The organism is Pseudoalteromonas sp. SANK 73390, from assembly GCF_054966645.1.
The window spans coordinates 57,672-115,342 of the sequence record NZ_ARPN01000009.1 but is presented as its reverse complement, the minus strand read 5'-3'; the positions used below and the strand labels follow the sequence as shown (position 1 = coordinate 115,342).

Annotated in this window: 42 protein-coding genes and 1 pseudogene (2 of these 43 cut by a window edge); 15 read left to right on the top strand and 28 right to left on the bottom strand. The window is 40.6% G+C overall.

Translation table 11 applies throughout. The features are described from left to right. Nucleotides 1-462 carry the 3' portion of a YaeQ family protein gene (locus tag SANK73390_RS01005; RefSeq protein WP_462762417.1) on the top strand. Its footprint begins 75 nt before the window's first position, so only the last 462 of its 537 coding nucleotides appear in the window; the start codon falls outside the window, past its left edge; its stop codon occupies nt 460-462. Nucleotides 463-470: 8 nt separating this feature from the next. Continuing rightward, nucleotides 471-1,079 carry a PGAP1-like alpha/beta domain-containing protein gene (locus tag SANK73390_RS01000; protein ID WP_462762414.1) on the top strand — a complete coding sequence of 203 codons (609 nt, stop codon included), beginning with the start codon at nt 471-473 and terminating at the stop codon, nt 1,077-1,079. Nucleotides 1,080-1,223: 144 nt separating this feature from the next. On the opposite strand, the gene SANK73390_RS00995 is transcribed toward SANK73390_RS01000, so the two are convergent. From SANK73390_RS00995 to SANK73390_RS00985, 3 genes are all read right to left on the bottom strand, one after another. Continuing rightward, nucleotides 1,224-2,165: a hypothetical protein gene (locus SANK73390_RS00995; RefSeq protein ID WP_462762411.1), complete on the bottom strand. Its 942-nt coding sequence runs from the start codon at nt 2,163-2,165 to the stop codon at nt 1,224-1,226. 77 nt (nt 2,166-2,242) lie between these two features. Continuing rightward, entirely contained in the window at nt 2,243-2,797 is a 555-nt protein-coding gene (locus SANK73390_RS00990; RefSeq protein WP_462762409.1) for a hypothetical protein, read from the bottom strand. Nucleotides 2,798-3,184: 387 nt separating this feature from the next. After that, on the bottom strand, nt 3,185-3,394 hold the full coding sequence (locus SANK73390_RS00985; protein ID WP_462762406.1) for a hypothetical protein: 210 nt from the start codon (nt 3,392-3,394) through the stop codon (nt 3,185-3,187). A 381-nt stretch (nt 3,395-3,775) separates the two neighbouring features. Between SANK73390_RS00985 and SANK73390_RS00980 the strand changes: the two genes are divergently transcribed. Next, a complete protein-coding gene (locus SANK73390_RS00980) occupies nt 3,776-4,249 on the top strand; it encodes a Dps family protein (protein WP_462762403.1) in 474 nt (157 codons plus the stop codon). Here the strand turns inward: SANK73390_RS00980 and SANK73390_RS00975 are convergent. From SANK73390_RS00975 to SANK73390_RS00955, 5 genes are all read right to left on the bottom strand, one after another. Next, entirely contained in the window at nt 4,217-4,642 is a 426-nt protein-coding gene (locus SANK73390_RS00975) for a hypothetical protein (RefSeq protein WP_462762401.1), read from the bottom strand. The two genes, SANK73390_RS00980 and SANK73390_RS00975, sit on opposite strands and share 33 nt — an antisense overlap. Nucleotides 4,643-4,665: 23 nt before the next feature. Further along, nucleotides 4,666-6,726, bottom strand: a complete 2,061-nt coding sequence (locus SANK73390_RS00970; protein WP_462762444.1) for a S9 family peptidase — start codon at nt 6,724-6,726, stop codon at nt 4,666-4,668. 122 nt (nt 6,727-6,848) lie between these two features. Further along, a complete protein-coding gene (locus tag SANK73390_RS00965; RefSeq protein WP_462762398.1) occupies nt 6,849-9,989 on the bottom strand; it encodes an efflux RND transporter permease subunit in 3,141 nt (1,046 codons plus the stop codon). 15 nt (nt 9,990-10,004) lie between these two features. Further along, nucleotides 10,005-11,168: an efflux RND transporter periplasmic adaptor subunit gene (locus SANK73390_RS00960; protein WP_462762395.1), complete on the bottom strand. Its 1,164-nt coding sequence runs from the start codon at nt 11,166-11,168 to the stop codon at nt 10,005-10,007. A gap of 164 nt (nt 11,169-11,332) precedes the next feature. Further along, the gene (locus tag SANK73390_RS00955) at nt 11,333-12,577 is read right to left on the bottom strand and encodes an aspartyl protease family protein (protein WP_462762393.1); all 1,245 of its coding nucleotides are present in this window, start codon (nt 12,575-12,577) and stop codon (nt 11,333-11,335) included. Between the two features lie 495 nt (nt 12,578-13,072). Here SANK73390_RS00955 and SANK73390_RS00950 point away from each other — a divergent pair, with 495 nt between their 5' ends. Continuing rightward, nucleotides 13,073-14,848, top strand: a complete 1,776-nt coding sequence (locus tag SANK73390_RS00950; RefSeq protein ID WP_462762390.1) for a PKD domain-containing protein — start codon at nt 13,073-13,075, stop codon at nt 14,846-14,848. A gap of 137 nt (nt 14,849-14,985) precedes the next feature. Here the strand turns inward: SANK73390_RS00950 and SANK73390_RS00945 are convergent, their stop codons facing one another. The 3 genes from SANK73390_RS00945 to SANK73390_RS00935 form a co-directional block, all read right to left on the bottom strand. Continuing rightward, nucleotides 14,986-17,832, bottom strand: coding sequence for a TolB family protein (locus SANK73390_RS00945; protein WP_462762388.1), 2,847 nt, complete (start codon nt 17,830-17,832; stop codon nt 14,986-14,988). A gap of 260 nt (nt 17,833-18,092) precedes the next feature. Beyond that, on the bottom strand, nt 18,093-18,944 hold the full coding sequence (locus tag SANK73390_RS00940; protein ID WP_462762385.1) for a D-hexose-6-phosphate mutarotase: 852 nt from the start codon (nt 18,942-18,944) through the stop codon (nt 18,093-18,095). A 241-nt stretch (nt 18,945-19,185) separates the two neighbouring features. After that, nucleotides 19,186-21,159: a methyl-accepting chemotaxis protein gene (locus SANK73390_RS00935; RefSeq protein ID WP_462762382.1), complete on the bottom strand. Its 1,974-nt coding sequence runs from the start codon at nt 21,157-21,159 to the stop codon at nt 19,186-19,188. Nucleotides 21,160-21,331: 172 nt separating this feature from the next. Between SANK73390_RS00935 and SANK73390_RS00930 the strand changes: the two genes are divergently transcribed. The 4 genes from SANK73390_RS00930 to katG all read left to right on the top strand — a co-directional run bounded on the left by SANK73390_RS00930 (nt 21,332) and on the right by katG (nt 25,897). Next, on the top strand, nt 21,332-22,552 hold the full coding sequence (locus SANK73390_RS00930) for a porin (protein ID WP_462762379.1): 1,221 nt from the start codon (nt 21,332-21,334) through the stop codon (nt 22,550-22,552). A 115-nt stretch (nt 22,553-22,667) separates the two neighbouring features. After that, nucleotides 22,668-23,072 (top strand): YbaN family protein, encoded by a 405-nt coding sequence (locus tag SANK73390_RS00925; RefSeq protein WP_462762376.1) that lies wholly within the window; start codon nt 22,668-22,670, stop codon nt 23,070-23,072. Between the two features lie 71 nt (nt 23,073-23,143). After that, entirely contained in the window at nt 23,144-23,527 is a 384-nt protein-coding gene (locus SANK73390_RS00920) for a VOC family protein (RefSeq protein WP_462762374.1), read from the top strand. Between the two features lie 159 nt (nt 23,528-23,686). Further along, entirely contained in the window at nt 23,687-25,897 is a 2,211-nt protein-coding gene (gene katG / locus SANK73390_RS00915) for a catalase/peroxidase HPI (protein ID WP_462762372.1), read from the top strand. 48 nt (nt 25,898-25,945) lie between these two features. Here the strand turns inward: katG and SANK73390_RS00910 are convergent, their stop codons facing one another. Further along, a complete protein-coding gene (locus tag SANK73390_RS00910; protein ID WP_462762371.1) occupies nt 25,946-26,593 on the bottom strand; it encodes a histidine phosphatase family protein in 648 nt (215 codons plus the stop codon). A gap of 46 nt (nt 26,594-26,639) precedes the next feature. Next, nucleotides 26,640-27,461 carry a 3-deoxy-manno-octulosonate cytidylyltransferase gene (locus SANK73390_RS00905; protein ID WP_462762368.1) on the bottom strand — a complete coding sequence of 274 codons (822 nt, stop codon included), beginning with the start codon at nt 27,459-27,461 and terminating at the stop codon, nt 26,640-26,642. A 309-nt stretch (nt 27,462-27,770) separates the two neighbouring features. Here SANK73390_RS00905 and SANK73390_RS00900 point away from each other — a divergent pair, with 309 nt between their 5' ends. Further along, complete coding sequence (locus SANK73390_RS00900; RefSeq protein ID WP_462762365.1) at nt 27,771-30,212, top strand: TonB-dependent receptor; 2,442 nt, start codon at nt 27,771-27,773, stop codon at nt 30,210-30,212. A gap of 317 nt (nt 30,213-30,529) precedes the next feature. Here SANK73390_RS00900 and SANK73390_RS00895 read toward each other — a convergent pair whose 3' ends face one another. The 5 genes from SANK73390_RS00895 to SANK73390_RS00875 all read right to left on the bottom strand — a co-directional run bounded on the left by SANK73390_RS00895 (nt 30,530) and on the right by SANK73390_RS00875 (nt 36,872). Next, nucleotides 30,530-30,886, bottom strand: a complete 357-nt coding sequence (locus SANK73390_RS00895; protein WP_462762363.1) for a hypothetical protein — start codon at nt 30,884-30,886, stop codon at nt 30,530-30,532. A gap of 384 nt (nt 30,887-31,270) precedes the next feature. After that, nucleotides 31,271-31,828, bottom strand: a complete 558-nt coding sequence (locus SANK73390_RS00890) for a hypothetical protein (protein WP_462762361.1) — start codon at nt 31,826-31,828, stop codon at nt 31,271-31,273. Between the two features lie 114 nt (nt 31,829-31,942). After that, nucleotides 31,943-32,317 carry a hypothetical protein gene (locus tag SANK73390_RS00885; RefSeq protein ID WP_462762359.1) on the bottom strand — a complete coding sequence of 125 codons (375 nt, stop codon included), beginning with the start codon at nt 32,315-32,317 and terminating at the stop codon, nt 31,943-31,945. Between the two features lie 724 nt (nt 32,318-33,041). Then, on the bottom strand, nt 33,042-35,759 hold the full coding sequence (locus SANK73390_RS00880; RefSeq protein ID WP_462762356.1) for a CHASE domain-containing protein: 2,718 nt from the start codon (nt 35,757-35,759) through the stop codon (nt 33,042-33,044). A 123-nt stretch (nt 35,760-35,882) separates the two neighbouring features. Beyond that, a complete protein-coding gene (locus tag SANK73390_RS00875) occupies nt 35,883-36,872 on the bottom strand; it encodes a substrate-binding domain-containing protein (protein ID WP_261626561.1) in 990 nt (329 codons plus the stop codon). A gap of 477 nt (nt 36,873-37,349) precedes the next feature. Here SANK73390_RS00875 and SANK73390_RS00870 point away from each other — a divergent pair, with 477 nt between their 5' ends. Then, on the top strand, nt 37,350-39,008 hold the full coding sequence (locus tag SANK73390_RS00870; protein WP_261594772.1) for an esterase-like activity of phytase family protein: 1,659 nt from the start codon (nt 37,350-37,352) through the stop codon (nt 39,006-39,008). Between the two features lie 61 nt (nt 39,009-39,069). After that, on the top strand, nt 39,070-39,948 hold the full coding sequence (locus tag SANK73390_RS00865) for a hypothetical protein (RefSeq protein ID WP_462762353.1): 879 nt from the start codon (nt 39,070-39,072) through the stop codon (nt 39,946-39,948). Nucleotides 39,949-40,156: 208 nt separating this feature from the next. On the opposite strand, the gene SANK73390_RS00860 is transcribed toward SANK73390_RS00865, so the two are convergent. Beyond that, complete coding sequence (locus SANK73390_RS00860) at nt 40,157-40,642, bottom strand: hypothetical protein (protein ID WP_462762351.1); 486 nt, start codon at nt 40,640-40,642, stop codon at nt 40,157-40,159. 37 nt (nt 40,643-40,679) lie between these two features. Next, a complete protein-coding gene (locus SANK73390_RS00855) occupies nt 40,680-41,531 on the bottom strand; it encodes a hypothetical protein (protein WP_462762350.1) in 852 nt (283 codons plus the stop codon). 491 nt (nt 41,532-42,022) lie between these two features. Here SANK73390_RS00855 and SANK73390_RS00850 point away from each other — a divergent pair, with 491 nt between their 5' ends. Together SANK73390_RS00850 and SANK73390_RS00845 are read left to right on the top strand one after the other, a co-directional pair. Then, nucleotides 42,023-42,388 (top strand): hypothetical protein, encoded by a 366-nt coding sequence (locus tag SANK73390_RS00850; RefSeq protein ID WP_462762347.1) that lies wholly within the window; start codon nt 42,023-42,025, stop codon nt 42,386-42,388. Nucleotides 42,389-42,478: 90 nt separating this feature from the next. After that, entirely contained in the window at nt 42,479-44,455 is a 1,977-nt protein-coding gene (locus SANK73390_RS00845) for a TonB-dependent receptor plug domain-containing protein (protein WP_462762344.1), read from the top strand. A gap of 510 nt (nt 44,456-44,965) precedes the next feature. Here SANK73390_RS00845 and SANK73390_RS00840 read toward each other — a convergent pair. Genes SANK73390_RS00840 through SANK73390_RS00830 form a run of 3 tightly spaced genes read right to left on the bottom strand, consistent with a single transcriptional unit; the run spans nt 44,966 to nt 47,192 of the window. Beyond that, nucleotides 44,966-45,295, bottom strand: a complete 330-nt coding sequence (locus tag SANK73390_RS00840) for a DUF3325 domain-containing protein (RefSeq protein WP_462762341.1) — start codon at nt 45,293-45,295, stop codon at nt 44,966-44,968. Beyond that, entirely contained in the window at nt 45,292-46,893 is a 1,602-nt protein-coding gene (locus tag SANK73390_RS00835) for a PepSY-associated TM helix domain-containing protein (protein WP_462762338.1), read from the bottom strand. The genes SANK73390_RS00840 and SANK73390_RS00835 overlap by 4 nt, the downstream gene beginning before the upstream one ends. Then, the gene (locus SANK73390_RS00830) at nt 46,890-47,192 is read right to left on the bottom strand and encodes a hypothetical protein (RefSeq protein WP_462762335.1); all 303 of its coding nucleotides are present in this window, start codon (nt 47,190-47,192) and stop codon (nt 46,890-46,892) included. Before SANK73390_RS00830 ends, SANK73390_RS00835 begins: the two co-directional genes overlap by 4 nt. A gap of 523 nt (nt 47,193-47,715) precedes the next feature. Here SANK73390_RS00830 and SANK73390_RS00825 point away from each other — a divergent pair. Together SANK73390_RS00825 and SANK73390_RS00820 are read left to right on the top strand one after the other, a co-directional pair. Beyond that, nucleotides 47,716-48,594: a hypothetical protein gene (locus tag SANK73390_RS00825; protein WP_462762333.1), complete on the top strand. Its 879-nt coding sequence runs from the start codon at nt 47,716-47,718 to the stop codon at nt 48,592-48,594. 107 nt (nt 48,595-48,701) lie between these two features. Next, nucleotides 48,702-48,845 (top strand): annotated as a pseudogene (locus SANK73390_RS00820) (IS5/IS1182 family transposase); the annotation flags it as partial. 1,394 nt (nt 48,846-50,239) lie between these two features. On the opposite strand, the gene SANK73390_RS00815 reads toward SANK73390_RS00820, so the two are convergent. The 5 genes from SANK73390_RS00815 to SANK73390_RS00795 all read right to left on the bottom strand — a co-directional run. Then, complete coding sequence (locus SANK73390_RS00815) at nt 50,240-50,782, bottom strand: cytochrome b (RefSeq protein WP_462762331.1); 543 nt, start codon at nt 50,780-50,782, stop codon at nt 50,240-50,242. 178 nt (nt 50,783-50,960) lie between these two features. Continuing rightward, nucleotides 50,961-52,241 (bottom strand): protoporphyrinogen/coproporphyrinogen oxidase, encoded by a 1,281-nt coding sequence (locus SANK73390_RS00810; RefSeq protein ID WP_462762328.1) that lies wholly within the window; start codon nt 52,239-52,241, stop codon nt 50,961-50,963. After that, on the bottom strand, nt 52,241-53,104 hold the full coding sequence (fabD, locus tag SANK73390_RS00805) for an ACP S-malonyltransferase (RefSeq protein WP_462762325.1): 864 nt from the start codon (nt 53,102-53,104) through the stop codon (nt 52,241-52,243). Before fabD ends, SANK73390_RS00810 begins: the two co-directional genes overlap by 1 nt. Nucleotides 53,105-53,641: 537 nt before the next feature. Next, nucleotides 53,642-54,727, bottom strand: a complete 1,086-nt coding sequence (locus SANK73390_RS00800; protein WP_462762322.1) for an efflux RND transporter periplasmic adaptor subunit — start codon at nt 54,725-54,727, stop codon at nt 53,642-53,644. Between the two features lie 69 nt (nt 54,728-54,796). Next, nucleotides 54,797-57,671, bottom strand: the 3' portion of a protein-coding gene (locus tag SANK73390_RS00795) for an efflux RND transporter permease subunit (protein ID WP_462762320.1). 242 nt of this gene lie beyond the right edge of the window; only the last 2,875 of its 3,117 coding nucleotides appear in the window; its start codon lies beyond the right edge, outside the window; the stop codon is at nt 54,797-54,799.

Below are 57,671 nucleotides of genomic sequence, written 5' to 3'. Positions count from 1 at the left end.
TCGCTTACAGCTGCACAGCACCCATCGGAAAATGAACAACGCTTGATGGTCAGGTTATTAGCTTATGCTCTGCAATATCAGGCTCAACTGGAATTCACGAAGGGACTATGTGCAGACGATGAACCCGAAATTTGGGTCAAAAATTACAGCGATGAAATCGAGTTATGGGTCGAGTTAGGCTTGCCTGATGAAAAACGCTTAAAAAAAGCCTGCAATCGTGCAAAACAAGTTGTGCTTTATACGTATGGCGAAAATAATCAAGCAATATGGTGGCAAAAAAACCAGAACAAATTAGTTGGCTACGATAATTTGTCTGTAATAAGTTTGCCTTACTCAGCCACAAAAAAACTCGCTATCATGGCTGCACGCTCAATGTCACTGACAGTCACAGTACAAGATGGTGAAATATGGCTAAGTGATGAACAGCACAGTGTGCAGTGTGTACCTGAAATACTAAAATAGGGGTTTTTATGGCAATAAAGCGTGTCGTGGTATTACACGGTTTGTATATGTCTGGGTTTGTTATGCAACCACTTTGCGCCAAACTTACAAAAGAAGGGTTTGAGATTCTCAATCTAAGCTACAATACGCTTTCACCAGACAAACAAGCTATTTTTTCTGCCATAGATAAGTTTATTGAACGCCGTCCTACTGCTTTGGTTTGTCATTCAATGGGTGGCTTAGTCGCCAGAGCTTATTTAGAACATAATTCACAGCAAAGCCATAATGTAGAAAAAGTGATCACGCTTGGCACTCCTCACAAAGGCAGCGCGATCGCCCAACATATGCATGATAAAGGCTTCGATCTACTATTAAAAAATAGCATTGAATTTTTACTTAGCGACAATCAAGATTGGCCTTTTAATGCCAAGCTCTATAGTATCGCTGGCGACCTGCCTATTGGCCTGATGCCACTGATAAAAAAAGGCAGTCGCTCAGATGGTACTGTGCTACTAGAAGAAACAAAGCTCAAAGGTATGGCTGAGCATAAAGTGTTTCACCTAAGCCATACCACAATGATTTACTCACGTCAGGTAATGCAGTATATCCAGCTGTTGCTTAGCCAAGAGGATAGTTAGTCTCTGCGATAGTGACATTAATTACAGCCAGCTAAGTTATAATACACGGACTAACCCAGTGCGTCTTGTTTAAATAAGATTCTGAAACAAGTTCAGAATGACGAAAAGCAATTAATACCCACCAGAGCCCTTGCCTCTAGAAGTTTAAATAAGGTCAATTTTTGATAGCATAGATTCTAACTTAGCTTCAAAATTAGACTCGTCAAAACCTAGTATGCTTCCCACTAACTGACCATTTGTATAAAAATAAAAACTAGGCACACCCCAAAATTTTATTTCTGGCCAATCAGCTTGATCATAAATATATAAATACTCCACACCGTCAAGCGCTTGGTTTTCCTTAACGACTTCTTTGATAAAGAAATTCCCGTTTTGTGGCATCAACCAGTATGAATTGTTTATAAATACAGACTTGAGTTCGTTATGTTTTAGTAGCCACGTAGCAAACTTCTTTGAGTGTTGACAAAATGGTGAACCAATCATAATGACTAACCCAGCATCTTTAAAACTAAAACGTTTTTGAGTTAATAAATTATCCGTGTCCACCTTTAACAAGTCTCTTTTTTTTCTCTTATTTGCGTTGACCTTTGGCACCTCAGGTAGGGCCAGCTCAGGATATTTCAAGCGCAATTTACTTGCCCTTTCAAAGTCTCTAACAAATAGGTAGCTCTTATAGAGATCTTTTATTGGTCTTTTATCGAGTTTATTTATAGCGAGCGTTCTAACTGTTAACTCTTCCAACTTGGGAATTAATTGTGCTCTTTGCGGCGTATAAAAAAATATCTTTTTTAGTGCTCTATGCACACTATTCAACTTAGCTATATTCATTCTCGATAGCTTCTGACTATCTAACTGATGATGCACACACTTTTTGTACAACTGCCAATAATTTTTAGCGCGTTGATCAGCCAAGTCGTACTCTATCATTTGCTGTGACTTCAGCTTAAACCGAAATTCCTTATCAATCATATTGCTATATTCCATTACCGTGGAATGCTCATAAACTGTGAGCGTTTTACACTTCTCAAATTCAATTGAAAGCGCAACGCTGGGTATAAAAAGAAGAAAAATAAATAGTTGTCGCATAACTCATCTCTGAATAAGCTCACTTAATGCAAGTGAGCTTTGTTCTTGCCTAAAAATAAAACGTTACAACTGGTAATTTATTGGCAACTACCCAAGCAAATGTATTCATAGCTATAGTAACATTTATGCGCCGAGATACATTCATAATCCTTATAACCATCGGTAAGTATTTTGTTGCCAAGCCCAAATGAAGCTTCATTTAGCAACGCGGCATCTTCCTTAGTTTCCACTCTGGCACCCTTTAGCTTACTAACAACATGTTGAGCACCAAATAGAGACAGTACTTTATAAATTTGTGTTGGAGTGAGTTCATACTCTAAAGGTTCATAATTAAATCCACCCAAACCAGATTTGGTAAATACGACACTATTAACAAACTTCTCTTTACCAGCAGGAGAAAGTAAGTCTAAGACAGAGTGTCGATTAGCAAGGCTGACCAGCGCTTCAGTTGTTTTTATTGGGGCGTGTTGCCACGCTAATTGGCGACGAAAAGACTCAGATTCAATAGCTTGCTGCTGTGTACTACTCAACATTGAGTCACTTTCATAAAGATTATCCGCAATCACGTTTGCACTACTTAGCGTAACACCGGCGAGAAAAAAAATACCAAACTTACTAAAGTTAAATTTCATGACTAATTCCTTTTTAATTTACATTAAACATCACCTACTTTTCGTTTAATCAGCTCCCAAGGCAATTTAATTGTGGATCCATCTAATACAAAGTGTTGTCCTCACTGATATAAACTAGAATCGTATGGTGATTCATACACCCTAGCGTAGTTAAATATTAAATAATTAATTTACTTTTTGTTTACTAAAATAATGTGAGTTATAGAGCATTTTTTTATTAATATAAAAGGTAGGTTATGAGATACCTGCACCACTTGAACAAAAAGCAAGTAGTGATGATTGCCAAAAATTCACGTGTTCAAAAAGGTATGTTGTTTAGCACCATAATGTAGTGTCATGTTGATAGAGCACAGGTGCTCTATCTTCACCTGCACTTTAAGGGGTATGTCAATGATCTCCGTTGGCAGCCACTTTATAGGCAATAAGCGCAATAACGCCAACAATTAATGGTACAGGTGCCGCAATATAACCAAACGCATCTGAATTTGCGAAACTAGCACTTGCTAAGTGCCCTACCAAACCAACAACAAAAGCGAGCAATGCGATAACAACGACAATAATTTCTGCTTTATGTTGTGAAGCTGTTTTACCTTGCATAATCCTTCTCCTAACTAAACTATTTTCTTAATGTCAGAGTGATTATGCACTTTATATAAAGGCTGTTTTTTGACCTAAATCAAGCCTGGAATTTAGCCAAATCGCAGCGTAACAAGTTGTTGCTCTAGATCAACTAATATACAATTTTCATTGCGTGGAGCGCATATTGGCAAGGTTTATTCCACCGTGGTTCAAGTAGTAAAAAATCATGAGTTTTAAGTTTTGGGGTAGAAATCTATCACTGCGCCCATATGTATCTAGTGGTAAGTGAGATAAAAAGCAAAGATTGATTTGTTTTTTCGATGGTATGCATAGATTTTAGTCGATAGGCATTTTAGCTATTTTCTCCCATACTGAGTACATCAAAACAAGGAGCTTATTATGAACACAACTAATTCTATCGGTTTAGACAACCAAAGAAGTCAAGCGCTGGTAACATCATTAAACACATTGCTAAGTAGTTACCAAATTCAATATATGAACGCCCGTGGCTTTCATTGGAATATCAAAGGGCGTAACTTTTTTGAGTTACACCTAAAATTTGAAGAAATCTATAACTTACTACTTGAAAAAGTAGATGAAATTGCTGAACGCATTTTAACTATTGAAGGCAAGCCATTACATGCATTTTCAGATTACCTTGAAGCGAGCAAAATAGTCGAAGCAACAAACATTAGTGAAGGCACAGCAGCATTAGATAACTTGCTTGGTGGTTATAAAACACTTATTGCCATGCAACGAGAAATCTTGGAGCAAGCAGGCGATGCTCAAGATGAAGGCACCGCAGCACTGATGAGTGATTATATCAAAGAACAAGAAAAGCTAGTTTGGATGCTTAAGGCTTATCTTAATTAACCTATCAATGCTCCCTTTGCAATCTGGTCGGTTGATAACTAACTCTTCCATAGAGGTAAAAAAGTGCACGTCAGTTGTGGCACCTTGCCACAACTGCTCCAGCACATGGCGGGCAAGTGCGTTTGCCCCCACATAACTGACCGTTTGCAAACCTCGCTGTGTAACGCCAGCTAGATACTGGCGTGAGTCCTCAATGCTATCAGCGGTACTCATTTCAAACTCTCTTAAATCAACCACTGCAGCCGTCATGCTTTGCGGTGCAAATTGACTCGCAGTAGCCATCAAATCGTTTTGAAATGCAATGATTCCTTCTTTATTAAAAGCCCCTTTCATACTTATATAAGCACAAGGAGGGTCCATAAAAACACGCCAAAGGCCATGGGCTACAAACATCAAACTACCTTATCAATCATTGCTTAACTTGATAATAAAGCAATAAAGAAGGCCATTTCCAGTGCTTTATCTTGTAAACTTTTAAATCGCCCTGAGGCACCACCGTGACCTGCTTCCATATCTGTTTTAAAAAGCAGTAAATTGTCATCAGTTTTTAACGCCCTGAGTTTAGCCACCCACTTCATTGGTTCCCAGTACTGTACTTGTGAATCATGCAGCCCCGTTGTTACTAAAATATTAGGGTATGCTTGAGCAGCTAAGTTATCGTATGGTGAATAATTCAATATACTTTGATATGCTGCCTGCTGATTAGGGTTACCCCACTCATCGTATTCATTGGTGGTCAGTGGTATTGACTCATCTAACATAGTAGTTAATACGTCTAAAAATGGAACATGAATGCCCACTCCCAAATACAGTTCTGGAGCCTGATTTACCACCGCTCCCATCAATAAACCACCAGCACTGCCACCAGATGCAAATACTTTGTCTTTATGTGCATACCCTTGCTCGGTTAAAGCCCGCGTTACATCAACAAAGTCATTAAAGGTGTTTTGCTTATTAGCCTTTTTGCCTTGTTCATACCAATTTCGGCCTAACATCTCAGAGCCTCGAATATGCGCAATGGCATACACAAAACCTCTATCTAGTAATGACAATGTTGTACTAGAAAAGCTAGGGTCAATAGTAATTCCATAGGCACCGTATCCGTATTGCATGAGCGGATTAGTACCATCTTTATGAAATGTATCTTTTCTATATACCAAAGATACGGGTACTTGCTCACCATCTCTGGCATTCACAAAAACTCGCTCTGACGCATACTTGTTACTATCAAAATCACCGAGTACTTGTTGCTGCTTACGCAACGTTTTACGCCCTGTGCTCAAGTCACAATCGTATACTGAGCTCGGTGTGGTTAAACTAGAATAGTGTATACGTACATGAGAAGCTGTTCGCTCTGGATTATATCCAATACCTGCGAAAAAGCATGCATCATCAAAGCCTAATTGGTAACTTTCTCCTTGGTAGTTATGCACTACAAAACGAATCTGCCCCAACTCTCGCTCGGTGATCACAAAGTGACTATCAAATAGCTCCATGCCTTCAATTAAAATATGTTCACGATGAGCAATCAACTCTTGCCACTGAAGCCTATCACCGATGGTTTTTTCACACGCCTTCAGCAAGCGAAAGTTTTTTGCGTCATGATTAGATAAAATATAATACTCGCCAGCGAGTTTCTCAATACCAAATTCATGGCCCTCAGTGCGCGGCAATAGTCGCTTAAACTCACCCATAGGCGCATCGGCGTCTAGTGCTAGTATATCGCTGGTTTCAGTTGCCGCTAGGTATATATAAATTTCACTCTCATCGCGGCTTTTACCCAACTCCATATAAAACTGACGGTCTTGCTCTTCATATACCAGCGTATCATCGCTTTGTGGTGTACCTAATACATGACGATATACCTGAAAACCCAATAACGTTTGTGCATCTTTTTTCACGTAAAATACAGTTTTGTTGTCATTACTCCAGACCAGCTGTCCTTCCGTGTTTTCTAATACGTCATCAAGGTATGTATTTGTGCATAAATCTTTAAATCGAATGGTATAAATACGACGGCCATCAATGTCTTCACTATAAGCTAGCAAATTTTCATTAGGACTTATTGTCATCTCACCCACATCATAATATTCATAGCCTTGTGCAAGCTCATTAATATTCAGCAGTAGCGTTTTATCTGATAACAGCTCATTAGTCGCACGATAGTGACTGGCATATTCATCATCCCCTTGCACATCACTCACATACCAATATTGACCGTCTTTTACTGGCACAGAGCTATCATCTTTCACAATACGGCCCTTCATTTCTTCAAACAAAGCGTGTTGCAATACTTGGTGAGCGCTCATGTGCTGTTGTACATATTGATTTTCTTTTTCTAGATGCTCGAGTACCTGAGCGTCTTGCCTTTCATCATCACGCATCCAATAATAATTATCGGTTCGTGTGTGTCCATGATGCGTCATATTGTGAGGGATTTTTTTTGCAATCGGTGAGGTTATTTTATCAGTCACTATGGTGTTCCTATTTTATTTTTTCCAGTCTAGCATAGCTAATGAGCACACGCAGTGTTGTCTTGAGCAAACAGCAAAAAGGCCAATCTCTCGATTTGGCCTTTTGAGTAAATAAATATTACCTACTATGCATTTTGTATTTTGTTACGTGCTTTGAAAAGCCCTTTGATAGCATTGTATAAGCCTCTGAACATGGTCCGAACATCTGTCATAATGATGTATAAACACGGAACCAGCAATAGCGTGATCAGTGTGGCAAATACCACTGCAAAGCCCAGTGAAACAGCCATTGGGATAACAAACATTGCCTGCAAGCTGGTTTCAAACATAATGGGTAAAACACCCACAAAAGTTGTTATAGAAGTCAGTGTAATAGCCCTAAAGCGTGCACACCCTGCATTAATTACCGCGTCTTTAAGCTGCACTCCCTCTTTGCGAGCTTGATTCACAAAATCTGTCATCACCAATGAATCGTTGATCACCACACCTGCAGCAGCAATAATGCCGTAGGTCGACATCATGCTTAAGTCTAAGCCAAAGAACAAATGCCCCCAAATTGCACCAACCAAGCTAAATGGGATCACCGACATCACAATCAGTGGTTGTGCATAGCTTTTAAGGGGAATAGCCAACAAAATATACACAATCAACATTCCTACAATAAAGAATACCAATTGTTCATTCGCTTGCGCTTGCTGCTCTTCAACCGAACCGCCTAGCTTGGTTTTAACCGATGGAAAACTCTTTAACAACTGAGGCAAAATATCATCATCAATGCGCTTGGTCACCGCATTTGGTTCGACCACTTCTTCATCAATATTGCCGTAAACATACACAGTGCGATAGCCTTCTTCACGACGAATGTAGCTTATCCCTGGTTTTTCAACCAGTTCAACAATATCACCAAGCATAACTTCTTTACCCTTTGGCGTAGTGATCACGGTATGTTTTAAAGATGAAAATGCTTCTCGCGTTAATTTTGGATAACGCACCATGACTCTCACTTCTTCGCCACCTCGGATCACGCGTTGTGCTTCACCACCATAAAAGCTGGCACCCACTTGCATACCAATATCTTGTAGTGATAAGCCCAAATCATGCGCAACAGGCTTTAAAGTCAGCTGAATTTCCTTACTGGCAGGGTCAATCGTTGAGCTAATATCAAATAGCCCTGTTTCATCTTGCAACATCCGAATCAGCTGTCGACCCGCCGCATTTAGAGTCTCAATATCAGAGCCATACAATAAGTAACCAAAATCACCGTCTGTACCTAATGAAATTACCTCTTCTTCAATCATAATGGATTTTACACCGGCAATTTCAGGCATACTTTCTCGCCAGCGACGCGTTAATTCAAAAGTATTAAATGGACGTAACGCTTCATCAACTAATGGCGCTAAAACACGGCCTTCTGTTTGACCTTCGTTCATTACCATGACATCTCGGACCATTTTCTGTCCAAATTCCTGTTCGATTTTCTTGTCTTCAGAAATAATAAGCTGCTCTAACTGACGGATTGCCGAAATCGTTTGCTCATCTGATGCATTATCATTCATGGTTAGATTAATTGCAGGGAAATCATGAGGTATTTTAGGTACAAACAACGTTCTCACAGCACCACTTGTTACCAGTGTAACGCTCATGATAAACATACCAATAAAAGCAAATAGTACGGTCCAACGCCACTGCACACACAAGGTCACAAAACGTTTGTATGGTCCATTTACAAAACCAAAGAAGCGCTTATTAAAACGCACACGCCAGCTATTTTCAGCCAACGGACTAAACTTGGTGTGTGCGATATGCGCAGGAAGAATTAACTTAGACTCAACCAAACTAAATGCTAAACAGAGTAATACCACACCGGCAATAGAGATGAAGTTAGAACTATCAGGCCCGCTTGAGAACATCAATGGTGCAAATACCGCCATTGTAGTAAGTACCCCAAAAGTAGCCGGCGTTGCAACACGCTTTGCACCACGTACAACATTCTCTACGCCGGGTCCATTCTTCTCTATTTCGGTGTAAGCGCTCTCTCCAATTACAATGGCATCATCCACCACTATCCCCAGTACCATAATAAAAGCAAACAATGACACCACGTTAATCGTGATCCCAATTAGTGGCATGGTCATTATCGCGCCCAGGAAACAGATTGGCAGACCAACCATCACCCATAATGCGAGCTTAAAACGTAAGAAAATAGACAACATAATAGCCACTAAAATAGCGCCTTGGAACAAGTTGCTTTTCATCATGCTTAGACGACCATTGAGGTAATAGGTCATATCAACAAGTGGGTCTATTTTTACACCTGCTGGCAGTTCAGCATTTTTCTGCGCAATATATGCCTTCACAGTCTGTGCAATGGGGATCATGTTTTGTTCTTTGGTCGCTTTAACTGCAATATAAACCGCATTGTCACCATTTAATTTAAAATAGCGCTCGCCTTCAGTAAACGCATCTTTAACGACAGCCACATCCCTGAGCAGTAATTTAGCGCCATTTGCACCAATCTTAACCGGGATTTGACGGAACTGTTCACCATTATACGATTGATTTTCTACTCGCACTGAAATAACGCCAGCATCTGTGCGCAATTGGCCAGCAGATAAGTTCGTTGAATAACCTCGAATTGCTGCGGTTATATCACTGATAGTCAGGTTGTACTGACGCAGCATATCAGGGTCTATTTCAATACCAATCTCATCAAGTGGTACATTCACTTCCACGAGCGATACATTGCTCAATTGCAGCAATTCGTCTTCAATATTTTTAGCAATTGGTTTTAAGTCAGTTAGGGGTAAGTCTGCCGATACCGTCATGCCAATCACATCTTGACGAAACTCTCTTTGGCTGACAGTTAAGGGCTCCATTGCTGCAGGGAAAGTAGCAATACCATCAACTCGCAGCTTCACTTTATCCATAACATCAGACAACTTTACATCTGGGTCTATCTCAAGTGATGCACTGCCACCATTGCGAAAAGCGCGATATACGCCTTCTTCGATTTCAGTAACATCTTTTAATGCTTCTTCAATTTTTACTAATATGCTTTCCTCAATTTCCTGAGGTGATGCACCAGGGTAGGTCGCTTCAATATTAATATAATTCAACTCAACGTTAGGAAACATCTGACGTTGACTCGTAAAATAGGACGCGATACCAACAATAAGAATAAACCACATTAAAAGGTTGGCTGCGACTGGATTGTTAGCAAAATAGGCGATGATGCCTGTTTGCTTCTCAGGTTGTTCCGTGCTCATACTCACTCCCTACACCTATAGCTTTTGAGAAGATGCTTGCACATCTGATGAGTCTGCACCTGCAACTTTAACCGCCATACCCTCTTGTGGATACTCTGGCACCGTCGTCACTATTCGCTCATTATCATTTAAGCCCACATTAACAAAAAAGAACTCCCCTTCTTCACGGATCACTTGCACCTTACGCGGTTCTAGTTTGTTATCATCATTTAATAACCATACAGTTTGATTATTGACTAAATCTTGCGGAAGACGATAAATACGATTCAAAGTTTTCCCCGCAAAATCAACCTGTACAAATGCACCAAACTTAATTGCTGGCTGGTCAGATTTAAGGCCATACGGGTCATCGATTCTCACCACTAGGTTAACCATTCTGGTTTGCGTATCGACCACTCCTAAATCGCGGTCGATAAAAGCTTGACGTGTAAAACCATTTAAGCCACTTTGCGTCACGTTTGCTTTAATACCCGCCACATTTTTTGGCAAAAAGGCACTATCAAACCCCGCTATAGGAATAATAACTTCCGCAGCTTCAATATTGTTTAGCTGAGCTACTGACGTACCCACTCCAACAAATTGCCCTAAGCCCACGTTTCTAGCAACCACCAGTGCATCATATGGCGCTACCACTTCACAGTTATCTAAATCGCGCTGTGCTCTTTTCAGCGCTGCTTCCGCTGATTTAACCGATGCTTTTGCACTCATCACCTGAGGTTTACGAAGAAATAAGTCGGTATGTTTTTTATTCGGGAAGCGGTTGGCTTCATCTGCTGCTACATTAGCCAAAGCTTGTTCTTCTATTAATGCTGCTTTAGCGCGTGACAACTCAGCTTGCGCTTGCAACAAAGCCGCTTCATAATTATCCTTTTCTATACGCATTAGCACATCTCCGCGAGCAACAATACCACCTGCAATAAAGTTAGGATGCCAATACATTACTTCACCAGACACTTGCACTGATAATTGGGTTTGCTCGAAGGGTTTAACTTCACCATAACTATTAATCATTACTTGATGGTCTAACGCTGAAATCAGCTCCACTTCGACTACAGGCCGGCTGTCAATAGGCTCCTTCTCTTTAGGGTCCGACGCTATGGCATTAATGCCCATGGCTCCAACAGCACCTATCACCAACACCGCAAAGGGTAATATCCATCTTAAAGTATTCGTTCGCATGACTTCACCTTGTAAAAAATTCCTGCATCTATAGTAACAATAATACAAACAAGGAGAACGTGACATTTGTAATTTTATGTTACGTCTTTTTATATAATCACAGAGTCACGCTTGAAAGCCCCCTAAAAAACTAATTACATGTTTTTGAATAGTTTTACAACATGCTAGTAAACTTCACTGAAACCAATAATATTTGCAAAAATCACCGTATTACACTGCTCGTTATGTAACTGTAATGTATCGATAGCGGAGTGCGCCCAACATAGTGAGTGCTCAGCTGGCGAGTTACTGATATCTAACCAGTTGTCCATACTCAGTGAGTGTACATCTTGGTTGTTGATACGCGTGATAATATCACCCACACGTAACCCAAACTTAGTTGAACGAGCAGCAATATGTCTCACCACAAAATGGCCGCTTCGAATCTTTCTTAGCTCTAACCCAGACAAGTTATAACGCGTTTTAAAATTCTGTCCGCGAGGCTGTAAATACAATATACTGGTGTGATAATCAACTGTAGTAACAAATTGATTCAAAAATGCATTTCCGATAATCCATAACTCATCCTCCTCATCCGTCGGAATAAAATTAGCCTTCACATTTGGTACTTTTAAATCACCTAACTGAATGCTTGTAATATTACCCCTTTGGTGTTCAGTTCTACCTGACAAACCAAAATCAGCGGCGCCAACAAGAGGCGTTATTTTAATATTGTGATTCGCCAGATACGTAGCACTGAGCTTTAAATAGTGGCGTGACCCAGTATCCAATATGATAGGCATCTTCACTTGATGTTGATCAGTTAAATAAAATTGAGCTGGTAACCTTACTTTGCTAAATGAAATGGAAAAAGGTATTGCATGCGTATGAGGTGGTGGTTGATATGCCGCACGTGACAGTTCAATTGTTTGTTGTTCTTTGTCAAAAGTCCACGCAAAGTGTCGCATTACATCGTGACCTAAAACACCATCAAACGTTGCTTCATCATCTCGCAAATAGTATTTACTCGTAGATGTTGGAATAACGGCTAATGCCATATTATCAAAGCTCACTTGGCCCAAAGTAAACTTATCAACTTGTGTTTTATAAGCCGCACTTACCTCTTCATCTCCCCAGCCACCAATCATCAACTCAGCCTGTTGTGATAAGCCCATCGCATTGACTTTCGGTGTATCAAACAACACACTAAAACTTGCTCCACTATCTATTAACAGCTTTAAACGATGACCATTTACGTGGACATTGACATAACTTTTTTCCCCTTCAAAAGAGGAGTCAAGTAGCTGCTTATGCAGCTGATCTTGCCAAACTGGTTCAATATCAGAGTTTGCCCACTTCATACCTATGGTTCGCACAAAACTGCACCCAGATAGAACTATGCTCAGGGTAACCAAAAGCCAAATTTTCATATTATGTCCTGCCGTTGCTGAAATAGCGTTCAACATATAAGACTCGAAGTGAAATGTTCGTGAAGCCAATCATTTGATCGACACTTTAAACAAAACGATATGCACTACTGAAGAAAAACAAAGATTGACTGTATTTTATGCGTCTATGAACTGTAACCGCTGAAAATATTTTTAAACAAGTTACTTTTAAATGCACCTTACCTATCATAGCCTTACTTCGCTTTAGCAAAAATTAATTATCTTAGGGGAGACCTCAGACAGCTCAAAATTTTCTGCAAAGTACGCTTGATAAAGCTGAAAATCAACAGAAGCAAGGAATTTACCAAGCAAAGCACAATACCTTAAAACAATTTGGTATTGGTTATAACTAAAACAAAGCAAAAAAATAAATACACAATTAATTTATTATTAACATTTTATTTACCTAAGGGGTTTTTCGTTCTACCTTAAATGTGTCTCACTTTTAGACAAAATAAACACATGTAAGGACTAACAATGAAAAAACGCTACTTTCTTCCTCTACTGAGTTTTGCCTCAATGGCAGCACTTGCACAAGTTCCTTTAAGTGAGGAACAAATGCTCAGCTTTACAAGTAAAACAAATGAAGCTGTCATTGGCAAAACAGCCACATTAAATCTCGCGCTCAGTGGTAAAAAAAATACCATTATGCAAACAATCTCTCATCCAGATGCCAGCTATATAAAAGTACACTTTAAGAACGTTAACCTAAAAGGCGGTGGCAAACTCATCGTTAGAGCAACGGATAATAGTGAACGTTATGAGTATACTGAAGCAGACATGCGCAAAGCGACGCTAGAAAAAGGTGATAATGGTATAAACCATTTTGCCGCTATGTCAGTCTCAAGCGATACCGTGATTGTTGAGTATACGCCCGGTTCAGACCTAAATACGACGCTTGGCACACCTATTATTGATTATTACCACTTCGGTATTGAAAACCAGCTTGGCAGTGATGATATAGGTACCGATTCAACTTGTGGCGCGATGGAACGCAAGGACGTGCAATGCTGGGCTGACTCACACCCAGAAGAGTTTGAGCGCAGCCGCCCTGTTGCACGCCTGGTTATTGGTGGCCGTAGCCTATGTACTGGTTGGCGCGTTGGTGAAGATAATCATATGTTCACTAATAACCACTGTGTTGAAACCGCATCAGAGCTTACTTCTACAGAGGTTTGGTTCAACTATCAGCACACCAGTTGTAATGGCACAACGAAAGAGACAGTGGTAAAGGTCACTGGTAAAGATTTTTTAAAAACCGACTACACGCTAGATTACACCCTGTTTACTGTTAACAACTTTGAGCAAACAGCCCCATTTGGATATTTTGGCTTAGATATTGACGATGCAACTCAAGATCAACGTATTTATATTGCACAGCACGGTGCTGGTAACCCAAAAGAGCTGTCTATCGAATCAGATCAAGATAATGGCGGTTTGTGTCAGGTGAATGAAACTGATGCGAATGGCCGTGGTACAGCGACTGACTTAGGTTATTACTGTGACACAACTGGCGGTTCATCAGGTTCTCCAGTCATCGCCGCAGACACCCGCGATGTTATTGCCCTTCATCATCTTGGTGGTTGCACTAACAAAGGCGCTAAAATCAGCAAAATTTGGCCACAAGTGGCAAATGTATTCAATAACCAAGTGCCTGTAGGTGACCAGCCAGATCAAAACCCTAGCCCTAGTGCTAAATTCACTTACAGCTGTGAGCAACTCGCTTGTCAATTTGATGGCTCATCATCAACCACACCTAACGGCAGTATCAATCAATATGAATGGCAGTTTGGTGATAGCAGTAGTAATGACTTTGGCAGCAATGTCTCGCACAGCTATGCAAATGGTGGGGACTACTCAGTCACTTTGACGATTACTGATGAGCAAGGAGAAACGGCCTCACAAACTAAAACTATCTCAGTCTTAGATGTGATAGACGACCCTGCCCAGCTGCAAAAAGGCGTCACCAAAACCGCTTTATCTGGCGTGAAATATTCAGAGCAGTTTTTCTATTTTGACGTACCGGTAGGTGCTACCAACATTACATTCAAAATGGCCGGTGGTACTGGCGATGCTGATTTATATGTGCGTAAAGGAGCAAAACCGACAACATCAACTTATGACTGCCGTCCATATCGTTGGGGTAATGGTGAAACCTGTACACAAAACGATGGTACTGGACGTTATCATGTCATGATAAGAGCATTTTCGGCATTTAGTGGCGTACAGCTAACTGCTGACTATACTAACTAAGGCATATCGGGAAGCATGTAGGCTACGTTAAAAGCTTACCATTTAACAAAACCCTGACATGCACGTATTCTCCATATCAGTTTCATATCCAAGGCGACATAATGTGTCGCCTTTTTTAGTTATTATATTTTACTTTGTTATAAGTCGTACCAAAGCCCTAACCACGCTCGGTTTTCATTATCAATTTTATCACCTTCGACCCGACTCAATCCCACATCTAAGCGCAGATCACTCAGTCCGGCAGGTGCAAACTTACCTAACCAAGTTTGCCCATTGAGCCCTGTTGACCATTTAACACCATAACTTTGTGCAAATACTTGCTCATCAAGTTGATGTTGCTGATAATAAAGCCATGGAGAACTGGCTCTAAGAGCAATCGCCCCGCCATAACCCTCGTATTTATTCCCCTGCGCAGCATAAAATGGCAAATCTGGGGCTATTTGCGTGTTTACTAAACGAGATTGAGGTAGTAATGAGGAGCTAAATCCACCTAATTGCAGTGTTTGCCGCTGCCTTTTTGCAAATTGATAAGATACATACATAGGCATATAAAACGCCTTCCCAAATAGCGTGCCGGTAATATTCTGACCCTGCCAATCTTGCCCACCTGTTTTGCCTTCAATCCAATATCCAGATAATTTCTGACCAATAGCGAATGATTGACTATCATATTGCCATGATTGCTTTGCTCCCACACGTAACCAGTTTTCGCTAACATTATGCTCCTGCTGATGTTGCTTGCTAGCCAACCCAGATAGTTGCCCTTGCAAATGTAATTGCTGCCACTGATATGCACGGCTAAATTGTCCATATACGCCGTGTTGCTCTTTATGCCCCAAAGTTGATTCATATTGCTTCTGAGCATCAAGCCTGTAATCAAAAACGTGTAAATCCCACTGTGATTGACCCTGTTGATAACGGGCTTTGGCAAACATGCCATTTAACGCATTATTGGCAATGTCTTGCGTCAAGCCCACATGCCAACTTAGTTTCTCTAAAAAATCAGACCCTTTAACGCCTACATTTAATACTGACGTGCTGGCAGATATATATTGTGTACCAAGTGCCATGGAGGCACTTTGCTGCCAAATGTCGTATTGAGCTACTTTGCCTTCATGCTGATAGATTTTGGCCAAAGGCAATTGTATCTGTGGCTCAAGTTGTGCTGATGAATGCACTTGGCGTGATTTGGCCCTTATGCTATGTGACTCCATACTATCTTGTTCAGCCAGCTCATAAACCAACTGCCCAGGCATAATAGCAGGGAGTTGATGCATATCATTACCTTGAAAGCCGCTAGACAAATATAACAACTCGCCACTTGGCTGCTCCACTGGGAAAGCGAATAACGACTGGCCTTGCGTGAGTTTATATAGAGCACTTGTTGCTAATTCATAACGATAGATATCGACACTGCCACGGTTGCCTGCTACAAAATAAAGCGCATCGCCACTTTTTGACCAGCTAGGTTGAGTTGCATACTGATATCCTTGAGGCATAGGAACTTGGCGCTGCTCTTGCGTCGTAAGATCTTGTATATACAATTTCCAACCTTGATTAAGTGTATGTTTTAAATAAGCCAATTTTTGTCGTGCATCATGCAACGTAGGAAAGTCATATAAGGTGCTTAATTGCTTAGAAAATAAAGGGCTTACTTCTTGTTTATTGATATCAATTTGCACCAATTCCGAGTAGCCATTTAACACTTGCTCGGCAAAAATCGTTTGACCATCTTGGCTGAGTGTAAAACGACGAATTGCAAGCTCCTGTGTGAGCTGCTCAACTTTACCAGTATCAAGGGACCATTTAAATAGCTCCCCGCGACGCGCGTGTATTGTGTTCTGACCATAAACTGAAGCAATAAAATACAAAGAATTTTCATCGTACCATTTAGGGTAACGAATACCTGAAAAATTAATTGGCTCAAGTGTATGCAGTGTTTTTTTGGCAAATACTTTTGGCCGAACATCAGCAATATCTTTTGGGTCCGCAGCTAACCGTGCTTGTTGCTGCTCAATAAATTCTTCTTCAGCTGTTGGATCGTCTTTCGTTTCATACACATTTAATTTAACTCTACCTTTACGGTCTCTTTCTACTATTGCTAACTTGCTTCCATCCGTAGAGAGCGCCGGGCTGGTTGCTGAATATTTATAATCTTGCCAAAGCACACTATGCAAAGGCGCTTCTTGCTGCTCTTTAGCCATCGCTTTATAAGTAAATTCTGCGATAAAGCGCCGGTACAAAGTAGCTGGATGCTCTGCAAAAACGCCATAGAATGCACTGTCAAAACTCCTAGACTCCACAGCTCGCATGCGAGTCCAAACAGCGTCCAGTGTACTCTGAGAATAATGCGCTTCAAGCCATGCTAAAAAACGCCCCCCGAGCAGATACGCCATAGCTTTAGAGTAATACTCATCATTACCTTCATTGAGTTGGTCGTACGATAACAACCCACCTTGTTGGGCAAGCTCAGTTAACAATGCATTAGTATAATTATCATAAATACGACCTCGCCCAGTCATTTTTGATTCCATTAAGGTCGCATAGCCCTCAGCGACCCAGCGCGGCATCATTGCCTGTGACAAGTCGAATATATCCCATGAATCTCTGATTGCTTGCTTCCAATGATGCCGACTCGGTTGCGACAAATGTACTAGGTGAATGTACTCATGAAGAATTAACAGTTGCTGCCAACTGGCATGATTTGAAATAGCAGTGTCTGATTGAGGTGGGGTCGTAAACAAAGCCATCAAAGGGTTATCAGTGCTTGGCAACGCAAACCCATTCGCTGCATGGTTTGGATCAAATACCACGACATCAGCTTTACCTTCTAATACACGCTGCTGCTGTTGCCAAACTTTATCGCGAACTATTTCAAGCTCTTGCGCAGCAGAACGCGCCCATGCTTCGTGGCCCTGCGTATAATGAACATTAAAGTGTTCGGTATTAAGTGTAAACCAATTGGGTGATGCCCATACTGACATCACAAATAAACCACTTAGTTTTAAACAATTTGTCACGACTGACTTTATGCACATAAATTCATAACTCTATGATTGACGATTTCAATGAGTATGCCAAAAATCAGCCTGCTTAACTGTATGAAAATAAAATTAAATTGTAAGTTTTAATGACTACATCATCATTGTTCGTGATGTAATTAGTAAAAAGAGTGAATAGCAACATACCGCATCCTAATACGCAGTATACAGCGCACAAAGGATACGGTAATTAAACTGCAAATTTAAAGCCAACGAATAACGGTTGCTAGCGTATGGCTTTGCCCAGACTCAACACATACTATATCGTCTAGCACATTGGCAGCTTCAAGGCATAACATGGTGTGATACTCATCATCTCGAAAATAACTAAGCCGCTTAGATTTTTCTATCCAAGGGTTCCACAACACACAAGAGCTTGAGTTTTCTCTTACAACTTCAATGCTGCCTTCGGGAGTTTGAATCGTTTGAATGGCGCTTGCTTGAGTGTACACCATATCTGTTTCTCGCTCAAAACCAACCACCTTATCTTGTAAAAATGGTCCTTTGCCAAATTCAATATAAGTTGCGCCTTGTAAACCATCAACAATGGTATTTTCAATTGCAGAAGTTGGAAAATATGTATGCAATGCTTGAGACAAAGTAAATGCCTCCTTCCCCAGATTGGTGTTCGTTAAACGCACCTCTAACTGCTCAGAAAAACGAAACTCAACTTCCAACTTAGAGTCATATGGCCAATATTTCTTATCCACTAGGCGCATTGGTAAAGACAAACGAACCACTATATGATCACTAAACTCATTGACTTCCTCTGCGCGCCATAACAATTTTCTAGCTACACCATGAATAGGCCAATCAGCTTTCTCATGCACGCCAAACCACGGCCAGCAGATAGGAATACCACCACGAACAGGTTTTCCTTCTTGATAGTCTTCCTCTGCAGAGACCCAAATTAAGGGACTTTTTCCTGCCGGTGTAAATTCACACAATTGTGCGCCTTGTAAAAACACCTTGGCAGTACATAACGGGCTATTAACATTGATATATTCAAGCCCACTATCAGTATGTTGAATAGAAACTGATGCAGATAATTCCATCTCTCACCTTATTATTGAGTATGTCACTACCTTCTACATTACCTAACAAATAAGTCATGAGTAAATAAATAACGCTCAATGATGAAGGATCCTCATCATTGATCGTTGTTCTGAGGTAAACTAAGACTGTTTATCTATGAAGTATAAGTTTTTTCAAGGCAAAGGCTTTTAACACACGAAATGAACAGCTGGCATAATGATTTATGCCAGTTGCGAATAACAAAATAGTGAAAGCCTTTGATTAAACTTTAAACTGACCCACTAAGTCGGTCAGGTTTGAGGAAAGTCGATTCATTTTCTCACCACTTTGAGCTGTCTTATTAGCCACCTCGGTAACGCTGTCGGCAGCATTTTTAATCTCAACAACATTGCGACTAATATCTTCTGCAACATGCTGTTGCTGTTCAGCTGCGGTGGCAATTTGTGTATTTACATCGCTTATTGTTTGAATAGACTCTGTAATATCAGAAAACTGAGTCTGCGCAGACTGACTTAGCTCGACAGTCTTTTCGGTTCGTGCCAAACTTTTACGCATTTCTTGAGATACTCGCTCAGTCATTTTACGTAATTTGTCCAATTGCGATGCAATTTCTTCTGTTGATTCCGAGGTACGTTGCGACAGTGCCCTTACTTCATCAGCAACTACAGCAAAACCTCTGCCATGTTCACCGGCGCGGGCCGCCTCAATTGCAGCATTCAGAGCAAGTAAATTTGTTTGCTCTGCGATACCGCGGATCACACTTAAAATAGACATTATACTTTCGCTTTCACTATCTAACTGAGTAATGTCTGAATTAGCTTCCGTGATAGCAGATGCAAGTTCTGCCACACTCGACACGGTTTGTGTAATCACATTTTGCCCCAACTCAGATGCTTGCTGTGTTTGTGAGGCAAGCTCTGCGGCATTCGCACAGCTAGCTGCAACTTCGTTTGCGGTCGCCGCCATTTCGTTAATAGCTGTAGCTGCCATTTCAAGCGCTTGTTGTTGTTGGGTGGTCGAGTTTGTAAGCTCTGTCGCCTGCGCCGATGTTGCCTGCGCCGTTGTGGTTACTTGCTGAGCACATTGGTTTATTTGTGTTACTAGTTGGGCTATCAAGTTCAAAAATAGATTAAAGCTATTGGCTAATTTGCCCGTTTCATCTTTTGCTGTAATATCCAAACGCTGTGTTAAGTCCCCTCCCCCTTGTGAAATGACAGTAAGCCCATCACTCACTTCTTTAATGGGCTCTGAAATTAACCGAGCTATATAGGTAGACAAAACAACAAAAACTGCAATTAAAATACCACTGAGCACAATAATCGTAATGGTCATATTATTAGCCGATGCCATCACCTCTGAGGCCTGTACCAAACCTACAAATTTCCACCCTAAACTGTTTGATGTGTATACGTTGACAAAATAGTCCTCACCACTGAGCTCTATGTTGTACAAACCAGCATCCTCTCGTGCTATATCGGCAAATACACCGCTGGCTATTTCATCAAAAGGCTTAAATGTATGTTCTGGATATTTTGCATCCGCCAATACCGTGCCTGTATTTTCAACAAGGACTAAATACCCGGTCTCTCCCAAACGAATCTCCTTAACAATATCAGTCAAGCCGCTGAGCGATACATCCATACCATGCACACCAACTTGTTGACCTTCGTGCATTAACGCCTTAACCGTAGAAACGATCACCATATCATCAGGAGCCCAATAATAAGCATCGGTTCTGATGGTATCGCCGCCGCCTCGTTTTCCTGTTTGATACCAAGGACGCTCGCGCGGATCATAGCGCGCATTAACTTCACCTTGTGGCCATTGAATATATCCCCCCTCTTCGTTACCGACAAAAATATACGCTATACCGGGGTGAGTTTGGCCAAATAAGTCTATTTGTTGAAAAGCTTGTTTTTCAATCGCATGATTTTGCATCGAGTTAAGCTGTGTTGCAGAGTTGGTATCAAGATAGGTTTTTACATTAGTTCGCGCTGCAATAATATCGGGGTGTGCCGCAAGATAGTCGACATTTTTAGCTATTTCACCAAAAAACATGGCAATACCGTTATCAATTTGCAGAGCTTCTCTATTGGCCAGCTCAGAAAAATTATCCAACGAAGCCTGCCGAGTTTGCGAAATCATTAATCCCGCGATGATTAATAAAGGCAAAACAATTGCTGATATAAATGCTAACCGCAGCTTTTGCGAAATACTCATTGTTGCATCATCCATTAATATGGTCTTAGAAATATAGATACCAAGGTACAAAGTGGTCAAGCATTAGGGCGTAATTTGCTGAATTAACTTAAAATCGTGCGACTGTTTCTAATTTGAGATATTTGGTTAAAATGGTCTACTCTAATACATACAAGTAACTATCACAGTAACTATAAAGTGGGTAACCATGCATAAATTAACATCTCTCGCACTTGCAATGAGCCTAATGCCTTGCTTTGTTCAGGCAAATGATGGAGAAATACAGAAATTAAAACAACAGCTTGCTGATTTGCAAAAGCAAATCCAAAAGCTTGAAAAAAAATCACTAGAAAAGCCTAAGAAAAAACCATCGGGGATCAAAGTTGGCGGTGCAGTTCGGACAAACTTCAGTCACACATCCTATAATGATGGTAATAAAAATCGCGGAGGTGACTTTGACTTTGATATTTTTAGAGTCAACTTTGCAGGCGATATTGGCGATGTACAATTAAATGCAGAAATACGTTTTTTTGATTACATGAGCGCGGTTAAATATGCCTATGTTGGGTATAATTTTGCTAAGGACTGGCAAGTACAAGCGGGGATAACAAAAGTCCCGTTCGGTAACTGGCCATACAATTCGCACAACTACTTTTTTAATACAACCTACTATATTGGCCTCGAAGATGATCATGATTTAGGCGTTTTATTCAAGCGCAAGCTTAAAGACAACTGGCAACTAGATATTGGCTTTTTCAAAAATGATGAGCTCGGCGGTGTGGATGGCTATGTAGAAGATAGAAATGACCGTTACTCTTATGATGTTGTAGGCTATAGAAAAGCGGGTGATGGAGTATATGATGACCCCACCCAGCCACTCGGTGAATATAACACTTTTGCAGGCCGGTATGCATATCACTTTAAGCATAAGGGCGGAACCACTGAAGTTGGTTTCTCTGGGCAAACAGGCGGCTTACACAATGGTATTGAACGTGCAGGAGACTATCAATCATGGGCCGTACATGTAAACTCGAATATGGGGCCTTGGAACTTTCAATTGCAACATGGCGAATACAACTATGATGTAGATGGTGTTGATCGTATGGCCGTCGGTGCTTACGCGTTTTACGACAGCATGGCTGCCCAAGCAACCACGTCTAACGTGAATGTTGCCTACAGTTTACCGATTAAATGGGGTGCAGTAACTGGCCTGCAGTTTTACAATGACTTTGGCATCATCTACGACAAGTCAGATAATACTGAAAACACTTGGATGAATGTCACCGGAGTTTCTGTTGCCGCAGGCGGGTTCTTCACTTATTTTGACTTTGTAAATGCCAAAAACCAACCATTTGTTGGCGGCTCAATCGCGGGTGATAGTGACGACACTGAGCGACGTTTTAATATCAATATCGGCTATTATTTTTAATACGCAGTAATCAACCGCCAGCAAAGCTTTAAGCATTACTGGCGGTTTAAAAACTCGCAAACTTATCGTGCTGTGATAAGCTTTAAATATCAATTTCATGCAAAAGAGCTAAGCGATGGCTAACAAGATTATGATGCTTTTCAATCGGTGTTTTTGGCTTCATATTGCTGGTATTAGTTTTGTTGGTTTAGGTTTTGTAGGGATTGTTTTACCCGTCATGCCAACCACCATATTTTTTATTTTAGCCCTTGCCTGTTTTACTCGCTCTAACCCAAAGCTTGCTAACTGGCTACTCACTCACAAAAAGTATGGCCCAGTACTGCAACAATGGCATAACCATAGAGTGATCCCTACCAAAGGAAAACTATACGCAGGACTTGGTATGTCATTAGGTTTTTTTATCTTGCTTCTTAGCAGCTCTGCCGCATGGGTGCTTGTGAGCGTTGCATCCTGTGAGCTGCTGGTTATGCTCTACATCTGTTCAAAGCCTTCACGTGTACCGAACGGACCTGGCCTATAAAATAATTTACCAGTCTTTGTAGCAGTCGCTATATCAACCTGTATTAAATCGACACAAAGAAGTTACCCACTATGAATTTAAACCAAATTACATTACCTGTTAACAATATGGCGCATGCCACAACCTTTTATCGCAAACTTGGCTTTTTACAGATTGTCGATACCCCACATTATGCGCGTTTTGAGTGCCCTAATGGTGCTACGTTTTCACTGTCGCTGTGTGAGAACGGCCAACAACACGGTGTTACTATTTATTTTGAATACGAACAACTTGATGAATGGGTGACTAAATTGCAAAGCAAAGGCATCATTTTTACATCACTACCAGAGGATAAGCGTTACTTATGGCGAGAGGCGCAATTACAAGACCCCAGTGGCAATCAGATTAAACTCTACTGGGCTGGGGATAACCGCCTTAATCCTCCGTGGCGAGTAGAAATAAGTGAAACGTCTTAGGGACTTATGTGGACTCCCTGCCAATGTCTCATGTAAAAAATCGAATGCTGCAATCGAGATAAGTCACTGTCTTTCATTTAAATTCATATCTATAGTGTAAAATACAAGCAAAGCTAGAAAGTTAACTTTGTCGTTAAATAAGTCAAAAAGGTATAGAGCATGGATAAAAGCAATAAAAGTGCAGCTGGGAAATGCCCTGTTATGCATGGCAGTAATACGCGTATTGGTGATAATAAAACCAAAAACCTTGATTGGTGGCCTAACCAATTAAACCTAAAAATCCTTCACCAAAATGATACAAAAGCCAACCCCTTGGGTGAGAGTTTTAATTATGCCAAAGCTTTCGAGCAGCTTGATTTGGCCGCAGTTAAACAAGACCTTAATACACTCATGACAGACTCACAAGATTGGTGGCCTGCAGATTACGGTCATTATGGTCCATTCATGATCCGTATGGCATGGCATGCCGCTGGCACCTATCGCACAGCCGATGGCCGAGGGGGGGCTGCAACAGGTAACCAGCGCTTTGCCCCACTCAATAGCTGGCCTGATAATGCTAATTTAGATAAAGCTCGCCGTTTGCTTTGGCCTATAAAACAAAAATATGGCAATAGTTTATCTTGGGCTGATTTATTTATCCTAGCTGGTAATGTCGCATTAGAATCCATGGGCTTAAAAACATTTGGCTTTGCCGGTGGCCGAGAAGATATCTGGGAACCAGAAGAAGATATTTACTGGGGTATGGAAAAAGAATGGCTAGAAAACAACCGATACAGTGGTGAAAGAGACTTGGAACACCCTTTAGCAGCAGTACAAATGGGGTTGATTTACGTTAACCCTGAAGGACCTGATGGTCAACCTGACCCTGTAGCGTCAGGTAAAGATATTAGAGAAACATTTAAACGCATGGCCATGGATGATGCCGAAACAGTTGCATTAACAGCTGGCGGACATACATTCGGTAAATGTCACGGTGCAGCGCCAGATTCTAATGTAGGGCCTGACCCTGAAGCTGCACCATTAGCAGAAATGGGCCTAGGCTGGCGTAACCAACACGGCAGTGGCAAAGGCACAGACACCATCACTAGCGGTATTGAAGGTGCATGGACGCCCACACCAACACAATGGGATAACAGCTACTTTGACGTACTCTTTGGATACCAATGGACACTTTCAAAAAGCCCAGCAGGGGCACAACAGTGGGAGCCTGTCGACTTAGCACCGGATCATCATGCACCCGATGCTGACAATGCGAATAAACGCGTTGGCATTATGATGACGACCGCCGATATGGCCATGCGCGAAGATCCTAAGTACCGAGAAATATCAAAACACTACCATGATAATCCAGATGACTTTGCTGATGCTTTTGCGCGCGCTTGGTTTAAACTCACACATCGTGATTTAGGGCCAAAATCACGCTACCTTGGACCTGAGGTGCCTAAAGAAGATTTACTTTGGCAAGACCCTATTCCTAATGTAACTCATGAATTAGTTGATCAACATGATATTGACCAACTTGCTGAGCAAATTCTCGCTTCACAATTAAGTGTTTCAGAGTTGGTATACACCGCGTGGTCATCAGCTTCAACCTTTCGAGGGTCAGATTCTCGTGGCGGAGCCAATGGCGCACGCATACGCCTAGCCCCGCAGAATCAATGGCTTGTAAACCAACCTGAACAACTGCAAAAAGTACTGTCTACATTGAGCCAAATACAGCAACGCTTTAACGATGCACAAACAGCCAATAAATCCGTATCACTTGGTGATTTAATTGTACTTGGTGGTGCTGTTGCTATTGAGAAAGCAGCCAAAGCCGGTGGCTTTGATATCCTAGTTCCTTTCACTCCAGGGCGAAGTGATGCCAGTGCAGAGCAAACAGATGTGGAATCTTTCGATGTGCTAGAGCCCATGGCTGATGGTTTTAGAAATTATCAAAAACAAAACTACAGTGTTCGTGCCGAAGAGTTATTACTAGATAAAGCGCAGCTATTGACATTAACTGCACCAGAAATGACCGTATTAGTCGGCGGGTTACGCGTGCTCAATGCCAATTTTGAGCAACGCCCTCATGGTGTATTAACGACACAACCAGAAGTGTTAAGTAATGACTTTTTTATCAACTTGCTCGATATGGATACACGCTGGCAAGCAGAAGATGAGCATGCTAATACTTATACAGGTCATTGCTGTAAAACTGGACAACAAAAGTGGCAAGCCTCGCGCGTTGACCTGATATTTGGTTCAAACTCGCAACTACGCGCCATTAGCGAAGTTTACGCCTGCAAAGATAACCAATTGAAGTTTATACAAGACTTTATCCTTGCGTGGACTAAAGTAATGACTGTTGATAGGTTTGATATTAAGTAAGCAGCCTAAATAAGGGTAAAAGAGCACGCTCGCGTGCTCTTTTTATAATCATGTATGTAAGGCTGGTATTAATCCCCACTCAACACAGTGCCAATCACCCTGTTGCCCCGTTTCGTTCTCGAAAATACATATACCACCCGTAGGCACTTTTAAATTCACTAAGTCAAACTGACTATCCAGCACGTGGCTAAAGCGCATAATACCATTACTACTAACCATCAATGTGGTTCTATTTACTTGCTGAACTAATATTGAACTTGCAAAAGCATGCCAGCCATTTCGCAGTTCATCAGGGGCAACCTGCCACCCAGCAGGTACTTCGCCATGGCTATTCCAACGTGTAATAATTGCCTTTCCTTTGGCTAAATCACCCTGACCCAAACGCAGCATCACATCCTGCTCTACCTGATTTTCATCCGGCCCATAATCGATTTCATTCAAAAAGTCATCGGACTGTATCTCTTTCTCATCAATGTTTAATACTCCACAAATTAACTTTGCAGTTTGTTGATGACGCTTTAATGGTCCAGCATAGATCATATCTGGTACGAGCTTATTCGCTAATAAATATTGCCCTATAGCTATCCCTTTACCTTGCTCTACTAAATCAAGGTCGGTACGCGCACCAACTCGAGTAGGCGTATCTGTTGGTAAAAATGTATTACCGTGTCTGACGACAATTAATCGTGTTGTCATAAATACTCTCATCTTTAAATTGTACCCAGCACGGCACATATAACCACTAAAGTGTTAAATCGTACTCACCATCTCTGGCAATAATCGCTTCAGCACGTTTAATATCTTCAGGGCTATCTACTCCACTCATTCCGGTATGACCTTGATAACTCACTGGCACCATTTTTACCGCTAAGCCATTTTCTAAAAAACGCATTTGCTCTAAACCTTCGCAGCTTTCATAGGCACTTTCAGGTAACGTAAAATAGGCCTCTAATGCGCTGGCGGTATAACCATATAAGCCAATATGGCGTTTTACTGGCGATAGTGTTGTTGTCTGTCGCATCGACGCTTCTTTACGAATAGCGGGAATAATATTTTTGCTAAAAGTCAATGCCAGTTGTTCGTGGTTAGTTTGCACCGTAGTACCACTAAATGGTGTAATTTGCTTAACGGCTCTCAAATCATCAAGCTCTTGCCATGTTAGCTCAACATAAGGCGTAAACACCTCTCCTACTTCGCTATTGCGCCACGACTGTATCAACTCACTAATAAACCAAGGCGGACAAAAAGGATTATCTCCTTGCAAATTTACGATAAAGTCTGGTTTTTCGGTCAATTGCTTTAGCACATCAAAACATCGCTCTGTGCCACTACTACACTGCTCTGACGTCATCATACAAGGTACATTGTTCTGCTGGCACAACTGCATAATTCGCTCATCGTCAGTTGCCACCACATAGTCACAACCTTGTTGACTCGTAGACACATAACGCGCCATATCAGCGACTCGTAACAACATTTCTCGCCCTGCAATTTTAATTAATGGCTTACCTGGCAATCGCGTACTGCCATACCGAGCAGGGATCACTATCAGCGTTTTATGCATTTTATAGTCCTTAGAAATAGTTTAAATATGGCTGCGCGAATACTTCTCTAGCACCTGCGACTGTGGTCCATTATAGACCGCCTAGCGACATGCTTTAAAGACTTGTTTTAATCAGCACCGTACAACCTAATCAGTGCTCTCTTACTACTAACAACCCTATTACCCATGTAACAAAATCATCTACTTAGTAAAATAACCGCTAATAAAAGATTGCAAACTATGAAAGTTAGGAGATATCCCTAACTTTTTGTTGCAATCTAAATGATAACAATTAATATTCGCAACCTAAAAATGTGTCTGGAATATTATATGAAATCGTTTAACCTCTCATTAGTAACACTCGCCTGCTTAAGTGTTTCTGCTTTTGCACACACTAACAACGCAACAGTTAACACCGCTGATTCAGAACAATCACTAGAGCGGATCAGCGTGTATGGCAAGCAAAATGACGTGGTTATGAACTCCGGCCTTGCGACTAAATCCAACATGTCTTTAATGGCAACACCTGCGGCGGTGGTTATCGTAGACGAAGCCATGATCAAAGCACAAGGCGTCAATAACTTACAAAGTCTAGTGCGTAACATCAGTGGTGTTACACAAGCGGGTAATAACTATGGCATCGGAGACAACTTAGTAGTGCGTGGTCTAGGTGCTAATTACACCTATGATGGCATGTATGGTGGTGCAGGTTTAGGTAATACGTTTAACCCCACTCGCTCACTGACCAATGTTGCTTCTATCGAAGTATTAAAAGGCCCTGCGACAGGGCTCTATGGCATGGGCAGTGCTGGTGGTGTAATCAACCTAATTGAAAAAAAACCTCAATTTGAAAAGCATAATGAAATCAATATTGAGCTAGGGCAATGGCAAAGTTATGCCATGGGCATAGACTCAACTAATGGTATAACTGATGATTTAGCCTATCGCTTTGTCGCTAAAACAGCACGCAGTGAAGGCTATCGTGATTTAAGTAATGACCGTGATGAAGCCCACCTATCGCTTCGTTACACACTTGGTAACAATCAAGATTTAACCCTCTCTGGCGCATATATTAAAGACAGTATCGCGGTAGATTCAATTGGTCACCCTATTCGTATATACAATGCAGAATCTGTGGCAGGAAAACATGCCGGTGACGTGACTTGGCAAGATTTAATGAATGACCCTAAAGGCCAAGGGGTACAATTGAGTGATTCGCAGCGTCAGCAATTGGCCGACTCTTTGAATGCCAGCGATGGCCTTACACCTTATACTTTTGGTCATGCAGGGCTTATCTCACCCATGGCCGATGATAACCAAGGTGAGGAAGTACGCTTTAAACTTACCCATAATATCGACTTATCTGACAATCTGTTTCTAAACCAACAATTACAATACCGAGATTACGATACTGGCTTTGCTCGTCAAACTGGTGCATATAACTATGTGTATTGGAACCGTCGAGGTACCATCAATGCAGACCCTCGCGCCCCATTAGTGGTTGATGGGCAGCTTTATCCATTTGCCGCACGCCGCCAAGAATATCGTAAAGTAAGTGCTGATGAACACTCTTGGCAATACTTTGCTGACTTACGTTATGACTTTAATCTTGCCGGTATCAATCAAGAGTTATTAATCAATGCCAACTACGAAGACAGAGATATACGCTTTAAACAATACTCTATTTACGATGCAGATAAGGTGATCAAAAATAAACAAGGCGAACAGATATACCAAGGTACTTTACCGTATATCTTAGATATTCGTTCACCTAACTGGGCAAATGGCCACTTTGAAGATCACGACCCACTCAATACCGCAAATTATAATAAAACAGTCAGTGCTTGGGGCACAGGTATACAACATGTAGCCTATTTTGATAATGGTTTTACGACTCGCATAGGGTTTGCCTTCAATGAGATTGAGCAAAGTTATGAACACTTTGGCGTTGATGAACGCTACCGCGCAAGTGCCGCACAACCCACGCCAGAACAAAACACCTCAGACCAAGGAGTCACTTACAACTTAGGTGCTACCTATATGCCAACAGATAACTTTTCCGTGTTTATTAATCACGCGAAAGGGCGTACAGCTTACGGTATATTAAATAGCATCTCAGGCAGTGAAAAAGACCTTGATGACTCTGAATCTGTGAGTAATGACCTGGGCTTTCGCTTCAAGTCATTTGATGACCAACTATTAGCTTCTGTCGTGATATTTGAAAGCGCTCGCACTAACTTGCAATACACCAACCCTGATTATGAAGAAGGTGTGTCTGCTGCCAATGTGGCACGTTATTTTTATGATGGGCAAGAGCAGACTAAAGGTGTGGAGCTAGATTTAAATGCCTATTTAGACGAGCGTTGGAAATTAAATATTAATGCTGTTTATCAAGATGCTCGAAATCAAAAGAACCCTAATGATGAACGTAATTTCAACACCCGCCAAAAAGGTGTACCTTACATCAGCGCTGGTACATGGCTTAGCTACACTGCGCAGTGGTTTAAACTGGCTCACCCATTAGAGCTAAGTGTAGGCGCTAACTATGTTGATAAGCGCAGTACACATTCAACCTCATTTGGCATTCCTGATGGCTATGTACCAAGCTACACCGTATTTGACTCTGCATTGAGTTACAAAAGCGACGATTGGACGCTACAGTTAAATGTAAATAACTTATTCAATAAAGCTTACTACAACAAAGCGATGTTCTTAGGAGGCATGCCTGGGGATGAGCGTAATGTAAAACTAAGTTTCAGCTTTACACTTTAATATCATACTTATGCACAAGCTTTTTGCTTGTGCATTTTATTTAATCTCAGGTTTATACCAATTGCATTAAATAAATGACCATCTATTGCGTTAGAGAAATGATTTATTAACAATTCAGGTATGTAGTTATTCTACATAAGTAATTTTTTGATGTTAGTAATGGAAAACCTAATATTTTGAAATAAATAGCTATACGATAGGGTTATTGAGTGAAGTTCAAATTAGGAGCCTAGCTTTTGCCATAGGTAGCAGCTGAAACACCGCATTATTTATACACTTTCCAATGTGATACTAATGCAACAGCAAAATTTTTGTGGTTATTTTATCACTTTCAAAAAGCTCGATTGCGCCTCTGGCCTCATAGGTATTATCGGTGTTTGCACACAACAACCCATAGTTTCTGCACGCAGTGCACTGACATGGCTAAATACTGTTTTAACGCCATAGTATTGTTCCATATCTTTATCGCTCTCCAACAGGTCACCTAACTCTAACATCAAATAATATGCTGTGTGTTGAATTTTTTCAGGTACTTGCTCTTCAACTTCCCCTTTGACAAACCCTCGACGGATAAAAAGCTCTAAACGGTTACATCCATGTCCTTGCACAATCATACCTACCGCCAATGCGATAGCAACAACCATTAATACTATAAAAATCACAATTGGTTGCATAACTTATGCGACCTCCCAATGTTTGACCTTACATATGATAAACTGCCCCTCTTGATTTAGATGCCCAATCAAGATTTCAAAAAACACAAGCAGACATTTCACCACCATTAATCATAAAACTCATGAAACAGCAAAAATAACACCCGTTCGATTGCCACTAAAACCCTATTGTGCAAACCGAGCAAAGCTAAATATTGTTACCAAATATTAACTTTCACTATAAAGTGTGTCAATTTAAAACTAAGCTCGCTACCGTTTGCTCTATGGCAACAATTTGATTTTATTTAAAAAAACGGCCGCATTATATAAATATATTTATATAAAACCAATACCAATAGTTAAATATTCTTAACAGCGTTTACCACACTCAAACTTTCTCGCCCGTTACTGGCTTTTGTTGTATATATTAACAAACAGATACCGAATAGAGTAACTTAACAAAATAATAGCAATAACCGCATTACTAAAAACAATAAAAACACCATAAACATCATGCTTATATAAAAAATTAACATCAAAATAACCTCGCAGTACAAGCTGCGCATAATTCATGGCCATCATCAACCACATGAGATACATACATATTCTTGCAATAAGAGAGAAACGGCATCCTCTCAAACGGTGAAAGATATAAGCTGTGAGCATGAAAAAAAATATATGACACATTAAAGCTACATAAAACACTTGCCGTCGATCTATTACTTCCATAGACAATGCAATTAAATCGTATGCGAGTTGATTGCCCAGCAAACTAAATATGGGACCTAAGAACGCGCAGATAAAGCATGAGTAAATTTGGTGATCTTGAGGCGTTTTTAAGCTGGATTTATGGACAAAAGATAGCGTGATACCACTATGTTTATAAATAAAGAGCATCAATAAAAATGCGAGCACCTCGAATGTCACGGTGATATCACTAATGACACTATAGTACTCTTTCATTTACCATCAACTCCATCATACCCTGTCAATCAGCAAAACTGCTCTTCCTAACTTATTTTTTTGTTCACTGAACCTAATCATGCAATTCTAACTCATGCTATTTTTGAGTTTTGATTATTTCACAACTTTTAGTTTTGATGTTTTTGTGGAATTTGATGCTTTGGCAATTTGTTGCTCTTCATCATTCCCCTCTGTTGCATCATATTCAACCGACTCTGCATGTAATTCACTCACTTTAGACAGAGCTTGCCTAACACTTTGTTGTTGAGCGTGGTCTTCTTGCTCCTCTAGTGCTTCACCAAGTTCCATCATGATGTGGTAAGCTTGACTCTGTAGCTGTTCGGGCGCGTCATCATCAACATCTTTGCCAAGTACTAGCTTGTGTAATTTCTTCTCAAACTTTAAACGCTTTTGGCCATGTATTACGGACATAACTACCAGTCCAAATGAAATTATCATAAGCACAGTGCCAATAATCAGTGGCTGCATCGTTAACTCTCCATTTCATTATAAAGGGCAAAGCAATCAGTTGCTTAAACGAACAAGAAAGCATATTTTTTGTTCGCCTTTTGCCTTGAGTCGCTCAGAACAAATCAACTATTCCAAAAAAATGAATGATTTAGTCAAATTATTCTCTTCAGCTGTAAAAAATAACGACGTAATGTTAGAGCTTCTTTGCTGTAGTGGCAATAGAAACGAGCGTTGTCATACGCTTTTTTACATATTAGTTAAAGCAGGCATAGTCTGTAGCACTGGCGGTTAGACTTGAGTTAATTAACATCAAGCTTTGATAAGAGTTTTGAAATAGCGAACATACATAACCTACATTACCTGCAATCCAATAATGATATTTTTTCAATATAACGGCGTTTTTTATGCCGTAATAGCGGACTATTACAAGTGAAAGAAATTCAGAAAGTAAGCAAAATAGTTTTATTGGGAGAATTCGCTTATCCAGAGTTGAAGTTAATTAACCTCAAGTTTAGATAAGGGTTTTTAAATTAAAAAATACTTTGTAACTCATGTTACTTGCTATCCAATGATGATATTCAGCTCAATATCAAGGCGCTTTTATGCAGTAAAAACCATTTATTACATGTAAAAGCAACGCAGGAAGTGAGTACCGTATTTGTATTAAACACATTCGCTATTGAGTGCGTGGTTTTAAATGAGAAATACCTAACGTAGCTAGGTCTCTAAAAGTGATTAAGTATTATTGTGGGTTGGTATTAGTTGATTTACTTAACACAAACGTGGCGACAGTCGTTAATAGCTCTGCTTGCTCAACAGGCTTTGCGATATAACCATCAAAACCAACTTGCTTGTATAAACGTTTATCTTCTTCATAGGCGTTTGCGGTGAGCGCAACAATGGGTATCGACCCATTGAATTGTTTTATGATTTTGCAAGCTTCAACACCGTCCATTATCGGCATTTGAATATCCATTAAAATCAATTGAGGTGTATGAGCTCTCACTGCATCAACTGCCTCTTGGCCATCTTTGACCATACTTATATGTGCCTTGGTTGGTGCTAGCATCGCCCGTACAACCGTTTGATTAATTGCATTATCTTCAGCGATTAGAATATGAGTACCACTTAGATCCAATGTTTTAAGTCGAGCTTGCTCATTTACTGGGGCACTCTGTGCTTTAAGGAATGGTAAAGTGATAGTAAAATTACTGCCGCGACCGGGCTCACTTTGTACATCAATAATGCCGCGCATCATATTGACTAATGAATAGGTAATTGCAAGGCCCAGCCCCGTTCCCCCATACTTTCTGGTTGTCGACTTATCTGCTTGCTCAAAACGATGGAATAACTTATCTATTACGTCGCGACTCATACCAATACCAGTATCGATTACATGGATCACTAGATGCTCGCTGTCTTCTTGTTCTCTAAACAATACTTCTACTTTTCCTTGCGAGGTAAACTTAACGGCATTAGACACCAAATTTAACAAAACCTGTCTCACTCGGACTTCATCACCCACCCAATAGTCACTCGACAAATCCACATCAAAGCTTAAGCAAATGTCTTTTTCAAATGCTGTTACGGATAATTCTGATTTTAAGTTTTCAATTAAACGAATTAAGTTAAAAGGTTGCTCTTCAAGGACTAATTTACCCGCTTCAATCTTAGAAAAATCTAAAATATCGTTAATAATCGTACGCAGCGCTTTGACTGAGTAAATACCTTTTTCAAGTAAATCTTGCCCTTGGGCGCGTAACGGTTCAGCCTTAAGTAACTGTAACGTACCATACAGCCCATTCATGGGTGTTCTGATTTCATGGCTCATATTGGCTAAAAATTCTGATTTGGCGATAGTTGCTTGTTCAGCTTGCTCTTTAGCTTCTGACAACGCCTTTTCATGATTGAGCTGCTCGGTTAAGTCATAAGCAACACCTAAAAACCCAAACAATGTTTCCTGCTCATCAATGAGTGCCGTAATACTCAATCGAACCTGAATATGGCGACCACCCTTGGCAATATAGGTCCAGCGGTTTACATCTATTCCACCCGTTCTCACTTTCGCAACAAAGCTTTCAAAACCTGGACTGACCTCTGTGCCTAATTCGTGACTCAACTGTTTTGCACGGGTAACAACTTCTTCCTCTAGATGAAAAACCGCAGGACTTGCACGGCCCACTAGTTCATCAGCTTCATAGCCCAGTAATTGTTCCGCGGCAGGATTAAATAATGTGATCAAACCTTGTTCATCGGTCGCAATAATTGCATAGCTAGCTGATGTTAGTATACTTTTTTGTAACATATTGGTTTTAATAATTTGCTTAGAACGTATCGCAACTTCACTCTCTAGATGCATATTAACCTGCTCTAAAGCAAGCTCTTTTGCTTTAGCAATTTCAATACGCTGTTGCTTAAGTTGGCTTTTTTTCAGTAACACCAGCTGTAAACTAAATATAAGTATCACCAGTAATAGCGTGATACCTAATGCCAGCTTGATAACTGAAAATGGTGACTCAATATCTAATGAATAGATAAATGCAGGCGTCGCATGAAGCGACAAAAGCCAATATCGACCCAGTATGTCAACTTGTTTACTAACATAAAATTCGTCTAAGCGATGACGGCGCTCTCCATGTGTAAAAAAGGTAACCCCCTGATCAGGCGTTTCATCTGAAATTGATAACACAACGTTATCGCTCAGCGACCGAATTGATGATAAAACTTCATCTATCAAGATAGGGGAGTAGCTCCAACCCACTAAGTCATTAAGCCGATCACTGACATTATTCGGTGTATTATCTTGATATATTGGTAATAAGATCAAAAAGCCTTGCTGAGCTTTATTATTTGCTTGCACTAAAGTAACGGGTGCCGTCAGCCTTACCTCACCGCTCATGCCGGCCTCTAATGCCGCGCGTCTGCGCATTTCCTCTGAGCCAATATCTAACCCAATCGCATTGGCATTGCGCCTTTCAGGCTCCACCATCTCAATAACAAACAAACTTTGGTTGTGCGGTTTAAACTGTTTTACATTAAAAGTGTTATCAGGCCTGTGACGCTTTACTTGATTAACAAAATCAGCTCGCTCATGTGGTTCAACTAAACGAATAAAGCCAAAGCCACGCGCCCCTGGAAACTCTTCATTAAAGTCACGAACGCTCATATATCGCTGCATAGCGTTATAGTCAAAATGCTCCGCCCCCGCAGCAGCAATTGCCCCACCTAAACCAAATAAGCCATATTGATAAAGTTCAACACGTTGCTTAACACCATAAGCAATATGTTCTAACCGCTCAGTTAAAGCGCTACGTATCTTCTGCTCTGTTAATTGCGCTTGCTGCTCATACACCACATTGCTATAAATTAAACCAATCGCTAAAACCAGCATGGGCAATATCATTAGCTTGAATAAAGACACAAGCTCGCCCTTTGAGTTAGTCGTATTACTATTATCCATAACAAATATCACTTTTCTTATCAATTGGTTATATGGCAACCACTCTAAATTTATAGGCTCAGCAAACTAACTCAGAGTATAGGGACTAAGCAACACGGTGCCAAGCAGCCATACTAGTTTGCTTCATTCGTGATTCGTCGTGCAACTCGTTACGTTGCTTGCATGGCAAAAATGGTAATCTAAAAAGTAGTTTTGCTGCTTTGGTCGCTGCTTATTAACAATAAACGCATACAATAGCTGAGCACCAAGCTGCCCCATCGTAAAAGGCTTTTGCCCTATGTTTTGCGTAGATAAGCCTTTTGCCAATGCCTGCAACTGAACCGCCTCTGTGTCCGCAGAAATAATAACCACCTCTTGCATTGCGATTTTCGTTCTAAATGGGCTCAACCTTTCAATATATTGAGTGTTAAACTGCGCAAAACCTGCAACCGCCAAAAAAATAGGGGGAGCTGGCAGTTTTATCATACTTAATAATTGGCTCAGCGCATCCTCTCGACGCCCCATCGTAAATAAAGGACAGCGAGGGTGCTCTCGCCAACCCGTTGCCGCAACTAACCTACTGGTTTCGCCACCTGATAAAGCATAGCGCACGCCACGTATACGTTCATTCAAATTAGGTGTCGTTTGGTGTCCCGATTGAATACAAATAGTTTGAATTGATTCTTTTTTGTACTTCTTAGCCACCTCTGCCAATGCTCTACCAAAATCAAAATTATTTGTACCAACATATGCTAAACGGTAACGACGATGCTCTGGTAACAAATCAGAGTCAAAGGTGATCACAGGAACCCCCTTTTCTTTTGCTGCTTTTAAAGCACCTTCTACTAAATAGTTTGAGTCTGTGGTAGATATCAATAAGCCATCAATACCATTACTTATTAGCTCTTTAACAATTAACACTTGAGTACGAACATCTTGATAGTCATCTGCACCTTCGTAAATGCACTTAAGATTGTCATACTGTTTAGCGAAAGCCTGACAACCATAAAAGGATTGCTCATAAAAGCTGTCATTTTTGGTTTTACCCACTACGGCTATTTTGATTTGGGCATTAACCTGACATGCCAACACGGTAAGTGACATAACAAGGAACTGTATGTGTTTAAAAAGCATTATTATACTCCTTCATTAAAAATACTTTATTCGTTCCATCCACTAAAAAGAGAAAGTAATAATACCAAAGTAATCAAAGCATGTGTTACCTACTCGTTCACTAAATACACTTCTAACGCTTCTTTACATAAAACCACAACCACTTCAACTCGATATTTCTCGGACATAAGCATGAGATTACTCTCAATTTGGCTATCCTTTATCGTGCAGCAATAGCAAATATCTATCTCTCTTGCTAAAAAGGGGCTGCCTAAGCTCCTTTTTTCATTCATGCCAATTATTGCAACATCATGATTAACCTAATTAAGATACGCACTACTCAAAAGCTATAATCTTCTTATTTATCAACATCACTCAAATTATTAGTACCATTTAAGCAATACACCACATAATTTTTTATTTAAATTTTTTAAAAAGTAAACCAAATCGTCACATTAAGAAAATACCTTATTAAATTTACTTAATAACGGAACAAATATGAAACCCTTCAGCATATCAACTATCGCATTTACCACCATGCTCGCTTTAACCGGATGTAGCGATGGTGACAACGGTAAAGACGGCAATAACGGTATCAATGGTGTCAACGGTACAGATGGTAGCAATGGCACAAACGGTAGCAATGGCGCAAACGGTGGTAATGGTACGAATGGTCTAAGTAGTTTAATTATGCAAACACAGCTCAATACAGGCCATGAAAAGTGCTGGCTAGGTGGCGTAAAAATTGAATCTGGATTGGATAAAAACAATGATGGCACACTCAACAGCTCAGAAGTGAGCGAGACATCTTATGTGTGCAACCCTGATAATTTTGCCAGTAGCGGCGTACGTTTGCCATATTCAGTAATGCGTAATGACCTTGAAAACGGGGCACTTTCAGGTTCAACTTTTGAAGTACGCAATGGCGGTTACGGCTCAGATATGGATGGCCACCCCACGAACCCAATGCAATTCTACGCCCTGACTGACCGAGGGCCTAATGCCACATTTACAGGTGAGCAAGGTAAAGGGAAAACGTTTCCAACCCCTGACTATACGCCGCGTATTGGTCTATTTGAAGTACAAGCAACAGGCTCAATCAAATTAGTCAAAAACATCCTGTTAAAAGACAAAGCGGGCAGCGTAATTAGTGGCTTACCAAATAGTTCAGCGCTAGGTGGCACCGGCGAAACGCCTTATGATGTAAAAGGTGAAGTGATCAGACTTGATATGAGTAAACCCTATGATAAAGAGACCAACCCAATACGCATTGACGATTACGGTTTAGATGCTGAAGGGTTAGTCGCCATGAATGATGGGTCGTTTTGGGTAAGTGATGAATATGGCCCACACATGGTGCACTATAGTGCCGATGGCACCGAGCTTGCTCGTATCAACCCATTTAGCAATGATACGCGCAATGTACACACTCTACCTGCTGAGTTTGGTAATCGCTGGGCAAATCGAGGCATGGAAGGACTGACTATCACACCAGATGAAAAAACTCTGGTAGGTATAATGCAATCAAGCCTAGATAACCCAAGTAAAAACCGTACCAACCTAACTCGCATTGTCACCGTTAATATTGAAACAGGTACTACGGCTCAATATTTATATAAACAAGAGCAAGGTTCAAATTCAAATTCAGCAATCAAAGCACTAAGCAATACTCAGTTTTTGGTGATAGAACGTGATGGTAAGTTCTATAATCGCGACAATTCAGCGATGAAACGTGTGTATAAAATTGATATTAGCAACGCGACCAATCTGGAAAACGTAGCAAATAATGAGCAGCTAACACAAGACGATGCACTTGGTTTAATGATTGCTGGTGAAACGTTAGAGCAAATTATAAACAACAATGCGGTTAACGGTGATTACACTCCTGGGTGGGAAAAATTAGAATCAAACAACATAGTGCCAGCACAAAAAGTATCACTCGTTGTCGACATGATTTCTGAAGTAGCCTACCCGCACGATAAAATGGAAGGGTTATGGTTGATTGATAACACGCGTCTTGGCGTAATAAACGATGATGACTTTGCCACTTGGTCAAGTAGCGGTGTCTTAGAGCAAAAGTACCTTGATAACAATCAGTCAGTAATTGATGGCAATGCACTTTATATTATTAATGGATTAGATATAAGCGCCAACTAAGATGATAGCAATGGCCGCATAAGCGGCCTTTTTAATACGAGAATAAAAGGACAATTAGACTATGAACAAGAAAATATGCATATTGCCAGTGGTGAGTCTGGTATTTATCAGCCACATATCAATGGCAAACCCAGATGTGACCTCCAGAGAATATAAGTTGTTACTGGAGCCAAGTTTATTTGATTATGCGAACGAAGCTGCACAAGTAAATAATTACTTTAGTACCTTAAAACCCATTATAGAGCAGGCGATTGCTCGGGATGTAACGGGCACCATGTCACTCGATAAAACTCGCACCGTTAAGTTTTTTGATACGCACGCTAGCTGCCAATTAAAACAGCTTGGTTATGCTTTTCGCGAACGTATTTATAATGGAAACTCCGAGGTCACTCTCAAATTTCGCAGCCCAGATCGCTACATCGCTGACTTTGAAGATGTGTCATCATCTACTCAAGGAGCTAAAACCAAATTAGAAGCAGATATGGGTGTTAAAGGCAGCAACCCATTTAATGTGGTTTATAGCCACTCTACAAAAGCGCCTAATACCCGCACAATTAATAACTTTAAAGATATTAATACACACTTTCCTGAATTTGAGTCTACTTATGGGTTGGGTGATGCTATGCCATTAGCGCAAGTGGGTAACCTAACAATTACTGAACAAGTTTATAAAGGCGCGCACATAGATTTAGGCTCATTCGATGCAGAACTTAGTATCACGTTATGGTACGCGGGAGCGCCTTTAGCTAACGCATTGCCATTAATTGCTGAAGCATCTTTTAAATATGAAGACAACAGTGCCGATTACAGCAAAAAAGTAGTTCAGCGCGCCAAACTTGCCTTTGAGGGTATGCAAACAATGAGTGCGTGGAATACCACAAATGCAACCACTAAAACGCAATCGGTTTATCAATACAATCCTAACTTTTGTACTCAATAACTGCGTTCGTTTTCCACATTGTGTGCAGTATGACTTATAGGGCTGATCTATTGAAACACCCACATAACAGGACAGTGATACACGGTACTATCTACTTTGAATTAAAAAAACCAATTTAATCAACTGAATTAAAATTGGTTTTTTTAAGAAAAATAATGGTAGTAGTGAGAGTAATAATAACTGCTACTACCTTATTTATGCTATCGACTTATGGCTCGTAACCACAACGCCAAACACGCACTGTTCTGGTTTCTGTTCTACAGTTTGTTTGTATCGTGCGAGTATGCTGTGTTGTTTTCAGCTGATCACTTGTACGGCCTAAAGAGCCAGAATAAGTATACCAATCGATGCTACTGGTACCATCAGATCTAGTATACCAATACGTGCCAGTTTCAGATTCCCATATAGATGATGGACAACTACTTGACTCACTTAATACTCTACTTCTTGAAGTAAATCTAACCGGTGACAGAAAATGATCAGGCTCATTCCATAAATGACCAAGATTTAAAACACCATTGTAACCACAGTGCCTTTTTGTCACAGTGTAGTTTTCAGTTTCGGTATCACACACTTGTACATTGCGAGTCTGAATATCCCAATGCCCACCCACATCACAGTTCATGCGAGCTTGCGCAGAGCTAGCACCAACTAATAATAAAGCTGTTGCTGCTGTCAAACTTAGAGTTTTCATAATCTTCCTTATTTATTTTTTTGTTTATATTAGCAACTTATAAGCGCAGCTTATTTAGTTGCTCTTGCGTGAAAAGCGCCTTGATTTGCGACAGCTTTTCAAAGTCTGTTGATACGCTAGGGTTTGCATACGGGCTACCTGTAGAACCTAAATCAATCTCTTGCGAAACCGAATAAATCTGCTCTGACAAACGCTCAATTTCTTGTTGTTGAAAAGTGCTTAAATTTAGTTGACTCACTGAGTGAGCAAGTATGCTTTGTTTTTGACTCACAGTAAGTTGTGCCTGACCACGCTCATACCTTTGGTATTGCTCTAACTGTTCCGCTGTGAGCGTACTTGCAATAGATTGGCGATATTCAGCACTGTTTTGTATTATTTCTTCGTTATACAACTGGCGGTAATATTCATGATTATCGGGTTGTTGTTCCAAACGTTCAGAAAGTGCCTGCCAACTCTCAAAATCTGCCTGCGCTTTTTTCGTCAGTAGCTGCTCAAGCACATTATTTTGTTCACCCTGCAATTTCAGTTGACTCGACAAGGCAAACACCACAGGCTTTACTTCAAACACCTGCAAGTCCTCTTTTACTTGCGCAGATAAAGCAGAGTTTGGTGTGTTCTGTTCAACAGGTTGTTGCAATGATTGGTTAGTAGTCACAGGATTTGGGTTTGCCTGTACGGCCTCAATAGGAAGCTCAAGCACTGCTACTTGCTCACGTAATTGGTTATTTTCCTCTGTGAGCTGTGCAACCTGAGCGTACAACGTATCCGTTTGGTTATCATCAGCACCCACCACTGACTCAACACTATGAATTTGCTGAATATTACAGCTAAGAAGCAATGCAGCCGCAAAGCCCAACAAAAATCCTACTGACATTTTTAATAAATTCATGATTATGAGCCCTACTTTAAATACCGATATAAATGAAGAACTAGATAACAATCTGTTATCACTTAGCTTCAATGAAAGACACGCTTGTAATGTTGAAACTTGTTGTGGATTTACCTGCATACTACGCAACTTTGCTGTTCAATAAACCAGCGATTTATAACAGGTTTTCAAGCAAATCACTGGTGGAAATAGGAAGTTTTGAAGCTAAGGAGGTGCTTATCTAAGTAAAAAGTTGGCTGAGGTAAGTAATATCACTAAGGCCTGAAGAAACCAAAACAATGTCGGCGAAAGCAGTAATTTGTCATCGCTAAATGACTATTACTATTAGCTACAACAACCCTTAAGGAGCCTGCTTCTTTTGAAAGAGGCAATAACTGCGTTTTAATAAATTCAACAAGCTTTGCAGCCCAAGCGAAAGAAGGTAAACGAAAATATTCACATAACAATTAAAATTCAATACAATACGGCCACGGTTACTTTTTGAGATTAATATGCTTAAGCCACTTTCGACCCTGTTGGTTGTTTTTGTGATGCTGTTTGCTTTTGCTGAGCAATCATTTGCATATCATCAGCCGTTTGAATCTCACGTTCAGAGTAACAATTCAACTCAAACAAACCAAAGCAGCACATCTCATGCGGTGAGTAACGTCGACAATGAAGAGGCATGCTGCGATGTACCATGCTGTGAACTTGGCTGTGTTTGCCCCGCGAATAGCTGTATGTTTTCTTTATACTTACCTATGGCTAGTTGCTCAACAAACGTTGTACTGCAAAATAACTCTGCCGTGAACTATATTGTAAAACCACCTATTTTAATAACTACGCGCCTTTTTAAGCCCCCCATTTTGATCTCATAAAAAGCCTGTGTGCTCAGCATTGTGTACACAAAAACAATTCTCAATTAAATAGCGCTGATATGCGCGACTTTTTGCATCTATGAGGTCAAAATGCTTTTTAAACACTCAAAATGTATGGTGTCGGTTTTATTATTGCCACTTTGCGCTTATGGCTCACCAGAGCACCATGAACATGATCACAAACACAACGCGGGTAAAATAGAAAAAATTCAAGTCACAGCATCTCGTTTAGGCCGTATTGTGACTGAGTCAGCAACACGTATTGAAATAATAAACGGCGAAGAAATTCAAGAAAAAGCGCTGATGCGTCCGGGAAATATCTCTATGCTGGTAGCTGAAACAGGCGGCGTGCGGGTACAAAATACCTCACCTGCATTGGGTAGCGCAAATATTAGGTTACAAAGCTTATATGGCCGATATACGCAACTATTAAGTGATGGGCTCCCTTTATATGGCGGCCAAACGGCATCAATTGGCTTATTACAAATCCCCCCCACTGATCTAGCCAACGTTGAGATAATTAAAGGCGCGGCTTCTTCTTTGTATGGTGGTTCAGCGCTCGGCGGCGTGATAAACCTAATTTCACGTACCCCATCGGATAAATTTACAGCAGAGGTGCTGCTCAATGCCACATCAAAAGATGGCCAAGATGTAACATCCTACTTTGCCACGCCACTATCTGACTCATTTAGTACATCTATGACTGCCGGGCTACACCGACAAACAGCGCAAGACCTAGACAGTGATGGTTGGTTAGACATGGCACAATACCATAGAGCCACTATGCGCCCAAGGCTGTATTGGCAAGGCGACAATGGAGCCAGCTTTTATACCACATTTGGTGCCATGACAGAGCAGCGCAATGGCGGTACAACCAAGAACGCCAGCCTGCCCGATGGCAATGCTTTTGCACAAACACAAGACACCGTGCGCCTAGATACCGGATTTATCTTTGCTAAGCCACTGACCAACACGCTTAATGTCAATGTGCGTGGCGCAGCAATGCATCAAGCCCATGAGCATGAGTTTGGTAATGCCATTGAAGATGATACGCATGAGAGCTACCTAATTGAGTCAAGTTTGTCGGGATACTCAGATAAAACCGCTTGGCTCTTGGGAGCGGCTTTTCAGTCTGATCAATTCAGTTCAGACGGTTTTTCGCAGTTTGATTATGCCTATAATGTGCCTGGGTTATTCTCACAGTTAGATTACGAAGCAAGCGACAACATCGCCTTGTCATTCAGTGCTCGCACAGATTGGCACAGCGAATACGGCACGCAATTTAGCCCCCGTATTTCAATGTTGTACAACCCTGACAGTTGGACTATTAGAGGCTCTTACGGTCAAGGTTTTTTTGCACCCACCCCTTTTATTGAAGATATAGAAGATACGGGATTATCTCGACTTGCCCCTCTTGAAAATCTCAATGAAGAAAGCGCCTCAACAGCCTCGCTTGATATTAGTTATGTGTTTAATAGCTTAGAAACAAGCGTGACTTTATTCGCCTCTGACGTTGAGAATGTCACTGAACTCGACGTGATCAATACATCACCAACCGCTGATAAACACAAAATTCGCATCGTTAATGCTCCGGGACAAAGCGAAATACGTGGCGCTGAACTGTTGCTACGCTACCGTTGGCACGACATTAAATTAACGGGTAGTTACTTATACACCGATGCAAGCAAACAAAGTAATGTGGGGGTTAAGCGAGTGCCTCTTACACTCACGCCCAAACACTCCGCGGGTGCCGTCATCATGTGGGAAGAACATGGTAGCCACTTACTCGGCTTTGAGGCCTACTATACGGGAACTCAACATCTAGAAGGTAACCCATTTCGTAACAAAAGTGGTGCCTACTGGCATTTGGGCCTACTGGGGCAGATCACCTCTGGGCGTATCAGCTACTTTATTAATGCCGAAAACCTGCTAAATATCAGGCAAACAAAAGAACATCCCTTGGTACTGCCAGAACAAGCCCCAAGTGGCCGCTGGACCACAGATATTTGGTCACGCAATGATGGATTTACCGTCAATGCTGGAGTACGTATCAAGTTTGGTGATTAAACAACATAAAAGCACAAACAGTATCGGGATAGACTGATGTTCACAATGTAGCCCGCATACGCTTTAAACTTAACGCCAAAAGCAGGTAACTAACCTCAGGTTTGGATAAGGGTTTTGGAATAGAAAATATTTTGTAAACAAACATTACGTACAATCCAATGATGCTATTTTTTTCAATATCAAGGCGCTTTTATGCAGTAATAGTGGGCTATTACAAATGAAAGCAACGCCGAGAGTGAGAAAAATAGCTTTATCGGACAAATTCGCTTATACAGAGCTGAGGTTAACTATACCTCGCACCGACTTGATGACGGATAAGCACCTCTGAGCGTACAAAGTCAGAGGTGTTAAATGACATATGAGCTGCCTTATAACTCACATTCTTTATCATCAAATGATAACCTTTTGTTCAGTGTAAGGCGCTTTTATACAGCCTTGTACACAGTAATAGCTGATTATTGCAAGTGAAAGTAACGTAGATAGAGGGCAAAACAGCTTTATTGGGCAAATTCACTTGTCCAGCGCTGATGTTAACTTATTAACATGTAATAAAACTGGCCTTAAAGCCAACTGCGGGCGATATTGAAACAATACTGACAAACAACACCCACCAACGGTAAGTAAGCCCAAAATAAACACCACTGCATTCACCCAACCCATTACCAAACTAGATAAATACCAACTGATAGCAATAAGGCCCCAAGCAACGACTCGCCGACGCCGAGCCTGTATCTCACTGGGTTTAAATTCACGACCCAACACTTTGGTGTATTTTGGCAATGAGAGTAAAAATAAACACAGCGCTTGGTAAATAAACATGACCGAAAACAACATTATCATACGACCCCCTCAACCTTGCGCTTAATAACTTTTACAGACTGAATATGCTTATTAGCACGCGTTACTTTGCTTGCAATAAAGGCACATAGCAAACCCGCCACTAAATTACTCATATCGAACGCAACGTAAACCCAATCATTACTGGCAAAACTTGGTACTAAGCCTCGTTGAGTGGTCAATGCATTTATAATTGGCACCGAAACAAAAAGCAGCGCTGCAGCTGTCCATTGTTGATACCACGCTTTTTGCCCTTGGTTTTGCCATGTAAAGTACATACCATGCACCAAAAACGCCAACCAAGTAATAAACAAGCTATGTATTTCCCAATCAGCACGCCCATCAAACGCGACTGGTAATAATCGATTTGTTAGAAAATATACCGCTATGGCTGCGGGTAGACCAACAATGGTGCCAATGTTTAAGCCTTCTGTAAGTTTAAAACTAAACGGCAAACCATTTGGGTGATTGAGCGCCTTTTTACGTCGTTTTGTAGTCCATAAAATCATACCTGTTGCTATCATTGCGCAACCCGTTAGCCCCGAAATAAAATACAACCAACGGATTGGTAAATCTGCAAATATTCCTTCATGTAACTCCAAAAAAACAGACTGCACTCGGCGCACTCCTGCGTAATGCGCTTGATAACTTAGCACCTCGCCACTGGTGGCACTGATCACTAACTTAGTGCCATCGTTACTTGGCTCTGATAGCTCTGGTGAGAACACCGCGACACTGCTTTCATCATACGGGTGATAAATGCGAATAGCGTAGTTTGCTTGATTGTTACCTTGACCGGCTAAGTAAGCTGAAGCATGTTGATAAAGTACTGGTAATGGCAGCATAGCAGCCGGGTTTCCCGACGCTTCAACAAGCGCCCCCCTTTGATAATACTCATCAAAAAATTGTTTTTTACTTGGCTCTCCTAACCCATAACTGGCATTTAAAATAAACGGTACATAGGTAAACGTGAACATAATGAGACCAGAATAGGTGATCATTAAATGAAACGGCAAGCTCATCACACTCATTAAATTGTGCCCATCGAGCCATGACGTTGCACCTTTATTTAACCTAAAAGAGAAAAACTCTTTAAATATTTTTTTATGAACAACAATACCCGTTACCAACCCAAGTAACATAAACAAAGTAAACACGCCTACAAAATAGTAAGCCAAGCGAGTGGGTATATAATGTAATCGATAATGCATTCGATAAAGCGACTGACCGCCACCCGTTGCTCTACTTTGCAGCACTTCACCCGTTTGTGCATGCAACAGCTGTGAAACACGCTCCAACTTACCTTCATCGTTGTACTGCTGATAGCCAACCTCTAAATGTGGCTCTGTGCGAGAAAGCGGTAAATAAATACGCCAATCTTTTGCATTTTGGCCATGCTGTGCAAGGTGACTTTGCGCTGTAATCAACGCGCTTTGAGTATTGCTTGTGTTACGCGGTAACTCAGGCTTCATCCAAGCGTCAATTTCACTGTCAAAATAACCTAAAGTGCCGGTTACAAAAATAAAATACAGTAACCAACTAACAATAATACCCGTCCAAGTATGCAGCCAAGCCATCGACTGTCTAAAGCCACTTTTCATACTCTTTGCATACCCCACATTAAAGCGCCACTTATTAACCCCGTTGCCATAAGTAACAACACACTAACCCTAAGCAACTGTTGCCATGTTTTAAGTGCAAAAGCCCACATAATATAAGCCGTATAAAGTACAAAGCTCAGCATAGAAGCAGCGGCCACTGAGTCTGGTTTTGACAGCGGTAAACAATAAGAAATCACAATGCTGGCCGCCATTACCAATGGATAACCAAAAACAACGATGATCAGCAAGCGGCTGACAACCTCTTTATTTAACGCCAATTTGGGGAAGTTTATTTGCATCACTTAAATTAAAAATAACGAACCATAATTGCAAATGATAACAATTACCGATTACATTTGTAACTGATAACTTTGACTTTTGTGCAATAACCCTTAATTAAAATAAAAAGCGTATTTTTAGCGTAAATGACTTATGCGGAACTTTGGTTTTTTGATGACGCACTGTTAATTTTATTAATGCAGCCTAAACCTAGCTTGATAAAATGTGCAGCACACTTTGGCTAGCACTTTCTTAGGTCATTAAAAACATATATACCTGCCAACAATCACATTAATGTACTAATCGACTACTCATATTGCTCATCAAAATACATCAGAGCAAAACACAACAGGTACAGCAATACGCCACAATGCTTTGTTCTACCTTTATGGTCAACACTCATCCTCGCGGATTATATCCAATCAGCTTATTTGCTCGGTTAAATTACTTTTCATGTGAACTATGTAATTGTCTGTAATCGCTTTTTTTTGTTTAGAAATTATACTTGGGTCTTTCATTCGACAAATATTTAAAGGAATAACCATGGCAATTATTAGCTACACTAGTTTGAATAATATCAAAAAACTTAGCATCAATGAGTTACCAAACACACCAACACAAATTGATGAACAACTGGGTAACTATAATGAAATGGCCCATGCATTTTCGCCCTCTCCATTTGACTTAATACGCCTTAGTATGACTCAGCCTCTTACCTCGCAATATTGTGCAGCTTATAGCTTGACTGCCGCCGCCGCTACACTTGGGATACTGCCAGAGAATAAAGAAGTACAAATTCAACTACAAGATGGTAGTCAATCAAAAATCACACTAAGTCATGAAGATAATTTCACCTCTTTGGCGCTTAAACTCTATAAATTAACTCGATTTGATGCAGCAGAGATTAAAGAGCTATTAAAGGTAGACTGTATTCCAAAAGAAACAGAGAAAGGCGGTAGTGTGCCACTGCGGGTCGCTAAAGTAGCAACTAGCCTAGGCATGAATGCTGAGCTTTTTGTCACCAAGCAAGCTTTCGACAATTTTGATTCGTTGGCACAAAAAGAGATAGCTGAGCTTAGCTCTAAAGCAAGCTCGCAGGATGTGTTGGCATTTGTTTTTGGTAATTCACAGGAATATACCTTAACAGAGTCGCCTATGCCCACGCCTCAAGCGGATGAGCTTAATTTGGTGTTAATCCAAACACCAGTGAATACCTTGCATTGGGTAGCACTCAGTAGTGACAGTACGTATTTTGATTCGCTTCGCAACTTTCAACCTGGCGGTCAATTTGGGTGTGTTGGCAGTCAATGGTCAGCTAGGCCTTACGTTGATACGGGAGTTTGGATAACAATAAAAAATAAAGAAAAAATGCAAAACGAATTACTTAAACTAAATTGCAAAGGGTTATTTACTTTTGACTAGGGGCTGTTTGGGTTAAAAAAACAAACAACATTTGGGTTGGTTATAATGGTGTTGCCAAAAAGCCAAAGTAACTTCCCCAAATGACGAGGTTAATGTTAACAAATGATATTGGTTGGTGCTTATATCACTACCGCCATTTAGTTGAAAATGCATTTCTTAAGATTAAAAAGTACCGCGCAAGTGCTACTTGGTATGATGAGTTGGCTAAAAACCATCAACATATGGTATCTCTAGTCTTTTCATTAATGTAACGACCTTTGTGAGCTATTCATAAAATGCACACAAAAAACATACTCCAGCCAAATAATAATAAACTAAATCAATACAATAAAGTTCAACAAACAAAAAGTAATGATAAGAATTGACGAGAAATAGCTCCACATTTGCTCGAGGATGCACATTTTCAAGAACGGCTCGTATTTGTATGTACACGACACTTGTACTTATGATGCTACAAGGTATGCAACTTATATCGAGAGGCTACTTTGACTATCATGAGCTAAAACTGGTTTACGTCACAGTAGACTGGATATGTAATATAATAACTATTTCAGCAATTGCTATGTACCCGCTGAAATCCCTAAGAACATACATAAAAGAAAAATGTGCGGTAGAAGAATAGTCTTTTGCAAGAAAGTTAGATTCAAAGAATCAGTGGCTGGCTCACACTTAACATTATTCAATTAAGCGTAATGGAATTCTGAGGCAAACTCAGAATCACGAAAAGTATATAATATATAGCATTTTGTCTTCCTGACGCAGGTCAGGATCTTATGCGAGAGGCGTTAAGCCCAGTTATTACAAGCAAAAAGTTAAAGATAATACGTGATCACGCTACTCTAAAAGCACATAAGAAAGCTTGGCTAGAAGCTTTAAAAATAAAATCAATTAACCTTTTTAAAGTTTGCCCATATTTGACGTGCAGGGTAAATTGAAATGGTATACATCATCGTTAAATTACAAAGCCATCCTACAATAACATATAGCGGCTTAAGCTCATGGTAATCAAAATGTCCTCTGGCAACTAACTGCATCATCTTGATAACAATATGAATAAAACTTATGTATAAACAAAGCCGTGAGGCGAAATTAAATAAACACTTTCTTAGCCTATGCCAACAAAACAACACCAATATACAAATAAACATATTGACTATACCGGTAAAATAAAAGACTTTTATCCTGTCATTTAAGCTTGGCATTAAGGTATGAAGAAAAAATTGCGCCATTTCTGAGCCTAACATATGAAACAAAAACACACATACCGCAACCATAAGAATGCAAGTCGTGAAGTTGTAATGAGTTAAGTTGATGACTTCTGGCGCTAAACAATGACCATTTATGTGTTGGCAGCTGTGTGATCAAAAACCACGTTATAATTAAAAACTCATAACCTTTAAGCACCCAGCCCAAGCTATACAACAGTTTATTTAGTTCCATTTACCCAAACCGGATTGTCAAAACACTCAGTAAATAACCGAATACTAAAGAAGTATACAAAAAGCCAAATAAAGGGCAAGCTTATGATGTATAGACATATGTTTTGATGCCTATACATCATTTTTTACTCAACTGTAAAAGTTATAACATCATTCAAGCAGCTATTAACAGACTTACACCTGTTGCATATACCTACCGCTCTACCTTACAACATTCTTTGCAAAATCTGATTTCCTGAGTGCTGATGTTTAACCAAAGCACTAAGGTGTATTATGATAAATACCAACAACGCATAGCTGCTATATTCATGAGCTCTTGCAAAAAAGAGCAACCATGTTTGGTCGGTAATCATAGGAGCCAAACTCCACAAGCCAAAAATACCAAAAGGTCGATCCATCATCAGTAAACCAGAACAAAGCAATGTAGCAATTAAGGTATACATACAGACATGTGCAACATGCGCCACTTTAACTTGTGCTACAGGTAATGTTTGACAATAAACTGGTTTTTTAGTCCGTATTGCATGCAAAACACGCCAGACAAAGAATGGTATATATATCATTGTTAAAGAAACATTAAACTCTGTAATATAAAGCTTTAGTTCTCGCAATGCGTCCGGTTGAGGTACTGCTATAGAAGGTAAAAAGCTAACAAATAAACCTGACAACATTGCCCATACTATCACCACCGCTGATACCCAGTGCAGCATTCGGGATGTGCGATCAAACTTTAATACTGTCGATTCCATAATTCGCGTCTAAATAAAAGTAAAAAAAGTCAGCCTGTATCCTTAAAGTAAAGTTAATTTAAAAACTTTACTTTAAACAAAAGGCCTGTGATGGCACCTTAATATTTGACTAACATCATTTGTTCTTAAGGTGTCTGGCGCTATTCGATTACTCTGCTTAAAAAGAATCAATTATTTATTAGGCCTGAACAAAATTATTAACCGCTTTTTTCGCTGAAGACAGGCAAGCGCCCATGTTGTGGCCTTCCAAATAATCTCCTGCAATTTCCAAACCTTGGATACTCTTAATGTAATCACATATGATTTTTTTCGCTTTAGAATGATTTGCTCCATACGCACATAGGCCTCCCATATGCCTCTTTACGTGATAGCGCACTCTTGCAGAATTAATCGGGAGAATAGACGAGAACTCTGTTTCAGCTAGGTCAACCAATTCCTCATCAGATAGCTGTAAAGCCTCTCGTCCTTTTTTACCAGCAATTGTAAAACGCACAGAATTGAGTTTATAAGAACGATTTGCCGAACAATGTCCTAAGTGATAACTTTCGTCAAACATAATCGACTGGCATTGTTCATCAAATATATCAGCTTCATACTCTGCATTGATCAAAGCAACAGGGAAATATCGAACCGACTCTATCGCTTGTTTAACCTGCTCAGGTAATTCAATCAGGTTCGGTATTAAATGTAACGGCAGAGTAATTAGTGCATGGCGCGCAGCAACAAATTCTTGGCTCCCTCGGCGCTCAACCATCAACCCTGTGACTTTATTGTCTTCGATCACTATTTTTCTTACGGCAGTATTAAACTCCACATCATGATTGGCGGCTAATTCTTCAAAGAAGTTTCCAATGCTATTGCTAAAAGTTCGTAAGGAGCCAACACCAAACGGCAACAAATGAAGTAAGTTAGAATAGTAGGTTTCTTCCGGTTCAGCGCCGCCCATAATGATCGAAAACATACGTAAAGGTCCTTTGCATAGTTTTTTATGGAAGTGTTCAGTGATCGGCGCATGGTCGTACGCTTTTTCGATGTCAATCAGCTTGCCTTCATCGAAATTTAAATGGTCTTTGTGTTTCAATTTATAGCTAATCATGCGCTTAAATTGCAGACTACCGAGCACACCGACGTCTTTCATCATATTAACAACTTCAGTCAAGCCCATTTTTTTTCTAAATGTCTTTAGCTTTCCCTGCATAATAATATTAAAAGCATGATGTTGAGCGTCTAACTCTTTTATCTTTAGGTCATTTGCAATTTCCATAAAGTGAGTCCAAGACTCAGAGAAGTTTTTTCCACCAGTCTCAAAAAAGCCATCATTAAGCTTTTCATACCCAGCTCGACCACCTGGTTGATTTTCAGATTCATAAATAATGGGTGAAAAGCCATTTTTCTTTAAAAAATGTGCACTACCTAATCCAGAAATACCCGCGCCAACAATATGTACACCTTTATCCATTATGCTGCTTCCTTATTATTCATTTTATTCGATATCGAACAAATCAGTTTACTCAATACATCTCCAGGGCCCACTTCTTCCCAGTTACATTGGCCGTTTTCATTGATATAGTGTATTGAGTCTATCCATTGAACAGAGCTACTTAACTGTTTAGTTAAGTTTTCGGCAATAGAGTCATCTTGATAGGGTTTAGCCGTTGCATTTGAAATAACTGGCACCGTTAACTTGCCAAATGTAAATTCCTCTAAATATTGACTGAAAGCTTCTTCAATAGGCTTCATATATCTAGAATGAAAAGCGGCACTAACTGGCAACTTTACAAATATGGCCCCTTGCTCTTCAAAAATGCCTTGTGCGATTTCAATATCATCCTGCAAACCTGAAACCACTGTTTGGGTAGGGGAGTTATAGTTAGCAACATCAATGTTACGCAACTCAGGAGCTTTTAATACATCATTAACTTGCGTTGTCTCTATGCCAATGATGGCTGCCATCGCACCATTTTTAGCGGTGCTCATTAGTTCACCTCGTTTTTTAACTAGTCGTAAACCCTGCTCAAAACTAAATGCACCTGCAGCAAAAAGTGCCGTAAATTCACCTAAGCTGTGTCCTGCAAAAAAATCTATTTTTTCATTTAAGGTCTGTGTTCTTTTTAGATAGTGCAGTGCGTTCACAACATAAAGGGCTGGCTGAGTGTACTGTGTTTTAGACAAAATCTTATTAGGGTCTACTAAACACAACTCTTTGATTGAATAACCTAAAATATCATCCGCAGCGCGAACGTAATTATCAAATTCATCAAAAAGTTCTTCTCCCATTCCCGTAAACTGAGACCCCTGACCAGGGAAAATCATCGCTTTCATAATATCCACCTTTTATTGTTATATTTTTATAGCTATATCTTTGGAAATAACGAAGCCTTACATTTGTAAGCAGCTGGCCAACGCTCTATCTAATTGACAGCTACAAAAAATGGCATACTCATTTCCACTCACTTAATAATTAAAAAATAAAAAATCCTTGGATGTTTTGTTTTTTTACTCTGTTATTTTTCCCACGGAAGAAAGCACTACCCAAAGCTCTCTTACACTTGGTATTTTTCCTATAAGGCATTGGCAAACCAGATAAAAATACTTTTTCATACAACAGTGTGCCAAGTATTCACCATGTACCACACAAAAGGTGCTGTTTTGTTATGTGCCGATAATTCGCATCTATGCGTAGACAAGTTACAGATTCTTATCTTCATTTACTCTCTTACTAGAGAGTAAATAAAGTACTTCGCTGTAGAGTTATCCATCAAGGTACTATTAGCCTAGATTGAAACCTTTTTAACTTTTGTAAGTTTGTACTTACTGACTGGGTGATACTAAGCCGATGTTCACCTAGCGGCCTTAATATTAAAGTAACGGTCGCACATGCTGCCCAGACCGAACGCGCTCAGCACCACGTACAATCACGCTGTCACCATCACGAATGTTACCGGCAACCACCACATGGTCACCTTTACTCGCGCCAAGGATCACAGGCACTTTATGTGCCTTTCCTTGTGAATCTACGGTGTAAACAAAAACTTTATTTTGTCGTAATACCAAAGCATCACGTGGCACCGTGAGCTGCTTTTCAGCCACTCCACTTGGCAACTGAACTTTAACAGCCTCGCCTATCACCCAATCAGTAGAGTCTGGCTTTACTCGTATTTCCAACATACGTGAGCGGATATTACCAACCGGAATAACACGGTTTACAACGCCTGACTTTGGCAACGATATGGTTTGTGCCTGAGCTGACTGTAACTGAACACGTGCCCCTATATTCAAATTGCTGTATAGATGAATTGGTGCGTATAGCGTAATTTCCTTTTCGTCTACATTCACAAACCTTAATAAAGATTCGCCTTCAGAAAGGTACTCACCAAGATTAGCCATACGTTCAACCACCACCCCATCAAAAGGGGCTATAATGCGCGATTGAGCAACTAAATAACGAGTGCGCTCGACTTGAATTTTGGCAGCTGCTAACTCTTGACGACTCATATCTCGCTCCATTTCCAATCTATCTAACTCTGATTGAGATGTACTTTCTTGCTCTGCAAGCTTTTTTTCACGAGAAATTTGGCGCGATAAATAATTTAACTCAGTTTTAAGTCGTTCAACTGCTGTTTGATTATCTCGCAAACGAAGTCGTAATAGCTTATCGTTAAGGATCGCCAAAACCTCCCCTTTTTTCACTCGTTGACCTACTTCTGAGATGTTTAACAGATGACCCGAAACTTCTGTTGCTATTTGTGAATCAGCACGGCTGATTAAATCTCCTGATAACCAAGTCGCTGGTGAAACTTCTTGTAACTTCACGGTAGCTATATCTACCGCTACGCCTTTGGGTTTCTCACTGGCAATCGCAGAAGTCATCGAAACCATCACCGAGAGGATAAGACTGCTGAACAATATCTTTGTACTTGAAATTTTGAAGGTGTTTTTTAACATTACATACTTACCTAATTTGAATTCGATAATTTGATTAACGCTGGGATTAGGTCAAACCTAATCCATTACTTACTTTAATTCTGTCTTCACGGCATCAGGTAAAGACGTTAATTCCTCATCAACTATCTCATCCGAATTTGCAGCTAAGCCCTTGCCCATGCGTAAAAGACATGGCAACAGCAATAAGGTAAAGACTGAACTAATAGTCATGCCTCCCACAATAACAGCAGCTAAGCCTCGATAAATTTCACTGCCTTCACCAGGTATGGTAAGTAGCGGAAGCATGCCAACAATACTGGTTGAGGTACTCATGAAAATTGGACGTAAGCGCAACAATAAGGCCCGCTCAACGGCTTGGTGACGTTCTAACCCAGAGCGTTCGCCCATACGTGTTTGATGAACCAATAAAATCGCATTATTCACAACCAAACCTAGTAAAATCACAAACCCAATCATGGTTAGTAAATCCAGTGACTGGTATGTAATTGCACTAATACCTTGCAATGCAATGATCCCCCCCACCATCGCCAACGGCATAGCTAATACAACGAGGAGGCTGTCTTTTACTGAGCGAAACAACGCACTCATTAATAGAAATAGTAGGCCTATGGCAACTAAAAAGTTCTGCCCAAGCGTTAAAACGGCTTGTTGCAAATTATCGGCGCTACCACCGTAGACAATATTTCCACCTTCTGGTAATACAGCGCGAATCTTAGGTTCAACCTGATTCTGTAAAATACTGATTGTCTCTTCTAGAGATTGCTCTTGAGGAGGGATCACCTCTAACGTTATCGTCCTGCGACCATCCACTCTCAAAACAAGACCAGGGCCTACAGTTCGCTCAACATTACCTAGCTGATTTAAAGTTAAGAGATTTCCAGCTGGTGTGATAACTGGGGTATTACCCAAGCTTTCAGGGCTATCCCAAGGTGCTGTTTTAACAATAATATCGAGTCGCTTCTTACCATCAAAATACTCTCCTACATATGCGCCATTACCAAAAGTGCGCACTAACAAACCAAGGTCTGTTCTATTCCACCCTTGCTCTACTAAACTGTAGTCTATTGGCGTAACTCGTATTTCAGGCTCTGCTCGCTGCTTTCTTGGATGTACTCGGACCCTTGCTTTAGGCATTGCTTGTTTAACCAAATCATTGGCAAGCGCTGAAACTTCATCTAGCGCTTGTGGGTCTTTGAGTTGAATATGAAGCGGCACACTACGACTTCCCCCCAACCGACCAAACAAGCTTCTTTGATTAGGAAAACCAACTAAATCAGGTAAATCGGCTAGAATTTCCTCCCTTATAAGCTTTTTTATTTGCGAGATCTGAGTTTGATCTTCACCCAATATCCCCATATTTCCCCCACCATCAGGGAAAACCATGATGTAATAATTTTTAAGCTTCGGCTCTTTTTCACCATTCAAATACGGCTGTAAACGCTCAATCATGACGTTAACAACATCTCGCTCCAAAGTGTTGATATTTGTCGCAGGTGGGAATTGTAGATAGGTGTCCACATTGTCTCGTTTAACAGCCGGTAAATAGTCTATTTTGGGTAATGCTAACCAAGAAACCGAAACCGGTACGCCAATGAGCACCACAGTTAATAGCACTCTTCGCATACGGCTTGAAGTTAGCTTCATGATCCCGTGAGTAATTCGAGCCCACAAGGTATGCAAATGATCCGCACTAGAGAGATCCTTAGCCGTGATGTAGCGATTCATCAATAATGGCGTTATCGTCAAAGCAACCAACAAAGAAAAGCAAACGGCAATAGCAATCGTTAAAGCTAAATCTCCAAATAACTGTCCCTCAATATCCTCTAAAAAAAGAACCGGTATAAAAATAGCTACCGTGGTAGCAGTGGATGCTAACAGAGCGGGCCAAACCTGAGTGGCCCCTTGTACGGCAGCAGAAAAACGATCTTTGCCCTGTTCTCGCAGCCGGATGATATTTTCTAGCACCACAATTGAAGCGTCCACCACCATACCAACAGCAAACGCCAAGCCCGCCAGTGAAATGACATTGAAGCTACGCCCCATCAGCTTTAAGACAATAAATGTTGCTAGCAAAGACAAAGGGATCGCCACAGCAATAATCAATGTTGCCTTTAGCTGTCGTAAGAACAACCACAAGATACCAATGGATAGTAAAATACCAAATCCAAGATTGCTGGAAAGTAAATTAATTGCTCGATAAATAAATACTGATGAATCGAATGATTGGGTCATTGCCAATTTATTGTCTTTTAAAACGCCTTGCTGCAATTCATCAACCGCAGCTTTTACTAGATTTAGCGTCTTAAGTACGTTAGCACCAGGTTCTCTATCAATGCGAATACTAATCGCAGGATTACCGTTTTGTACGGCAAGGTTAGTACGTCTGCTGTCTGCAACCTCAATTGTAGCAATATCACCAAGAGTAATAGCTTGACCATCATGCCAGTCTATAATTTGATCGGGTAAATTACTCGGAGCATAGCGGCCAGTCATTCGCAATGTATATTGACGGCGCCCAAGATCAACTTGCCCGCCAGAAACATCATTGGCTGTTCCTAACTGTCGTGTTAATTCTGGAATGCTCAACCCCAACTGAGCTACACGATATGGATCAATGGTTATCTGTAATTCTTGTTCACTACTGGCCCCACTGCGCACTTCAACATTTCCCACTCCAGGTATTGCAGTCAGTACAGGACGAATAACATCATCAATAAATTCACGATATTCGCCGATCGGTTTGGTATTACCTGGTAAGGATTGTAAAAAGAAGAATGTTAATGCTGGCGCACCACCACCTAAGCGAATTTGAGGCTGAGTGGCATCGCGCGGCAAAGGATCCAGTCGATTCATTCGCCCAATCACATCGACCAAAACCTTTTGCATATCGGTACCAATCGAGAACGTAAGGATAATATTGGAATAACCCGTATTGGCAGTTGCA

Coding starts and splice junctions, on each gene's coding strand:
- katG (WP_462762372.1), top strand. CDS start 23,687: ATGGATAAAAGCAATAAAAGTGCAGCTGGGAAATGCCCTGTTATGCAT.
- SANK73390_RS00865 (WP_462762353.1), top strand. CDS start 39,070: ATGAACAAGAAAATATGCATATTGCCAGTGGTGAGTCTGGTATTTATC.
- SANK73390_RS00885 (WP_462762359.1), bottom strand. CDS start 32,317: ATGCAGCCACTGATTATTGGCACTGTGCTTATGATAATTTCATTTGGA.
- SANK73390_RS00980 (WP_462762403.1), top strand. CDS start 3,776: ATGAACACAACTAATTCTATCGGTTTAGACAACCAAAGAAGTCAAGCG.
- SANK73390_RS00910 (WP_462762371.1), bottom strand. CDS start 26,593: ATGACAACACGATTAATTGTCGTCAGACACGGTAATACATTTTTACCA.
- SANK73390_RS00860 (WP_462762351.1), bottom strand. CDS start 40,642: ATGAAAACTCTAAGTTTGACAGCAGCAACAGCTTTATTATTAGTTGGT.
- SANK73390_RS00825 (WP_462762333.1), top strand. CDS start 47,716: ATGGCAATTATTAGCTACACTAGTTTGAATAATATCAAAAAACTTAGC.
- SANK73390_RS00830 (WP_462762335.1), bottom strand. CDS start 47,192: ATGCAAATAAACTTCCCCAAATTGGCGTTAAATAAAGAGGTTGTCAGC.
- SANK73390_RS00840 (WP_462762341.1), bottom strand. CDS start 45,295: ATGATAATGTTGTTTTCGGTCATGTTTATTTACCAAGCGCTGTGTTTA.
- SANK73390_RS00950 (WP_462762390.1), top strand. CDS start 13,073: ATGAAAAAACGCTACTTTCTTCCTCTACTGAGTTTTGCCTCAATGGCA.
- SANK73390_RS00815 (WP_462762331.1), bottom strand. CDS start 50,782: ATGGAATCGACAGTATTAAAGTTTGATCGCACATCCCGAATGCTGCAC.
- SANK73390_RS00850 (WP_462762347.1), top strand. CDS start 42,023: ATGCTTAAGCCACTTTCGACCCTGTTGGTTGTTTTTGTGATGCTGTTT.
- SANK73390_RS00800 (WP_462762322.1), bottom strand. CDS start 54,727: ATGTTAAAAAACACCTTCAAAATTTCAAGTACAAAGATATTGTTCAGC.
- SANK73390_RS00965 (WP_462762398.1), bottom strand. CDS start 9,989: ATGAGCACGGAACAACCTGAGAAGCAAACAGGCATCATCGCCTATTTT.
- SANK73390_RS00835 (WP_462762338.1), bottom strand. CDS start 46,893: ATGAAAAGTGGCTTTAGACAGTCGATGGCTTGGCTGCATACTTGGACG.
- SANK73390_RS00920 (WP_462762374.1), top strand. CDS start 23,144: ATGAATTTAAACCAAATTACATTACCTGTTAACAATATGGCGCATGCC.
- SANK73390_RS00870 (WP_261594772.1), top strand. CDS start 37,350: ATGAAACCCTTCAGCATATCAACTATCGCATTTACCACCATGCTCGCT.
- fabD (WP_462762325.1), bottom strand. CDS start 53,104: ATGAAAGCGATGATTTTCCCTGGTCAGGGGTCTCAGTTTACGGGAATG.
- SANK73390_RS00875 (WP_261626561.1), bottom strand. CDS start 36,872: ATGCTTTTTAAACACATACAGTTCCTTGTTATGTCACTTACCGTGTTG.
- SANK73390_RS00900 (WP_462762365.1), top strand. CDS start 27,771: ATGAAATCGTTTAACCTCTCATTAGTAACACTCGCCTGCTTAAGTGTT.
- SANK73390_RS00890 (WP_462762361.1), bottom strand. CDS start 31,828: ATGAAAGAGTACTATAGTGTCATTAGTGATATCACCGTGACATTCGAG.
- SANK73390_RS00895 (WP_462762363.1), bottom strand. CDS start 30,886: ATGCAACCAATTGTGATTTTTATAGTATTAATGGTTGTTGCTATCGCA.
- SANK73390_RS00955 (WP_462762393.1), bottom strand. CDS start 12,577: ATGAAAATTTGGCTTTTGGTTACCCTGAGCATAGTTCTATCTGGGTGC.
- SANK73390_RS00845 (WP_462762344.1), top strand. CDS start 42,479: ATGCTTTTTAAACACTCAAAATGTATGGTGTCGGTTTTATTATTGCCA.
- SANK73390_RS00960 (WP_462762395.1), bottom strand. CDS start 11,168: ATGCGAACGAATACTTTAAGATGGATATTACCCTTTGCGGTGTTGGTG.
- SANK73390_RS00975 (WP_462762401.1), bottom strand. CDS start 4,642: ATGTTTGTAGCCCATGGCCTTTGGCGTGTTTTTATGGACCCTCCTTGT.
- SANK73390_RS01000 (WP_462762414.1), top strand. CDS start 471: ATGGCAATAAAGCGTGTCGTGGTATTACACGGTTTGTATATGTCTGGG.
- SANK73390_RS00945 (WP_462762388.1), bottom strand. CDS start 17,832: ATGTCAGTATGGGCATCACCCAATTGGTTTACACTTAATACCGAACAC.
- SANK73390_RS00810 (WP_462762328.1), bottom strand. CDS start 52,241: ATGGATAAAGGTGTACATATTGTTGGCGCGGGTATTTCTGGATTAGGT.
- SANK73390_RS00935 (WP_462762382.1), bottom strand. CDS start 21,159: ATGGATGATGCAACAATGAGTATTTCGCAAAAGCTGCGGTTAGCATTT.
- SANK73390_RS00855 (WP_462762350.1), bottom strand. CDS start 41,531: ATGAATTTATTAAAAATGTCAGTAGGATTTTTGTTGGGCTTTGCGGCT.
- SANK73390_RS00925 (WP_462762376.1), top strand. CDS start 22,668: ATGGCTAACAAGATTATGATGCTTTTCAATCGGTGTTTTTGGCTTCAT.
- SANK73390_RS00880 (WP_462762356.1), bottom strand. CDS start 35,759: ATGGATAATAGTAATACGACTAACTCAAAGGGCGAGCTTGTGTCTTTA.
- SANK73390_RS00990 (WP_462762409.1), bottom strand. CDS start 2,797: ATGAAATTTAACTTTAGTAAGTTTGGTATTTTTTTTCTCGCCGGTGTT.
- SANK73390_RS00940 (WP_462762385.1), bottom strand. CDS start 18,944: ATGGAATTATCTGCATCAGTTTCTATTCAACATACTGATAGTGGGCTT.
- SANK73390_RS00905 (WP_462762368.1), bottom strand. CDS start 27,461: ATGCATAAAACGCTGATAGTGATCCCTGCTCGGTATGGCAGTACGCGA.
- SANK73390_RS00985 (WP_462762406.1), bottom strand. CDS start 3,394: ATGCAAGGTAAAACAGCTTCACAACATAAAGCAGAAATTATTGTCGTT.
- SANK73390_RS00995 (WP_462762411.1), bottom strand. CDS start 2,165: ATGCGACAACTATTTATTTTTCTTCTTTTTATACCCAGCGTTGCGCTT.
- SANK73390_RS00930 (WP_462762379.1), top strand. CDS start 21,332: ATGCATAAATTAACATCTCTCGCACTTGCAATGAGCCTAATGCCTTGC.